Here is a 57671-nt window from a genome sequence, read left to right as displayed (position 1 = left end):
CAAGGCAAACGCATTCACGTCTGGGTAGACGAAACACGTCCGTTCCTGCAAGGAGCAAGGCTAACGGCGTGGGAGTTGCAACAGGCAGGCATCCCCTGTACCCTGATCACCGATAACATGGCTGGCCACTTCATGTCCCGCGGCAAGGTGGATATCGTGTTGGTCGGTGCAGACCGCATTGCAGCCAATGGCGACGTCGCCAACAAGATCGGCACCTATTCCTTGGCAGTGCTGGCCAAAGAGAATGGCATCCCCTTCTACTCCGTCGCGCCCACCTCGACCATAGACCTGAGCATTGCTTATGGTGCAGATATTCCCATCGAAGAACGTGATCCGCGTGAAGTAACGCATATCCGCGGAATGCCTATCTGTGCAGAAGGGATCAAGGCTGCTCATCCTGCTTTCGATGTCACTCCGCACCGCTACGTCACGGGCATTGTGACCGAGAATGGCATCGTTTACCCTCCTTTTACCCTAGGTCTGAAGAAAGTGAAAGGCATCTCTGAACAGCCTCCACCTTCCACCGAGCAAAGCGACGAGAAATATTAAGGAAGGAGAAAGCGAACATGCCCAATACATTCCAATCCGCATGGTTACCTGCCGCCCTGGGCAGTCTGCCATTGCACGATGTGGCACAGGCCTGGGATTGGACACTGAAGTATTTGCCCCAGATACCAGTCTGGCCCCAATTGCCCAAGCGTTCCTACCAGGAGAACATGTATGCACAGTTCTCCGAAAACTTCCCGGGCATCGTAGTGGACTTGGAAGCAGAACGCATCTATGTAGATCGTACCCACGATCTGGATCGCGACCTAGAACGCCTGTACCTTGCCTATCTGCAGAATGACCTAGAGTACGGTGAGCTAAGTCCGCAGTATGCCGCAGGGCTATATCATCTGCTCAACACCGAGGGTCTGCTGCCCACGCCGCTGGTTGCGCTCAAAGGGCAGGTTACCGGGCCTATCAGTTGGGGGCTGGTAGTCACCGATCAAAACCGCCGCCCATTGCTCTACGATGAAGTCATGGCTGATGCCATAGCCAAGCATCTGCGCCTGAAAGCTGCCTGGCAGGAACAAAAACTCCGCGCCTTCGCACCGCAAACGATCATCTTCGTGGATGAACCTTACATGAGTTCCTTCGGATCAGCCTTTGTCTCGCTGAGCCGTGATCAGGTAGTGTTGCTGCTCGAAGAAGTCTTTGCAGGCATCAGTGGCTTAAAAGGTGTCCATTGCTGCGGTAATACGGATTGGTCAGTTCTACTGGATACTTCGGTAGATATTCTTAGCCTCGATGCATACACCTATGCGGAATCCCTTTCGCTGTATCCCGACGCAGTGGCCGCATTCCTGGAGCGCGGGGGGATAATTGCTTGGGGCATTGTCCCTGCGAGCTCGGCTGTGGAGGGGGAAACAACCGAAAGCTTGCTGGAGCGCTTGCACCAAGCAATGGATCTATTAGTGAGAAAAGGTCTTGCGCAGGACAAACTCCTAGCTGCTGGACTGGTCACGCCCTCCTGCGGCACTGGTTCTTTGGATCGTCATACGGCTGAACGTGTTTTGGAATTGACCGCTGAGGTATCGGCGCAGATGCGTGCCAGATACGTCACGGCCTGAATGTCAATCTACCATTTTTTAACGGAGGAGCAAGCACAGTGAGCATATTGGTCGTTGGTTCGGTTGCATTGGATTCCATCCAAACACCCTTTGGTAAGGTAAAAGATACCCTGGGTGGCTCAGCCACCTATTTTTCAGCGGCCGCCCAACTCTACGCTCAGGTCAACCTGGTCGCTGTAGTGGGCACAGACTTTCCCAAGGAACACATTGACTTCCTCAGGCAACGAGGCGTTAACCTGGATGGCCTGCAAGTGGTAGAAGGCAAGACATTCCGTTGGTCTGGACGCTACAGTTATGACATGAACACTGTCGAGACCTTGGATACACAACTGAACGTTTTTGCCACATTTCATCCAGACTTACCCGAGGCATATCGGAATTCGGAGTACGTCTTCCTGGCCAACATTGACCCGGTGTTGCAATTGGAGGTACTCTCACAAATCCGAAGTCCTAAGTTGACTGTGCTTGACACCATGAATTATTGGATCAACTATCGCAAAGATGTCCTCAGCCAAGCAATTTCAGTAGCGGACATTGTACTAATGAACGAAGCAGAAGCCCGTCAATATGCCAATACCTTCAGCCTCGTCCGTGCCGCGCGCAAGATCCTCAGCCTAGGGCCGAAAGCACTCGTGATCAAGAAAGGTGAATACGGTGCAACTCTATTCGCCAATGGCGATGAACCAAGAAAATCGTTTTTCTTTGCCCCGGCCTATCCCTTAGAAAAAATCCAAGACCCTACCGGGGCCGGAGATTCCTTCGCTGGTGGATTCATTGGCTATCTAGCCCAGCAGGGCTGCATCCGCCAAGAAGACATCAAACGTGCCATTATCCATGGCAGCGTAGTAGCTTCTTTTACCGTAGAGGATTTTGGTGTGGGCAGGCTACGGACTCTTACCATGGATGAGATCCAGGCACGCTACCGCGAGTTCAAAGATTTTACCAACTTTGAGCCTACCTGCCCCTGGTCTGACCATTGTGAACACCTGCATGCTAAGCAGAACTGAGCACGCACATAGCAGGCATGATATAAGCTAACAAATTAAGGGAGGAAAAAATGAGAAACATTACTGTGGAAAGCCTGGACAAGACCCCAGTCGAGGCACAGGCAGTGGAGTTAGTGGAACGAAAGGGCGTTGGCCACCCCGATTCGATTTGCGACGCCATTATGGAGGAAGTGTCGGTTAGTCTTTGTCGGGAGTACGTCAAGAGCTTTGGCCGGGTAGTGCACCACAACATTGATAAAGGGCTACTTGTTGCCGGCAAGACCTCCCCTCGTATCGGTGGAGGCAAGGTAGAGGAACCTATGCGCCTAGTCTTTGGAGACCGCGCCATCTATGAATACAAAGGCAAAAAAGTGCCCGTTGGGGAAATCGCGGTTGCCACGGCACAAGAATGGCTGCGCAAGAACCTGCGCTTTGTTGACCCTACGCAGCACATCGTCTTCCAAAACGAAATCAAACCTGGTTCGCCAGAGTTGACGGACATCTTTGATCGCGAGGTCATCGGTGCCAATGACACATCGGCTGCCGTGGGCTATGCCCCGCTCACAGAGACTGAGCGCATCGTACTGGCCACTGAACGGTATCTGAACTCACCTGAGTTCAAGAAAGCCTTCCCTGAATCGGGCGAAGACATCAAAGTGATGGGCTACCGCCGTTACCGCGAGTTAATCCTCACGGTGGCGATGGCCTTTGTAGACCGCTTCGTGCCCAGCGAAAAAGCTTACTTCGCACGCAAAGCCGAGATCAAGACCATGATCGAACAGTTTGTAGCCAGGGAAAAGCGCAACTTTGACAAGGTTATTGTTGACCTCAACACACTGGATGTAGAAGGCCGTGGCGAAGATGGCATGTATCTGACTGTCCTGGGAACCTCTGCCGAGGGAGGCGACTGCGGACAGGTTGGGCGCGGGAACAAAGTCAATGGAGTGATTGCTCTGAACCGTCCAATGAGCACTGAGGCTGCGGCAGGCAAGAACCCAATCGCGCACGTGGGCAAAATCTACACATTTCTCACCCATTTCATCGCTGACGATATCTACCAGCACGTGCCGGGTATTGCTGAAGTCTACGTCTGGCTGTGCAGCCAAATCGGCCAGCCCATCGACAAGCCACTTATTGCCTCGGCTCAATTGGTGCTCAAGCCAGGCGTGAATTTGGAAGACATACGAAAGCCGGTCGAGGAAGTAATCGAAAACGAACTAGCGAATATCTACCGCTTTACCGAACGCCTGACGCTTGGCGAATTCAGCGTATGGTAGACCAGGCCAGCAAAATCCAAGAAGGAGCAGAATGAGCAATAAAGAGTACGACGTCAAAGACATTTCATTGGCCGAGAAGGGGCAATCCCGTATTGAATGGGCCGAGCGAGAGATGCCCGTGTTACGCTTGATCCGCGAGCGCTTTGCCAAGGAGCGTCCTCTCCAGGGCATCCGCATTGCTGCTTGCTTGCACGTAACCACCGAAACAGCCAACCTGATGCGTACTTTGCAAATGGGAGGTGCTGAGCCAGCGCTGTGTGCCTCCAATCCCTTGTCTACTCAGGATGATGTCGCTGCGTCATTGGTCACCCATTTGGAGATTCCCACTTTTGCCATCAAAGGCGAGGACAACAAAACGTACTACGAACATATCAAATCCGCACTAGCCCACAAGCCCCACATTACGATGGACGATGGTGCTGACCTGGTCACCACGTTGCACAAGGAATATACGGATATGCTCGGCGACATCATCGGTGGCACAGAGGAAACGACAACCGGTGTAATCCGTTTGCGGGCCATGGCTAGCAAAGGCCTCTTGCGTTACCCCATTATTGCTGTCAACGATGCCATGACCAAACATTTGTTTGACAATCGCTATGGAACTGGGCAATCCACCATTGATGGCATTATCCGTGCCACTAACATCTTGTTGGCAGGCAAGATCGTCGTAATAGCTGGCTATGGTTGGTGCAGTCGGGGAATCGCATCGCGTGCCCGGGGTATGGGCGCCCAAGTAGTGGTTACCGAGGTGAATCCTCTGCGTGCGCTCGAAGCAGTCATGGAGGGTTTCCGCGTCATGCCTATGATGGAAGCAGCCCGCATCGGCGATATCTTTGTGACTTCCACCGGGGACATCAATGTGATTGACCGGCAGCACATGGAAGTGATGAAAGATGGAGCAATCTTGGCCAATTCTGGACACTTTAACGTGGAGATCAATATACCAGCGCTGGAATCGCTGGCAATCAAAAAACGGCGCATACGGGAATTTGTAGACCAGTACACATTGGCCGATGGCCGCACCATTTGTTTGCTGGGAGAGGGACGCCTCATCAATCTGGCAGCAGCAGAGGGACACCCCGCTAGTGTGATGGACATGAGCTTTGCCAATCAGGCTCTTAGCATAGAATTTCTAGTAAGAAATGCCGCCACTCTGGAAAAGCGCGTGTACAGCGTCCCGGAGGACATAGACCGGGAGGTAGCCCGCCTCAAACTGCAAGCCATGGGCATGACTGTTGATGCACTCACACCGGAACAAAAGCGCTATCTGGAATCCTGGGAGGAAGGAACATAAACCAACAATAGCCGCTGGGATGGCCTCTGTTAAGAACTCGTAGCGCAAGGCATGTACGCGCTTTACAAGGGCCTTTGAAAACCGCTCGGAGGCAGTTTCGCCGGGCGGTTTTACTTTGGAGCAAAGCTGCGCTATAATTCCCAGACATGTAGCCCAGGAATAGACACAGGAGGTCGCTGGTTCACGGCCTCTGATCCATGGCCTAAGGGAGGCGAATGGCTCTAAGAGCACTCATTACAGGAATCGGCGGATTTGCCGGCAGCCATCTGGCAGCCTATTTGCTGCAACACACCAACCTGGAAATATGGGGACTTGATTTGGTGGAAGGCCGAGCAAGCCAGTTGCGTACGCAAATCGGTGGCGATGCTCAAAGGCGCTTGACACTGCATATCGGCGATATCCTTCTGGATTTGCCCAAACTGACCGCCCTATTTGGCGAGGCAAAGCCCGATTATGTCTTTCACCTCGCCGCACAGGCCTTTGTGCCAGCTTCATGGGCTGATCCATGGAGCACGCTGGAGAACAACATTCGAGGGCAATTGAACGTACTGCTGGCCGCTATTGCGTTGGGCACTTTTCCACGCGTTTTGGTGGTGGGCTCAGCCGACGAATATGGTCTGGTAAAACCAGAGGAATTGCCCATACGTGAGAGCAATCCCCTGCGCCCCAATAGCCCTTATGCGGTCAGCAAAGTAACTCAAGACATGCTGGGTTACCAATATTTTGTGAGTCACAGGCTTCCGGTTGTGCGCGTGCGTCCCTTCAACCACATCGGTCCTGGGCAAAGTCCTGCCTTCGTCACTTCCGACTTTGCCAAGCAAATCGCCGAGGCTGAAGCGGGACGGCGTGAGCCCGTGGTACGCGTTGGCAATCTCGAAGCCCGCCGTGACTTTAGCGACGTGCGCGACATCGTGCGTGGCTACTACCTGGCTCTCTCCAAAGGTGAGCCAGGTGAGGTTTACAACCTTGGGGCAGAACACTCCTATGCCATCGGAGAGGTGCTGAATAACCTGGTCGCACTCAGCAAGATTCCTCTCACCATAGAAGTAGACCCTGCGCGCCTGCGCCCTTCCGATACGCCCGAAATTGTCGCCGATTGCACCAAATTCCGAACCAGAACAGGCTGGCGCGCAGAGATCCCATTGGAGCGCAGCTTGAAAGACATACTGGACTATTGGCGCAACAATGTGAGCGCCAAATAGCGAGTAACAGCGAGAATAAAGCCGTATATACTGCTGATCGCTTTTCACTCATTACTTGACACTTATTACATACTAAAGAAGGTGGTTGCATGGGAAAGAAGAGAGCATTGATCACTGGTGTCACCGGCCAAGATGGCTCATATCTGGCTGAGTTCCTCTTGGAACAAGGCTATGAAGTCATTGGCATGGTCCGCCGTACCAGCACAGTCAATTTCCAGCGCATCCAACACATCCAAGATAAGCTGATTCTAGCGCAGGGTGATCTGCTGGACCAAAGCTCACTGGTAGACATCATTCGGGAGTATCGTCCACATGAAGTCTACAACCTCGCTGCTCAGTCATTTGTCCCCATCTCATGGAAACAGCCAGTGCTGACCGGGGAGTTCACCGCGTTAGGCGTAACGCGTGTGCTAGAGGCAATTCGCATGGTGGATCCCACAATCCGTTTCTACCAAGCCAGCTCCAGCGAGATCTTTGGTAAAGTGCGCGAAGTGCCCCAAAATGAGAAAACTCCTTTCTATCCGCGCAGTCCATACGGCGTAGCCAAGGTGTACGGCCATTGGATCACCGTGAACTACCGCGAGAGCTATAACATATTTGCCTGCTCAGGTATATTGTTCAACCACGAATCGCCCCGCCGTGGGCTGGAATTTGTGACACGCAAAGTCACTCACGGTGCTGCCAAGATCAAATTGGGTCTGGCGAACGAGTTGCGCCTGGGAAATCTCGACGCGCAACGTGATTGGGGGTTTGCTGGGGATTATGTCAAAGCAATGTGGCTCATGCTTCAGCAAGACAAGCCAGATGACTATGTCGTGGCTACCGGCAAAACGCACTCCGTCCGTGAGCTGTGCGAGCAGGCTTTTTCCTACCTTGGCTTAAACTGGCAGGATCACGTAGTCGTGGACCCGGAACTGATCCGACCTGCTGACGTGGATCAATTGGTCGGAGACGCCAGCAAAGCACGCCGAGTGCTCGGCTGGCAACCTACTGTCTCATTTGAAGAATTGATCCAGATGATGGTTGATGCTGATCTTGCTTTGTTGCGCAAGGAAAACAATCTATAGACAGGAACAGCCAAGCGATTACGCAGCATGAGGTCTTGTGCTCATTCTCCGCTTACGCAAGCAGAAACACCTCAGAAACAGGAGTATGCAAGATGACAACGATCAAGTTCGGTACTGATGGCTGGCGAGCGATCATCGCTGAGGATTATACATTTGCGAATGTGCGCATATGTGCCCAGGCGATGGCCAAGTACCTGATAGATAGCGAGGCAGCAGAAAAAGGCATCGTTATCGGGTATGATACGCGTTTTGCATCGGAGGATTTCGCTGCAGCGACCGCAGAAGTGATGGCTGGCAATGGCATCCGTGCTTACCTCTGTGACCGCGCCGCTCCAACGCCCACGATCTCCTATGCCATCCTCGAGAAAAAAGCAGGCGGGGCAGTGGTCATTACCTCCAGCCACAACCCAGCGCAGTGGAATGGATTCAAAGTCAAACCAGAATACGCCGGGAGTGCTTCTCCAGAGGTCATTGCCATTCTGGAGGAAAACATCGCCAACATCCAGGCCGGCAAGGTGCAAGTGCAACGTATGCCATTAGAAGAAGCGCTGCAACAAAAGTTGGTTCTCAAGTTCAATCCCGCACCCGGCTATTTGAAACACATTGCCTCATTGGTGGATGTAGAGGGGATCAAAGCTGCTGGCATCACCGTGGTAGTAGATGCTATGTACGGAGCAGGCATAGGCTACTTCCCTGCCATTCTGGCCGGGGGCAACACGCGAGTCATCGAGATCAACAACGTGCGCAATCCCCTCTTCCCTGGCATGCACAATCCCGAACCCATCGCTTACAACCTAGCGGCTTTGGTGGCAGGCGTTGCCCAATACCAGGCGGATGTCGGTTTAGCCACGGATGGTGACGCAGACCGCGTAGGCCTCGTGGATGAGAATGGCCAGTTCATCAACCAGTTGCAAGTCTATGCATTGCTTCTGCTCTACCTCTTGGAAGTGCGTGGCAAACGAGGGCCCATCGTCAAAACTGTCACGACCACGGCAATGGCGCGCAAACTCGCAAAGCTGTACAACATCCCCGTGTATGAGACACCAGTAGGTTTTAAATACGTGGGACCCAAGATGATGGAAACAGGAGCCATCATGGGTGGTGAAGAGAGCGGCGGCTTTGGATTCGCCGGCCATATCCCAGAGCGGGACGGCATATTGGCAGGCTTGTTCCTGCTTGATCTGATGATTAAACTACAGAAATCGCCTTCACAGCTTATCGAGTACCTCTATTCCTTAGTAGGTGCCCACTACTACGACCGAATTGACATCCCGATGCTCGAAGAGCAACGCGCTGCCACAATAGCACGGGTAAAGGATAGCAAACCAACCACAATTGGCGGCCTAAAAGTAACCGGGATAGATACGATGGATGGCTTCCGCTATATGCTGGAAGATGGCGGCTGGTTGCTCATCCGCTTCTCTGGAACAGAGCCGCTCATTCGCATCTACACTGAAACGACGGACAAAGCAAGAGTGCAAGCCATACTGGCCGATGGCAGGAAGCTCGTGGGGCTGTGATGCTGGTAGATACGCACGCGCACCTCGATTCTAGCGAGTTCACAGATGACCGCGAGCAGGTAATCTCGCGATCGTTAGCAGCAAGAGTGAACGCTATAGTAACGGTGGGCACTGATTTGGACTCAAGCCGCCAGGCCGTGATGTTGGCACAGCAGTATCCCTCCGTCTTTGCCGCGATCGGCATACATCCGCATGAAGCAGCTCAAGTCCAAGCGGATGACCTGGTGGGACTGTTACAATTAAGTACGTACGAAAAAGTGGTCGCTATTGGCGAAATAGGTCTAGATTTTTACCGCAACCTATCGCCCGCCGACAAACAAAGGGAGATTTTCATCGCCCAGTTAGAACTAGCACAGCAGGTTGGGAAACCTGTCATCATCCATGACCGGCAAGCCCATGTAGAAACAATGTCCATCTTGCGCGACAAGGCAAAGCATTTGCATGGCGTGCTGCATTGCTTTTCCGGCGATCTAACCATGGCTTTGCAGGCAATGAAAATGGGTTTTTACATATCACTTGCGGGGCCAGTAACGTTTCAAAATGCGCATCGGTTGCAGGCCCTGGTACGTGAATTGCCTCTCGAATGCACGCTGATAGAGACAGATTGCCCTTACCTGGCACCGCATCCCTATCGTGGCCAGCGCAATGAGCCTGCTTACGTGCGCTTCATCGCAGCCAAAATCGCTGCACTGAAAGCAATCCCTGTTGAACACGTAGCGCAAATCACAACGGAAAATGCCAGACGCCTTTTTGCCTTAGAATGAATCAGGGCCAGGCTATTGTATGATAGGAGAGAGCCAAGTCCAACCATGACCGACCTGTCCATTGTCATTGTCAGTTGGAACGTTAGGACGCTGCTAGAGCGTTGTCTGTACTCAATCTATACTTCCCTAATAGAACAGCCAGATACCCTGGGTACAGAGAGGCAGAACGCACTGCAGTGCGAAGTCATCATCGTGGACAACGCTTCGACCGATGGCAGCCCGGTCATGGTGCGACAACGCTTTCCAACGGCGAAGTTGATCGTCAATGAATCGAACCTGGGCTTTACCAAGGCAAACAATATCGGTATTGCCCATAGCAGCGGACGATACATCTTACTGCTTAATCCCGATACCGAAATCCTCGGCGATGCTCTGGCTATCATGGTCAACTACATGGACCATCATCCAGAAGTGGGCGCCTTGGGTCCAAAACTGCTCTTCCCAGATGGATCTGTCCAATCCTCACGCCGGCGTTTCCCCACACTCGCCACAGCGTTTCTGGAAAGCACTGTAGTGCAACAATGGTTTCCACGTAACCGAGTCCTTGCTCGCTACTACATCCAGGATCGCAGCGATGATGAGGAACAAGAGGTGGATTGGGTAATTGGTGCGTGCCTGCTTATCCGACGTCAGGCATGGGAGCAGGTAGGGCCACTGGACGAAGGCTTTTTCATGTACTCCGAGGAACTCGATTGGTGCCGCCGCCTGAAAGCGGCAGGATGGCGTGTGGTCTATACCCCGTGGGCGAAGGTAGTTCACCATGAGGGGCAAAGCAGCAGCCAGGTAGTACCCGCGCGCCACATTTATTTCCAAAGCAGCAAAGTGCGCTACTTCCGCAAGCACCACGGTGTGCTCGCTGGCGAAGGACTGCGCTTCTTCCTCCTAGCAACTTATGTCTACCAGCTATGTCTGGAAGGGTTCAAGTGGCTAGTAGGACACAAGCGTCCTCTTCGCCGTGAGCGCATCGCTGCTTATTTGCGGGTTCTGCGCTCCGGCTTGCGCGCACAAGGCGAGGTGCAAGGATGAGGGTCTGCTTTGTCAGCGGTGAGTACCCGCCCATGCAGGGAGGAGTAGGCGATTTCACACGCCAGTTGGGCTGCGCATTGATGGAACAAGGTCATCGGGTAGCCGTCGTTACGTCGCGCAAAGCACAGCTCCAGACCCCAGCGGCTTCGGAAACTACGGAACCGGTGGTGTACCCTATTATTCACAGATGGAACTGGACCAGTTGGAGACACATCTTGCATATTGCGCGCGTTTTTGACAGCGATATTTTGAACATTCAATACCAGACGGCAGCCTATGCCATGCACCCGGCGATCAATTTCTTGCCCTTGCGCCTGCATCTGAGCAAGAAACGTCCTCGCGTGGTAGTTACCTTCCATGACCTGCGTGAGCCATACCTCTTCCCCAAGGCCGGGGTGGTGAGGAAATGGGTGAATCTATGGCTTGCGCGCTGGAGCGATGCGGTTATTGCGACGAATATCGAGGACTACGAACAACTCACGCACACTCACTCTGTCATCCCGAGAGAAGCGAAGAAACTCTATCTGATACCAATCGGCAGCAACATCCATCCGCAACCACCGCCAGGATATGACCGCACTGCTTGGCGTCATCGCCTGGGTGTAGCGGACGATGAAACCCTGCTTTGCTACTTTGGCTTCCTCAACGAAAGCAAGGGAGGCGAAGTGCTGTTTCGTTCATTGGCTGAGTTGCTGCGCCGGGGTCACAAAGCAAAACTCTTGATGATTGGCGGACAGGTTGGCGACAGCGATCCAACGAACGTGGCTTACTTCGAGCACGTGAAAGCGCTCAGCCAGGAACTAGGATTGCAGCACCATATCTTGTGGACGGGCTACACACCGCCCGAGCAAGTCTCTGCTAACTTCCTGGCGGCGGACATCTGTGTGTTGCCATATCGAGATGGCGCTTCCTACCGCCGGGGCAGTTTCATGGCTGCGCTGGCACATGGACTGCCCATTATCAGCACATGGCCCAGAGTGCCCGTTACCACCTTGGTTGATGGGGAGAATATCCTCCTCGTTCCTTCGGACGACGTGGCGGCAACAGCCGAGGCCATCGAAAGACTGATCGCAAATCCAGATTGGCGTGCCCAGTTGGCTCATGGTGCACGGGAACTGGCCAGAGAATTCACCTGGGAACGCATTGCTACCCAAACAGCGCAAGTATATGAGAAACTGGTTGGGACATAGGTTGACACCTAATTGGCTACCAAAGGCAAAAAACTGTAGGGTTATTCTCTGTTTGCTGGCACTGGCTCTGGTTCTTGGGCTTTGCCTAGGTCAGGTTGCCTTCGATGACCCCTTTGTCACCTATCGCTATGCACGCAACCTGCGTTCCGGCCTGGGTCTGGTGTACAACCCACACGAGCGTGTGCTGAGCACCACTGCTCCGCTTTACGCCTTGCTACTGGCAGGTGGGGCATTGTTCACAGACAATATCCCTGCGCTGAGCAATTGGATTAGCGTCACTGCTCTTTTTGTCGGTGCGTGCTTCATTTACTTGCTATGCAAATCGCGCGGAGTAGGTTGGGCCGGAATCGTAGCAGCCGTCCTGTACATTACCGCGCCTCTGCAATGGCTTAGTCTCGGTTTTGAGACAGCCTTCTATCTGGCTCTGATTTTGGGTGCTTTTTACTTCTACTTTGAAAACCGCTTGGCCGTTTGCGCTGCGCTATTGGCACTGGCTCTGCTTACTCGCGGAGATGGGATTTTACCCGCTATTGCCTTGGGATTGCATCATATCGTCACCAAACGCTACGTTCCTTGGCGTCCTCTGGTCATCTATCTGCTCCTCAGCGCTCCATTGCTCATCTATCTAACATCATCCTTTGGTTCTCCCTTTCCCGTAACATTGGCTGCCAAGTCTGCGCAAACCAAGCTGGGCGTCACCGGATTCTACGCCCATACCACTTTCCCAGAAGGAGCACGGATTCTAGGTGAGGCCCATCTGTTACAAAGCAAGTTGTACCTTGTCTTCGCTTTTTGCATATGTGTAGGACTCCTCACGGCTATACGACGCGAAAAATGGCTTTGGCCGATGCTATTCTGGGCTGTGCTCTACTTTGCTGGCTATGTCTTGCTGGGAGTTGCGCCATATCACTGGTACTACACCCCTCTAGTGCCTACTCTCACCCTTTTGGCAGCGCTTGGCTTGGTAGCGATAGCTATGCGGATTGGACTGGTAGTTAATGATACACGGCCCCTCCAAGTGGCTGTAACAATTGTTCTGGCATTGCTATTGCTTCTGCCACAATTCACATCCAACACGCAGATATATCATGCACTGCAGAACCCCGGCCTTGTGCCACCTGAATCCAAAGTCTATAAAATATTGCCAGAGGCCAAAATCGAGGTGTATCGGCAAGTCGGGGAATGGCTAAAGAAGCACACGCCAGAGGATGCGGTCATTGGCGTAACTGAAGTAGGAGTAATCGGGTATTACGCAGAGCGCACCATGGTGGATTTTCTAGGTTTGCTTCGCCCTGATGTAGCACAAGCGCTCCAAAGTGGCAACATCCAGTGGGCCCTGCTGTACTACCAGCCAGATTATGTCGTGTTAACGCGTGTGAACCCGCTCTATTCTTATGACCTGCGCGCCGACGAATGGTTCAAGGCTGCCTACACGCCAGTGCAGATTTTCGAAGACAAGCGCTTCTGGGGTAGCCCAGTGACCGTTTATCAGCGCCGGGTCGCGCGGTATGCCCAGCCGCAAAGCAGTGAGCCTCCACCAGAAGCAGTGCCACTCCATATCCGCTTTGGTAGCCAAGTTGAACTATTGGCATACATGGTTGATAAAGACGTATTGCGTCCCAGTGATGTGCTCCATGTCACCCTCTACTGGCAGTGCCTGAAGCCCTTGTCTCAAGACTATACCGTTTTTGTCCATTTGCTCGGGCAGCACGACCTGATCGTAGCCCAGCGAGATGCGTATCCGTGCCTGGGAATGTGTCCTACGACTCACTGGAAACCCGGTGAGCAATTCGCTGATCCGTACATACTGGGCGTGCCTGTCACTGCTTTTACACCAGATGAAGCACAGTTAGAAATCGGGCTGTACGAGCACGCTTCGCAGCAACGCTTGACCGCCCAAACAGCCCAGGGGCAAGTTCTGGGTGACAGTGCGCGCTTTCACACTCTGACCATACTGCCCGCCTGGGAAGGGGCAATACCCAATCCAATGCAGATCAATTTTGGCGACCAAATCGCTCTGGTTGGCTATCACCTCGACCCAAGAGCGGTCAAACCCGGCGAAACCCTTCACCTCACTTTATACTGGCAAGCATTGCAGAGCATACGAGAGAATTACAGCGTCTTCATTCACCTTCTCTCGGAGAGCGGAGAGCGCGTGGCGCAGGTGGACGGTTGGCCACAACATGGGAATGCTCCGACATCATCTTGGCAACCCAAAGCCGTCATTAAAGATGACTATGAATTGAATATACCCGTGGATGGCTCACATGGAGTATACTCTATCCACGTTGGCCTCTATTTGGCTGAAACCCTGCAGAGATTATGGGTATTGGACAACGTCGGGCAGCTATTGACTGACCATGTTGTCCTCACGCAGGTACGTGTGGTGCCATAGCCTTGACATGGAATTAAACAAAGAGCAAAAAGACTGCAAACGAAACAAAACAAGTACAGCAAACAAACTGTTCAGAGCTTTCATTGTTATTGCTCTGATTCTGTGCGTTTTCGCCCTGTATGCGCGCACGCTGAGCAAACAAAGCCTCTGGTTCGACGAGGGACTCAGTGTTTTTTTCGCGGCCAAGCCCGTGCCTCAGTTGATACACACCTTAATTTACGAAGACCTGCACCCTCCGTTGTATTATCTATTGCTCCATGCTTGGATGAAGTTGGCCGGAAAGAGCGAGTTTGCCGTGCGCATGCCCTCGATGTTGGCTGCGGTGCTCCTGATACCCCTCGCCTTCGCTGTAGTCCAGGAAATACAAGGCCGGGAGAACAAAACTATCGCATGGACTATTGCAGGTGCGTTCGCTGCTGCCATCGTTGGTTTTTCACCATTCATCGCCTTTTACGCACAAGAAACGCGCATGTACAGCCTCGCTGCTACCCTAGCCCTGGCCACAACCTGGGCATTCCTGAGGGCCACGCGCGCCGCTTCCACCAGATGGTGGCTGACATTTGCTTGTTTATTGGGGGCAAGTTTCTACACGCAGTACTTCTCCGTGTTCACCGTATCCTCGTTCATTCTCTACGCTTTATTCCTCGAACGCAAAGCGTTACAGCAAACAGGATTATGCACTCTCCTAGCTGGCCTCTTATACTTACCTTGGCTTCGCCCGGCGTATCTGCAAATGGGGCGCCTATTGCTTTCGCCCGACTACTGGGTTACCACGCGCATCCGCCCAATGCAGTTCTTACAAGGCGCCTGGAGCATGTTCTTGCCCTGCGTTTCGCTGCGTTGGGGGTTATTGATCGCGATCCTGGGTATTATTTTTCTAGCACGGTTGGTGCGACGAAGTGGGTTCCATCTTTCAGAAACTGTACGCCGCAGTACCTTGGTATTTCTAACCTTCCTTATCCCTTTGCTGCTCACCTATGCGGCTGTTGCCATTGTACCCAAGTTCGCCACACGCTATGCCATTGTCGCCGCGGCACCGCTCTATATCTGCTCTGCTCTCGTTCTCCATGTTTTGCTGGTTCAAAAATCGCCTCTCGCACGTGCGCTCTTTGCCGTGCTGGCTCTCGCTACAATCATCCTGTCCTTACGCTCTGCAATCGCTGTCACCGAGGCGCGCGAAAACCCGCGCGACGATGTACGCGGATTGGCTGCTTACCTCACCGAGCATGCGCAACCCAACGATGCTTTGCTGCTGGTTGAATACGCTCCTTATGCACTGCAATATTATTATCGTGGAACCGCTCCCTGGTATGGCTTGCACGTTGGTCAAGACTTTGCCGGAGCCGCAGAAGTCCTCAATAGAATCCTGCAGACTCGTCCGAGGCGAATCTGGCTTATCCTTTGGCACCACGAGTTTGCCGACCCTACGGATATGGTTGTTACAGAATTGCTTCGAGTTGGCCGCGAGGTCAGTGTCGGGAAACAATTCTTCGGTTATTGGCTGCGTGCTTTCGACATCCTGGATTATGACCAACCCATTGTCGCCTATCCTCAACCACAAATCCACACGGATGCTGGCTTTGCACCTGGTCTTGCCTGTCTTGGCTTTGATCGTTTCAAACGAGATGGCGGAAGGCTTCATTATGTCATCTATTGGCAAGCAACACAACCTTTGGAGCGTAACTACAGCGTGACCTTGAGCTTTCAGGATCAGGATGGCACTGAATATTTGCGGCGAGATCAAGCACTGAGTACCCCCTATTTCCTGCCGCCTGTGTGGCCCTTGCATACGCCTATCCGTGGCCGCATTGATGTCACTCTCCTCAACGATCTACCGCCACTCACCTACCGAGTATATTTGAAAGTCCTGGACCCAGAATCCAAACGCAACCTGGATTTGGTAGATGCCAATGGCACACCGTTGGGGCAGTCCCTGTTTTTGGAAGAATTCGCTTTATCCAAGGCAGATGTGACCCCATCCCCTGCTGAAGTCAGAAATCCTCTCCAGGCCGATTTAGGCGATAATCTGCAACTATTGGGCTTCGACCCACCAAGGATAACGTATAGCCATGGAGATACTCTTTCCTTGACCTTATGGTGGCAATGCACGGATACGCCACGCGCGGATCACACGGCTGTGTTTCGTCTGTTGGATAGCCGGGGAAGGGTGGCCTGGGAAATGGAAAAACCCATCGTGCCTGGGCACCTCACCACACACTGGCGACCAGGAGAAGTCAATCGTGCAATCTATCATCTGGGAATCCCTTCCGATTTGTCAGGAGGAGAATATAGCTTGCAAGTTGGTACCGAAGAGAGGCTCATCGCCTTGACAGCACTGCATATTGCGCCTCGCGAACATCGCTACAACATGCCTACCATGCAGCAAACGCTCAATGCACAATTCGAACAGGGCATTACCTTGCTGGGCTATGACTTGCAAGCTCCTGCTGTTCAACCGGGAAGGACCATTACCGTCACGCTTTATTGGCAGGCCACGCAACCCATTACAACTAGCTACAAAGTGAGCGTGCAAATGTTATCCGCCGATCTACGCCTCACCGCACAGGACGACAGCATCCCAGCTCGCTGGAGCTACCCAACCACAGCTTGGCTGCCAGGAGAAATCATCGCGGATGAGCACGCTTTGACCATTGCTCCAGCAGCGAGTCCTGGCCACTACACATTGATCACTGTGCTCTACGATGAACGGGGTGCACAACGCCTTAGTGTTCAACAGAGTGGACAGACCAGAGACCATGCGATCCTCACTACGCTACAAAGCTCGCCATAGCATCTTCGCACATCTCAGTTGCTTGCACGCCATTCTTGTGCTAATATCAGTGCAGGCAGCACACATGGGGCAAGATACATGACACTTCAAGAAACTCTGCGCAGACGGTTGCAGTCCTGGCTGATTACGGGCAGCAAAACACAACAAGCTATTGCAACTTTCATCCTTTGTTTAATCGTTGGCGTGTCTGGTGGAGCACTGTTTGCTTTCCTTGGCCCTATACTCGCTATCGCCTTGTTGGTAGCAGTAGCAGGCGGCTTGCTCATGCTGCGCAGCACACAGCTCACATTTTTCGCCATCGTTGGGGTGATTTGTCTGCTGCCTTTCGCCGCTCTACCCGTCCCTAACATTGGCTTCTCACCCACGCTACTGGACTTGGTTCTTCTAGTCTTGTTGGTCAACTGGCTGTTCCAGGTAGCCCGCAAGAAACAAAAACAAGTCATTGGTTCTGCATTAGCCTTACCCATCGTCCTTTTTATGGCTCTGGCCTGCGCGTCATTCATTATCGGCCTATCCTATGCTCCCCTCACTACCAATCTATTACGCCACTTTGTTGAATTGCTGCTGAGTATTTTCCTCTTTTTCGTGGTCATCAACACTGTGCAAAGTCCAAAGCACCTAGAGCACATCATCACCATCCTCATTCTGGCTGGCTTTGCAGCCTCATTGATCGGTGTAGTACTATACTTCCTACCTCAGAACTTGACCATCCGCCTGCTTTCGACTTTGCGCGTCTTCCGTTACCCCGCTGGGAGCGATGTACTGCGCTTTGTAGAAGACAACCCCGATCTGCCCCTGCGCGCTACGTCTACCTCGATAGACCCGAACGTTTTGGGAGGACTGCTAGTGATTGTAGCGGGGGTTACGGTACCCCAGTTTCTAGCACACGATCCCCTACCCTTATTTGGACGATGGCTACGCTGGAAAGGCATCAATTGGCTGGTGATGCCTGTGCTAGCAGTCATGCTGTTATGCCTCCTTTTGACGTTCTCACGCGGAGCAATGGCAGGACTAGGCGCTGCCCTCTGCATCTTGGCGCTGCTCCGCTATCGGAAATTGCTGGGATTTGTCCTGGTGGTGGGGTTGCTCATCCTGCTGTTGCCACAGACACAGTGGTATGTACAACGCTTTTTGGCAGGATTGCGTGGTGAAGATCTGGCGACGCAAATGCGCTTTGGCGAATACAAAGACGCTTTGATCCTCATCTCACGTTACCCGTGGTTTGGGGTGGGATTTGCCGGGGCTCCTGACATTGATACGTATATCGGCGTTTCCTGTGTTTATCTGCTGATAGCAGAGGAAATGGGCCTGATAGGATTGGCCATGTTTCTGTTTATCATGGCACTCGTGATGATCCAAATTCTGCGCAGCTTGCAGAAGATCACCGCTTTCCCTAGACTGGAGTCTGTGTTATTGGGACTGTTCACTGCGCTTCTGGGTGCACTGTTCACGGGGATATTCGACCATTACTTTTTTAACCTCAATTTCCAGCACGCGGTGACCCTGTTCTGGCTTTGTGTTGGGCTAAGCATTGCTACCACACTACTGCCCGATAGGCAATGAGTTCCTCTCATAAACCAAAAAGCCGCCGTATCCCGGCGGCTTTTTGGTTTACTGTCTGGTAACTTTCAGTGCATTAATCATGGGATAGTCAGCCGACCCATGCACAAGATCTACATTGAGATGTCCATCGCTCACTATTACCTCGAATGTTCTGACATGCGCGGTAAAGGCTCCCCCCGCAGCAGCAAAGATATCGAATTCTCTGAGCTTGGTCTGTCCTTCGATGATAATCTCAAAGAGTCGCCTGCCAGCACTACGAAAGTAAAGCTCGGCAAAGTGCAGCTCTACCTGATAAATGCCATTCGGCACATCGAACTGATAGCCGAAATCCAATCCCCAACGCGCTGTCTGATACAAAGTTGGATCGCTTGTGTTGTTTATGTTCTTAAAGACAGGGACAGAGAAATCAGAAGATTCACCTACATAGCCCCACTTGCCAACAGCGTATGGCTGATCAGCAGACCAGAATTGCCCCACAGAGTCAATGTAGTTGCTCTCCGAACCACAGTTTACCAGGATTTCTATGCGGGGCTTGTGTATGAGGGGCAAATAGATAACAGAAGGCCCACCCAGTGTAGGAGTACATGTGGGTGTTGGAGAAGGCCCTGACGTTGGCGTGAAAGTGGGTGTCAAGGTAGGTGTGGGGGTGTGAACCGGCGGAGGATGGCAATGCACTTCCAAAGTATAACTGCCAACCTCGAAACCGTCTACCACGATGTAATACACAGTTCCAGGGACAACATCCACTACCGTAACGGATCCCCCTGTACTCATACAATCTCGAGGGTTGGCACTGGCTAATAGAAACAGGGTCAGGTCCGCTTCAGTATCCAAGTTGATACTAAGGTAATTCATCGCGTAACTAGCCTGAAAAACATAAACGACTTCTGGCCCTATAACCCCAGCTCCACAAGTTCCATAATCCTGGATAAATGCAAGGTGACCAGCCGTATTGCCATGGTACATTGCTTCACAAACGATGGGAATGGGATCGTGAATCGTTCCACTAGGTGTGTCAAAAGGAGTTGGTGTAAGCGTAATAGTGGGCGATGCCGTTGGTGTCTGCGTTGGCATGCCTGAGGGCGTATCCGTTGGCGTAGCAGTAGGCGTCTTCGTTTGTGTCGGCGTGAAGGTAGGTGTATAGGTTGGCGTAAAAGTGGGTGTAGGCATAGGGGACTGCGTGGGCGTCGGAGTGACCGTTGGCAATGGGGAAAAGCCAAAATCTAGGCCGGTAAGCCGTTGTCCAAAGGCCAGATAAAACGCATACGAGCCTGCTATTGGCCAGGTGCAAATGTGCCCTGCGGGATCTTCCCTAGTCACGATATAGCTGCCACTTTCCAGATCAACGAACCGGTAGCTCCCATCCCACAATGTTGTTTGCCTTTCAATTTCTATATGATCTGCATTCTTAAGCAAAATGGTAACATCAGATAGGGGTAACTCATCCGGATCGCACACGCGATTGCCATTCTCATCCCTCCATGCCATCCCGGCCACTTCGCCTCCCGTGATAATCTCGGTTGGCGTAGGCGTCCTAGAAGGAGTGGGAGTGCTTGATGGAGTAGGAGTTGGGGAGCGCGTAGGCGTGGCAGTCGGTATTGGTACATAATAGACCACCTCCAATTTGGGGCGGGATAAAGGAGCAGCATTCTGCGACGATGTTAGATACCAAAATTGTCGGTCATTAAGGGGCTCACCAACCCCAATCAGAATCACCCCATGGTTGGTAGATGGATTGGAAACCCAGCGTTGCACGAGGTTCTTCAATGGATCATTTTCCCATACCTGCCACCCTGGCCAAGAACGAAATTGGGCCTGTGCAACACGATCTAAAGACCGATCACTCGCTCCATCGCATCCAGGTTTTTCCCAAGCCTGGCTGGATGTCGCATTGTTCCAGGTAGCCTGCATTTCCTCCCACGGCCGGAGGATCTCATAGGCATCTATATAGTTCGTGACTCCTGTATTGATCGCATTGTAGACATAGAGTTCCAACCGGGCCCGGGTCACCACCGCAGTGGTAGGAATGTATTCAGACAGGTCAAAGCGCAGCAATACCCTATAACTATAATCATAACTAAGCGTTAAGTTAATGTACCCGCCATAATTATCGCTAGGCCTATAGGCATAGATATATGTATCGGTTACCCCTGCATATGAGAGTGTAGGGGAGACGCCCTGCTGAAAAGTGATGGCCTCAGGAGCGGAGAGAGCTAGAACTGCCTTTCTACCACTGACCTCTGAGGGAAGCAAGTGGTTCTGCGCTACCCCCGGCAGTGCTAAGCAGATAAAACATGCCAAACCAGAAAAGAAACCTATTGCAATAGCCATCACTAGTTTTTTCATTGCTCACCTTCCTTAAGGCCAACTCGGACTAGTGAACATCTCTTTTGCAACTCCCCTAGTAAGTAAAAATAATGGGGAGAAAGATCCGCTGCCGCCTGGTAGTGTGCGTGGGGGTCAATGAAGGGATAGGCGATGGCGTAACAGTTGGTGTGGGGGTGCTGGTAGCTGTTGGTGAAGGGCTTGCCGTGGGCGTTGCTGTCGTAGGTATCCAAGCACCGAAACTAACCCGTACAGTGACCCCACTGGAGATCAGGATATTCATCCTTTCTGGGGTGGTGGGAATGTAATTCGCAGGAGCAGTCACGACCAATAGATAAGAGCGTGGTGGCAATTCCTCAAAGGAAAACGACCCATACCCTCCGGTCAAGATAGGGTCTCGGATAGGTGGTTCTGGGTCAGGATGTGCAGAATCATACAAGCAGACAATAGCCCCAGCCAATCCTGGCTCTCCAGCGTCCTTCACTCCATTACCGTTCAGATCGTTCCAGACCACTCCCTCGATTCTGCCTGGCACTGGCGTGGGTGTAAGCGTCATTGTTGGCGTAGGAGTGCTCGTAGGAGTAGTCGTAGGGGTTGGAGTCGGCGTTGGCAGAGGTTCATAGTATTGCACTTCCACCCTCGGACGTCGTGCTTTGTCTACGACATTGGAAGAACGGAAATACAGATGCCGATGATACTGGTACGGAGCAATCAGGATGACACCCTCGTTTGCTACTGATCCAGATACCCACTCCTGCACCAAGGGCGTAATATCCCACTCTACCCAAACCCCTGCAGATTCCACCCTTCCCACTCTTGCTATCGCAGCGGGCATCAACTCGTGGTCCTCAGGAATCTTCGCACAACCTGGAAGGAGCCAAGGGCTGTTCCAGGTAGCTGTGTCTTCTTCCCAATGGCGATTGACGCGATACAACTCGACATCTGTGGACGCTTCATTGTGCGAGGCATAATACGCATATACATACAGTTTGGCTCCGACTACACGCGCTCCATAAGGGAGATAAGGCGAAAATTCGAACTTGACCAAAGGCCGTCTTGCGCCATCAGTGATCAGACGCAAGTCAATCTCACTTCCTCTTGGCACATTAGGGTACCAGGAGTCCAAATACGTATCTTGTATTCCAGAGTACAATGAATTAGGCCATACCCCGTTCTGGAATACAATGGTGCGTGGCGTACCTACCGGAGTCGGTGTAATCGTTGGTGTATTGGTACGAGTTGGCGTGACCGTTGGCGTGCTAGTAGCAGTGCGCGTTGGCGTGAGCGTTGGCGTGCTGGTATGCGTGCGTGTCGGAGTGGGAGAAGGAGTTGGTGTAGCAGGCGGTGTATCCCCGCTAATGGTGATATGGCCATTTTGTACACCCGCTAGTACCTCATTGCCTTCAAGATTATATACTGCCGTTGGGTCACCACCCCGTGAAACAAAGACCAACGGCGTGCTTGCCCCACCCGTACCCCATAGCGCCTTGAACCGTATCGTTGCCACACGAAAGGTGCCACTCGGCTCAGGAGTCCCAGGAGCAACACCCGCCCATAAATCTATCTGGCCAGTGGCATTGTCCACCGTATTCTTCGTAACAAAATCAAAGAGAGCTCCGTTCACTTCAATCGTGCTGGTAGGATTCCCGCTAGCGTCCACCACTCGCAGATACAGGGGATTGAAGTCGAGGTACATGAATACCGCGATGATATCTTCATCCCCGGCATCCACCATGATATCTACGGTGAAAATGTCATCCTTCGCCACTGAGACAGAAGGCGGCGAAATCCTCATCACCACAGTCCCTGCCGCCATACCTTGTAGCCTGGCATCAATCTGTTCCACGACAGATACTACGCCAGCACCAGAATCGGGATGGATTCCTGGGGCATCCTCAGCCACCGCTGTATTGGATGAGCCAACACCAAACAACAAAAAAAGGCCAACGCATGCAAGCGCAATCAGCAACCCTATACAAAGGCGGCACGATTGGATCCTTCTATGATTTTTGTTAGGCAATTCCATACCAGCTCCTTAATAAAGGACCTTACTTTATAATAGAGGTTGTCTACTTGTTTTTCCTAAAGCTACTCTCCTCAAAAGCGGGAACAACATTGGCCTGTACAGTACTTGTACCATCTGGTACCGCTAGCCATCTCTCGCATCCCACTAACCATTGTGGCGTTCACACCTCGATATCCCCGCAGCGCCCGAAATTCGCTCTGAGCCGGACGAAATCCAACATATCCACGACGCCGTCCTGATTGAAATCAGCCCGCAGATCGGTCGTGCTGCCGAATTTGGATCTCAGGATAACGAAATCGAGCATATCAACACAGTTATTATTGTTGGCATCGCCCTCCAGAAGCGTACCAAAGTCAATGTTGTTCTGCCCAGCGACCAAGGTCACTCCTCTTTTCACATTGCGCAAAGTATGCGCATGTTTCACGCGGATATCGTAGGTACCAGGGGTCAACCCTGTCACAGTGAAGTAGCCTGAGGTATCTGTGGTAACGGCATATTCGGTGCTGCCTACTGTCACCGTCAACGGAGTCACCCAGCGCACATTTGGAGGAGTCGGACGGCCCTGCAAGGTAACCTTGCCCTGGAGTGTGCAAGGTATTGTGGTCGGTGTAGGAGTAATTGTAGGGCCACTGCCGCCATCTTTAGTCACCTCGACAAAAGAGATGTACTCATCACCGTCGCCCAAACAATCTATGGAGAAATCAGTACCGCCAGGCTGACCATTCGCAAAGCGTGCATCCGTGAGGAAGAATACCGCCTGCGTCCAGACACCGGAATTGTCTTTCTGCACCCATGGATTGGTAGAACCGACTGGGATAGCAGCCTTGTTTGAGTCACCAAGTGCATCGTACCTAAGTTCCCAACGGTCAGTACCAGTAAGGAGGTAAGTTACTGTGATAGTAGCAGTACTAAAGTTCCCAGGGTACATGTAGCCATTGTCAATATCAAAACGCATGTATCTGTTGCCTGTGCTCTGATCCGTTCGCCTAGTGAAGCGTCCAAAGGTGGGTGCTCCCGTGTATACTATGCGCAGAGTCTGGTATAGGTAGTCATCATCAGTGTTGAGAATATCATCTTCCCAGGACCAAGGGCCACCACCAATATAACCAAAACTTCCTGGTTCGTACTCCTGATCCCCAACCCAGACATTGCCAACGCTATCGGTGTATCTCAACCCGCCACAGTTGATTCTTCTTGTGTAGCCTGGCCCAATCACCTCAATCGCATTAATCACAGGCTCCATATCCGTTTTCTGCACAAAATCAATCTCTAGCCGCCCATCTGAAACGGTGGTAGAGAAAGTCAAAACGAGAGCCCGGTTCTTGCCACCGGCGGCAGTCCAGATATCGAGATTGGATCTCACAACGACGTTTTCGATCTTGATGTCAAAGACCCGCGCATTAGGGATATTGGCATAGATCTCGGCAAAATGTAATTTCACTTGATAACTGCCGTTTGGCACATCGAAAAGATAGCCTCTACTTTGGCCTATGTCCCAAACGGCCACGGTCTTGCCACCATACAGTGCATCATCCTTCTGTGTCAGGAACAAGCTAAAGTTTCCTTTGTCTCCCCCGGCGTACTTGGTCTCACGCAAGGCGACCCATGCACCTGGCGTATCTGAAACTGTTACGCCAAGGTAGCGGGCAGCGAAGCGAAGCAATGGCTGGTTTTCCTCCTTGAGCCATAGTTTTTTGTCGATAGCAATGTTGTCTGCACGCTTGGAAAGCCCGCACATAAGTGCCCAGAACACGTCAGACTTGGTAGACAAATAGGTAGTGGCATAGGTTTCCCAAGCTACAGGCACCGTGTTCCAGTAGTTATTTATAGGAGCGTAAGCATTCACTGCATTGTCGTGATCTGCGACCAACCCATTGTGGCGCATGCCTATGCCGAGGCTCGCCGCATATGCAGAGACAGTATTGCGCTCTGTATCGCCTCCACGGTAAGTAGGGCCAATATCAATGAAGATCGGGATGCTCAAGCCATAGTTCTGAAATGCTTGCTTATACATGCTAGAGCACCAGTTCACGTACTCGACCCATTGGTCTACGGTTATGCCTCGATCGTAAAGATAATAGTAATGGTCTAATCTATCCAACTCGGCCCCATACTTGGGAGCAGGATAAGTCTCACCGTCTACGCCCACTCCCATTGACACCCATGCCACGCGGTTGCGTAGGGCAGGGTTTTCTGCCAAGTGCTGCGCGAAAGCGTTGATAAAACGCTGATAGTAATTACGGAAAGTCTGATTCCAATAGTTGGGAACATACCAGACTTCTGGCAGCCGTCGCGGGTTCTGCCATCGTACATTGGGATCGATGCTCGGCAACCAGGAAGGGATTTGCAAACCATCCCCTGCCGCAACATTTCCATAATGTCCAAAGAAGGTAAAACCTATCGCCACTAACTTACCCCGTTCCTGCTCCTTCAATATCCAGTTATCTATTTTCCCCCAGTTGTAGGTAGCATTTCCCGGCTCCAGTTCAGACCATTTATAGCGCCAATGTCCGCCTACGAGGGGTACCTGTGGCGGGTTCAGTTCGTACTCAGGGACATCAAAAAGCAGGTACAGGCCACGAGTATGGCCATATCCTGAAGGTACCTTCGCACGTACGACGATGGCTACCCCCAATACCAAAGACAAACTGAGCAACAGACTCACTATGAAATACTTCTTCATCACTACCTTTACCCTCTTCTCGATCCCAGATTCCTGCTATGCACCAACCCATTATAATTTGCCACGATGAAGGTGCATTTTCAACTAACAACAATATTCATTATGATGACGCACAAAGACACAACAAGATACGCTCAATCAGTTCCTTTTGGACGCACACACAATGACCGAAGGAATCAATCTGCTCCTAATCCCTGGAGGCCACTTGTAGATACGTATGGCATCCAGCAAACGTTCCCACAGGAAAACCGGCCATAGAAGTGGCTTCTTCAGCGCAATGACAAACCCCAAACGACGCAAAAAGCGAGGCTCCAGCCAAGTGACTGCGAACCCAGCTTGTTCTACCACCTGGCAGAGCTCCTCCAATGTATAGACGCGCAAGTGGAACCCAACCGAGCGTCGTCCATTCCACAAGCGAGAAGGGGTCGAGATCAAATAGCAACCCCCTTTTCTGAGCACGCGCTGCACCTCAGTCAGGTGCACCAACAAATCCGACGGCGATAAATGTTCAACGAAATGCTCGCTCACGACATAGTCGAACGTGTCGCTGGCGAAATTCAATGCACGTGCATCCCCATATTCATACCTCAAGTCCAGACCCTCACCTGCTACCCGTTTCCTTGCTGTTTCCAAAGCCACGCGAGAAATGTCAATGGACACCACGGCATTCCCTTGTCTCGCCAGCAAGCGTGAGGTCTCGCCATCACCTGAACCCACTTCCAGCACACGCTGTCCTTGGCCAACCTTACGCAAGATCAAGCGTCGAGCCCGATCCATGCCCCGTGGGTTCACCTGAGCGTAGATTTGGCCGGGGCATTCCTGCTCCTTCAGGAACAGTGCGTGCAACTCATCATAGGCTTGCTGAAATTCCTCCGCAGTGGCTACACGTAGCAGCTTCTCACGCCATCTGCGTTCTATCTCCAGTTCTAGTTCCGATTTAGTGCGGTGATCCTGCATCAATAACCTAAACCCATACTACTTCGTGTTTCTGACCTGATTCCAATAGCCGTTGCGCCAAGTGCACAGCGCGCAAGGCTTCTTCCCCACCAATCTGCGGGTCAGTGTTATGCTCGATAGCCTCGACAAAGGATTCCAGTTCTGCTACAAGCGGTTCCTTCCGTTTAATATTGTGACGTATTCTCCGTCCTTCACTTACGCCCATAATGGCCAGACCCTCCCAATGGCCGTTGAGGTAATCGTTCTCGTAGAAATAGAGGTCCTGCGTCAAATAGTTAACAGAAAACATACCCCGTTCGCCTATCAAAGAGAGCTCTCTAATTTTAGTAGGTGTCAACCAGTTGATGTCCAAGATACCAACTGTGCCATCTTTGAACTTCAAAATCCCGGTTAGCAAATCTTCGTGCTTGGCATGGATCTCGCGCTCAATCTCTGCGTAAACGCTTTCCACCTGTGAGCCAGTGAGGTATTCCAGCAGATTCAACTCATGGGTCGCCAGGTCAATGACCACACCAACGTCTTCAACGCGAGGGGGAAATGGCCCTACCCGACGCGCATGAATTTGAAAAATACGCCCCAACTGCCCAGCATCCAATTGTTTCTTCAATTCGATTATCGCAGGGTTAAAGCGCTCAATGTGTCCGACTGCAAACTTGACTCCCTTTTGTTTAACACAGTCCACGATTTCCTGTCCTTCCTCAACGCTCGCAGAAATGGGTTTTTCCAGGAAGACGTGGATGCCCCGCCTCATCACGGCGATAGCAACCTCACGATGCAGACGTGTGGGAACAGCAATGGAGACTAAGTCGGGCTTCTCCGCATCCAACATCTCTATGTAGTCAGTATAAACCCTTGATTTATAAGTGCGCGCAATGAGCTCCAATGCCGTAGCATCAGGGTCAGCTGCTGCTACAAGAGTTACATTCTCCATCTGGGCATAGACTCGGGCATGGTTGCGTCCCATCATGCCTACGCCAATTACTGCTGCTCTCAAGACCATCGGCTATTCACTCCTTCCACAATTCTATCCAAGTCTTCATAGGTCAAAGCAGGATGGACAGGTAAGGCCAGGACCTCGTGGCTGACCACTTCCGCTCTTGGCAGATGATCCACATAGCCTAAGCGCTGATACGCAATCTGCTTATGCACAGGCAATGGATAGTAGACAGCAGTGGCAATACCGAGTTCTTGCAAGTGTTTTGCCAGCTGATCACGGCCATGCGGTACACGAATCGTGTACTGGTGATAAACATGCCGACATCCAGGCGATTCGATAGGAGTAATAACACCTCTCAGCCTTTGGGTTAAGTATCCTGCATTTGCCCGGCGTTTTGCGATGAATTGCTCCAACTTCCCTAACTGCACTAGGCCAATCGCTGCTTGTATTTCCGTCATGCGGAAGTTATAACCAATTATCTCATGATAATAACGCTTCCGTTGGCCGTGATTGCGAATCAGTCGAGCCTGGTCGGCTATCTCATCACTGTTTGTAGTGATTATACCTCCTTCAGCAGTGGTAATGTTCTTAGTTGGATAGAAAGAAAAACACCCCGTGCCAAAGCTTCCTACTTTTCGCCCTCCCACCATAGCCCCGTGAGCCTGGCAAGCATCCTCAATGACCACAAGCCTGTATCGCATGGCGATGTCCATGATTGCTTCCATATCACAGGGATGACCAAAGAGATGAACAGGAAGGATAGCTTTCGTGCGCGGTGTAATGGCTGCTTCGATGCAGCTTGTATCTATATTATAAGTGCGTTCATCAATATCCACAAATACCGGTCTGGCACCAGCGAAGAGGATCGCATTAGCCGAGGCAACAAAGGTGAATGGAGTCGTAATGACCTCATCGCCTGGGCCGATGCCATGTGCGAGAATGGCCGTTTGCAATGCGGTCGTACCAGAGGACGTCGCAATAGCATACTTTGTGCCACAGAAAGCCGCAAAGGCTTCTTCAAATGCTCTTACCCTTTCCGCTTGGGCAAGTTGGCCGGATTCGAGCACTTCTAGAACTGCCTTTTTTTCTTCCTCGCCCAATAACGGCACTGATAATGAAATCATAGCCTTATCTGACCTTATTCTTACTCATTGACCAAGTTTAGAACATCATAATGAACTGTAGATGAAAATGACCTTCCACAATATCTTACAATTTTGCAACTTTCAAAAGCATGCGAACCACTTTTATGTGCCTACAAACGCCGCACTATGTATCGTACGTCAGATTTTGTCCAGATACGCCACAATGACTTTATGAATATGGCACTCGGGTGGTTGATATGGAGTGAACTGGGTTGCTCTGGCTTGTTGGATTGCTTCTGCCAAATTCTCCACATTTTTGCACCATAACAGGTAATTGTGAGCCGCAAAAACGCGCAGCAGATGCTCTTGATGCTGATCGTAAGTAGTTGGATTGACCACGCAGATCAGTTTCTTGCCTCGTTCCAGTGCTTCGACAATCGTTCCTAGCCCCCCATGCGCGACAATGAGGTCAGCGTGCTCATAATAGCTCTCCAGAGACGGAGCAAAGGCAAAGAAACGGCCATGTTGGGGCTTATACTTCCCCAAGCCAATTTGCATGACCACTTCTTCGCCCAGGTGGGGAATCAGTTCATCCATCTTTTTTATCAGCAAATCAAAATCGGTCGAACCAACCGTGACAAAGATCACCGCATCGCTCTCCAGCAGACGGGAAATTCATCATCAGCCATGCTGAGCCACTATCCTGGTCAGCACAATCGCCCAGCATAAATCGCTTTTGGATACTTGCGCTGCAACTCGGGCCACTGTACAAAGAAGAGGTCCGCCCATTGGTACAGAATGCGCCCACTGGTGGATAACTCGAACACGCGCGAGCCAGTCTCGATATAAATCACTTTCACGCCCAGCAATTTCGCCAGTAGAGAGGCTGGCACAGCAGGGCCAGGACCAGTGCTCATGATAGCCCGCGGGCGCGCGCGTATGAGCGCCAACAAAGCCTGCATGGCAGATAGCAATGTGCGGCCAAATACCTCGAGCAAGGTGTTCTTCTTCCAACGCGGACGCATCACCCGATAAACCGCACCCGGCACTTTGATCTTCTGCACCGATAATTCATCGTCTGCAGCGACCAGATAACAGTACTCATACCTGGCCCCCAACAAATCCACAAGCCGAATCATTTCTGCTGTATGACCACCCGAACCTAGCACAATCATCAACTTCATAGAGTCTTCCTACTCACAGGAAGCAGATTTCATATAGACACCAGCAATACCTGTACCAAGCACGCGGAAAGGTCCGGCCTGAATGGCACGGCTGTATAACAACCCCAAGATATAGGACAATCTAGAGAAAGCTAAGTACTCATATGTCTGATCAACCACCAATAATCGTTTACAACAAAATCCCATCTTACGAAGACACTGCTCCAACGCGGCTGGCGTATTACAACGATAATGAGTAGGGAACACCTCCGTCTCCGTAGCTCCAACGAGGGCTTTTTTCACCCTTTGATGGAGACGATGCGGCGTGAATCTGGATAGCGCAATCACTGGGGCAAAAAGCGATGAGGTCTTGAAAACCAGCGCGCCGCCGACCCTCAGAATCCGTCTGAATTCGGCAAAGACCTGCTGTGGCTGAGACAAGTGTTCGATGACATTATAACAGACAATTAGGTCAAAAGTATCATCCGCAAAAGGAGCATGGTTCAAATCAGAAAGCACAAAAGGCATATCAGGCAGTTTGGTCGGTACACAAATATCTGTACCCACCAGCAATCGTAATTGCGTTCGATAGGGCTGCAGGAGCCACGTACCGCCACTGCATCCAGCATCCAGCACCACGCTATCCTTTACAAGGTTTTGCAGCAATACCTGTATCGGTTCAAAAGTCCGTTCATACAGGCGAGGGAAATATCTTCGCTGCAGGCTCAACTTTGCTTCAGCATCAAGCATGCTTTACCTCCAAAGCTCTGCGTAAACCTGCAGCAGGCTATCCACAGTGGCGTTCAGCCCCAAATGTTGAATCGCATGCCGGCCATTGGTGCGCTGATCCCTCTCTAATGCCAATCTGAGCTTCTGCGCCATATCGGCGGGGTTGCGCTCGCAGATGTAACAACCCTCCGTTTCGTTGATCACTTGAGCCACATCGCCCACATCTACAGAGACAATGGGCAAATTACAGGCCATCGCTTCTTTGATCACTACTGGTGAGCCTTCGTAATCGGATGCCAATGCCAACACATCACAGGCATTCATGTACAACGGCATGTGCTCATGTGGCTGACCCGTAGCGATGACCAATTCAACGCTCTCATCATGGCTACGCAGCATCTCTACCGCTTCTTGGATGATATCCAAGCGCTTTTCTGGACGCACAATGCCGGCAAAGAGCACGAGCTTCTTTCCCAATGGCAGACCCAAGCGTTGCCTGGCCTCTTCTTTTGGCATAGGGACAAAAAGTTGCAAATCTACTCCACAGGGGATCACGTACGCATCCTTGCGTCCTAACTCAGCCTTATGTTGTAGCGACGTAACGGTAACCGCATCAGCTAGCGGTGCCAGTATTTTACACAACAAGCCCACCCAGCCAACCATCTCGGCGGCTCCATGGAAACTTACTAGCAAAGGACACGTACACTGCAGACGAGCGATGATTCCTGAGAATACATAATGTGCATGAATCAGATCATAGCGATGCTCACGCAGGCAACGACGAAAACGTCGCAACCCTTCTAGGTAGCTCCATTTACGTCTTTTGCCGCCTACGACCAGAACATCCACGCTCAAACCCCGTGCGCGCAATCCCTCGACCTGTTCTTGCACGAATGTGCCAAAGTCGGGATTTTGCTCATCGGGATACATATTCGTGACGACAAGCACGCGCCGCCCAACTATTGTCTGATTTCCCTGAGTTTCCATGATTCTCACGCGTTAGACCAAGTTACGTTTTTCAGGCTATACCGCTTTCCGATATAGTAACAGCCTCGCTCGGCTTCTGCATCAGGTTCTTTTGCTTTAAGGGTGCTGGTCAACAGCCATTGAATTCATATATGGCTTGCACGATACATTCCTGATCCGCTTCGGTCAGATCATTGTAGAACGGCAAACGCAGCAAGCGGTCGCTGACATCCTCGGTTACCGGGCAATCCCCTTTCTGGCCACCAAAGCGCTGCCCCATCTCCGAGAGGTGCAATGGCAAGTAGTGGAAAACGCTGAGGATGCCTCGGGCCTTTAAATGTTCTATTAACGCCTGGCGTTGTTCCAACGAGGGCATGAGCAAGTAAAACAGGTGATAAGGCTGCTCGCAATGCGCTGGCACAACAGGCAACCGCACTCCATGATCCTCTGCCCAACTCTGCAGATGGGTATTGTAATATTGCCACACCCTCTTGCGCCTAGCCTGAATTTCCCCTCGTGCTTCGAGCTGGGCATATAAAAATGCAGCAAGGATATCCGAGGGCAAATAACTGGAACCCACATCCACCCAGGTGTACTTATCCACCTGACCACGGAAGAAACGGCTGCGATTGGTCCCTTTTTCTCGGATAATCTCAGCTCGTTCGATATAGCGCGGTTCATTAATCAGCAAGGCACCGCCTTCGCCGCAGGTGAAATTCTTGGTTTCATGGAAACTCAATGTAGCCAAGCAGCCAAAAGTGCCCAGATATTTGCCCTTATACCTTCCAAACAGACCGTGGGCGTTATCCTCAACCACAGCAAGGCCATGACGTGCGGCGACCTGCATAATGGCATCCATTTCGCAGCCTACTCCAGCGTAATGAACTGGCGCGATGGCCCTAGTTCGAGGCGTGATGAGGCGCTCTAACTGCGTTTCATCCAAGTTGAGGGTATCAGGACGAATATCCACAAACACTGGGCGCGCTCCACGCAGAACAAAGGCGTTAACGGTGGAAACGAAGGTGAATGACGGAACAATCACCTCGTCCCCAGGCTGAATATCCAGCAACAGCGCAGCCATATCCAGAGCGTGGGTACAGGAAGTAGTCAATAGTACCTTGGGCACTGATAACACTTGCTCGAGCAAAGCCTGGCATCTCTTGGTGTATGCCCCGTCACCAGAGATATGGCCTTGTTGAATAGCTGTAGCAATGTAGCGGAGCTCATTGCCCATTAGACTTGCCCGATTAAAAGGTATGCGGTAATCAGTCATTTTGACTTTCCTCAGGTAGTTCTATGAACCAACGATGATACCAAAGCTCTACAGAGCGCGTCAGGAATCCACATCTTTGGTATAGCCGCTGTGCCTTGCAATTCCTCCCCTGTGTGACAACGCTCACCTTCTTTACACCTTGCGCAGCGAACCACTGCAGAGCAGCCAAAATCAACAGACGAGCTATGCCCTGACCCTGCCAAGCAATGTGGACACCCACTAGACCAATCCGCCCTTCAGCACCATTTAGGTGGCATGAAACATAACCTACTACGTCCTCTTGGCTGTCGGCGACCCAAACCGCATCAGCATATCCACGACAACTCCGCTCAATCCAGGTCTCGTAAAGAGCATCACAAAGCGCTACTGGAAAATGTGTGTCATAGTAGAAACGAGTGTACCGATAACTTGTGCGGGCAATAGCACGCAGAGCAGGAATGTCCTCTAGATTGCTCAGGCGAACGATCACCGCTGTTTCCTCTAGCTCCTTGACTGGCTCTGTCAAATCTCTCTCCAGGGTAACACGGATGTCGACTAGGCGAAAACCATGATCTTCGGCCAACCTCACCGTAGTAACATCATTGGAATCTGCTAGAAAATACAGACAATCTATGGCATGGTTCTTGCACCATGCCATGATCCAAGCTATGCTCTCGGTGGTCAATCGCCTCACTATGACCTGGGCGATACGATGGTGGAAAAAATTGGAATCCCAATCCAGATACTGACAGATATTGTTGGCGTCCATATAGCCTCTATGGATTCGTTTGGCTGCGGATAGTATAAGCTGGTCTATTCATAGTCCGAAAATACATTCGCGCCAGATACTCACCTATAACTCCTAAAGCGAAAAGCTGCACACCAGAGAAGATGGCAATGACCGAAGCCAGGAAGGAGAAGCCAGGCACCACGCCTCCCTGGATCAGGTATCGGCCAACTACATAAATCAACACTGCCACACCAAAGAGAGTAAAGGCGAAACCACTCATACTGGCAACTTGCAGCGGCATGGTACTGAACCCCGTCATCATATTGACAGCATGGGTAACCAGCTTGCCAAAGGTATAATTAGATACTCCCAGTGGACTTGGATCATGACGCACGGTAATGGCTGTAAAACTCCTGGTACCCCAAGTCAACAATACATCGATAGATACAAAGGGACCCTGATAATCGGCAAAAGCTCTTCTCAATTCAGCGCGAAAAGCGCGGAATGCACTGACCTTGCGCGCTATTTCAGCACCCATCATGTTTTGCATAGCTAGCTTGGTCACTTGTGAGGCGATATTGCGCCAAAAGCCGTGTTGCTCCTGATGTGGCGTGCCATAGACTACATCGTACCCTTCAGCCAACCTGGTCAGCAACTGGGGGATTTCTTCTGGAGGGTGTTGCAGGTCATCATCCATGGTCACTATAATGTCATAGCGGGCAGCTCGAATGCCACACAACAGCGCATTGTGCTGTCCATAGTTGCGCGTCAGAGCAATGCCTTGCACCCAATCATATTCCGATGCAAGCTGGCAGATAACCTGCCAACTGTTGTCATAGCTACCGTCATCTACTAGAATCACCTCAAACTGCGTACATACTGTGGGCAGTACATTAGCTAGCCTCTCTAACAGGGCGGGCAAAGTCGACGCTCCGTTATAAACAGGGATGATTACGGAACATTGCCACATATTTGCCCTCCTTCATATTCTCTATTCCAGGCCTGAGGTGCTAAAGCCTATGCACCCGTGGCCATTACCTCCATTGTCCCGGGTTCCTCAAAAACAAGCCGTTGATGAAGGTACGATATTCAGCAAAATAGGTCTCCAGAACTTCACGGTCAATACTATTGCTAATTTCTTGCCATGTTCTATGCGTGCTTTCCTGCTTGTGCAGTTTGTAGAGCTGAGCCAGCCGTTGATAAGAAGCACGCTGAGCCAATAGGAAATCCAATGGCTTCTCATCCTTCGAACGAGTCCGCGCTATCTCCGGCGATACATCAAGCCAATAAGCTAACCGTGGACGCGGGCTTAATAGACATAGTACCCTAGCAGTCCAGCGTTTCGCGATCGCAGGGTCATCGAAATATGCTGCCCAATCGGCCAGCGTGTCGTAGAAATAACGATCACAGATCACCACCCATCCAAATACCAAAGGCAAGGTAACATGCCGTATATAACGGAGCAGCAGCTCAACCGTAGTAAGCCAAGCCCATCCCCACCTCAGCCAGGGAGACTGAAACTGCCTCTGCCTAATGCGTACCTTAGATTCTGGTACTGGGAATTCCCCTTCGAGCATCGCTTGCGACCGGCGTTTTGCCCATCTCGTGAAAAAGCGCAGCCACGAAGCAGAGCCTCCACGATTCCAGACATAGTAAACTCGAATATGGCAGGTGTCAAAAGCTGATTGCAGCGCCCTAGCCTGAGTGGTCTTGCCACAGCCATCTATGCCACTGAACGTGACCAGCATAGCCTTTTGGCTGCGGATGCGCAAGCGTAACTTGATACCATAGCCAGTATGCAACGCTACATCCTTGAACTTGCGCGCCGCGCTGCGCGTGGGATCGCGCAGCAGTTTGGCATAGAAAAAGCTTTTGCTGAACAAGAAGGGAATACGCAATGGCACATGCACGCGTCCCACTTGTTTGTCTTGCTGCCCGCTGCATAGAGCCCTTATGGCTTGCTCACTCAGATAATGCTGTAAAAACCATTGCGCCCAGGCTGGGATCCCGTGCCATGCTTTTTGCAATATCGGCAAAGGTACAAGGGATTCGCCATACAATACCCACTCTTGGTAAGCAAAAAACAATAAGGCAACATTTAATCCATCGCGCCAGCCACGCCAAGTAGCCACACGATACACTTCAGTCCAGTCCACGCCCTGCCGCAGACAATGCGCAAACTTGAGCATATCCAACAAGGTCACGCGCTTATCCTCATAAAAGCAATGAGCAAGAGTGATCAATAGAGCATCCTCGGCAGCCGGAACTGTAACCAAAGGGTCATCCGGAGCAGTACTACAACGTTGCCAAAGCGTCTCCTCATCCAGAAAAGATACCATCCAGCCCACATGTTCATGCAGATGAATGGCAGAGACGGAGCGCCCCGCATGGAACTTGCGGAAAAGGTATTTGTGAGGTTCCTCTACATTCTTCAACTCTACATAGCCCATCTTGATCAGCGTTGCTCTCACCTTCTCGGTATCCTGCGGCTTGTAGAGCAAGTCAAGGTTATCACTCTTGTAGGGAAAAGACGGCGCTAGACCCACGGATTTAATCGCCACATCATTAATGCCCAGAGAGTCTAGCTCCTTCTTCACCAAGCGGTACTCTGCCCTCAGCCCGGCTAGCTCTGCAGCCTCTGCATGACGGGCCGCTTGGAAAAGTGGTTCCTTGACCAAAATTGCCCTGTCACCTTGCTCCGACACGGCTAATAAGGGTACCTTGTTCTTGCGCAAGACCTTCAGAACGGTTTCCACGTCACACGCTGCCCAGGGTATCTCTTGTTGGGGAATCCGCAGCGGGTCAGCTAGATATGCTGCACAAATTTCCTCACTGACCCGCGAGTCGGATGTTCCTTTCGGTGCCAATGAATGAGTCATCAATCAACCACCTTGTGTCCTTGAAGCAGCCTCACTAAAGTCTGGGCAGCAGCCGCCCATGTATAGGACTCAACTAACGTCCTTGTCGCAGTTGGCATGGCTAATACCGCTTCAATCGTATCAACGATTGCTGTCTCCCCACTCCAGTAAAGCAATCCACGTCCCTCTGCGAAGAAATCTGGCAAACCCCCAAAGGGTGTAGTAATGACTGGCAAATTGCAGGACATGGCTTCCAGCACGGAGAGCGGCAACTCAATCGCCGCTGTATCTTCCTTCGCCAGGAAAAGATACACATCGGCTAGGCGATAGATATCTTCTATGCTGGCGACATACGTATCAATAACTGTACCTCCCGCGCTGCGCAAAGCTTCCTTTAGAGACTCATCCTGTTTGGTGCTGGTGCTGGTTACTACTACCGTGTGATAACAACCTGTCATCTGTAACGCCAGAAAACATGCTAGATTGCGTTTGTTCTTCAAATGCCCCACATGGGCCACCACCGTAGCGGCATCAGGAACGCCATACTTGCGGCGGAGCATTGCCTTCTCCGCAGTCGAAGCCGGGCGAAAACGCTGTGTATCCACTGCTGGTGGCAGAAGAGCAGTGCGACATCCCAGTGCATTCATCGCCCTGACTGTCCGCGTAGATTGTGCTAGCACCCAATCGGGAGCTAAATGAGCAATAAGCCATTTTCCCCATGCTGTATGAGGACGCGGCTGCAAGGTAATGAGACTGGTAGGCACTCCGTGCCCATAAAAACGAAGCACCTTGGCTCGGACAAAACTGAACACGGTTCCACAGGCTGTTGGCACATAGATAATCGCCTGTGGTTGAAAACGGCGGACGATAGCACCTAACCTGACATCAAGCAGAAGCCGGTTCACATTGACGTTGTACACTTTACAGTCAGCATCATTGCGCCCGCCGCTAGTGAGAAGCAATACAGTATGTTCAGTGGACAGCGCCCGACTCAAGCTCACGGCCACATTCTTGATACCCTCGTCATAGGGCCGTCGCAGCCGCTCAGAAAACAAGCATATTCTCATGTGCTGCCATCAAAAGGAGGCAGGGTTTGCCCGGCCACAAAATAGTAGAGTTCACGATATTTACATGCTACTTCCTGAAGACGGAAACGTGCTGTCGCCTTTCGCCGTGCCAGATCGCCCATGTAGTGGCGCAAAGCAGCGTCGGTGAGCAGCATGGCCAAACGCTGAGCCATTTTCATAAAATCCCCAGCCTCAACTAAGAATCCAGTCTCCCCATCGTCTACTAAGTCGGGAATGCCACCTACTTTAGTAGCCACAACTGGTTTGCCCGCCGCCATAGCCTCAATAATAGCCATCGGGGCGTTTTCCTGCAGCGAGGGCAGCGCCAAAACCGCACATTCCGCGTACTCTTGAAGTAAAGACCTCATGTCAAGCATGCCCGAAAAAGTCACCACTGCTGCAAGGTTGTGCTCCAGGATATAATCTTTCAGCCTCTGCTCATATCTTGGACTAGTCGTACGGCCAGCCAGGTGTACACTTAATGGAAGAGCAGGTTGCTCGTGACGCATCACGGCCACCGCCTGCAGCAGCGTGAGCAAATCTTTCACCTCGGTAATGCTGCCCACGAACAAGATGCGTCCGGATACCTCCCGCCCTTCCACGGCAAAGAAGTCATCAGACAAAGGATTATCTATACGATGCCACTGTGCCCGTGTTCTGTCTTTGTACTCATCCATTACATAAGGGCTGATCGCAACGAGATGCTGCACCCCTTGCACAGCTCGTCGGGCATAATATAACTCCACAGCAAACCGCATCCGATCAAAAAGATGTTCCCTATAAATGGCGGCTTCACGATGAGTCACACCATGAATGGTATAGATCGTCGGATAACCTGACCGCAGCGCAGCGACGGCATAGTGTGGCGCATGAGCATTGACCACGTCTGGCTGTAAGCGACACAAGGCTTTGGCTACACGTCTAACGGCCATGATGGTATTAGGCACTATCCGTCGCTTGGACATCGCCATATAATGCACCGTCAGATTCCCATCGATCTCTACCCGGTTTTCCGGCACCTCTGAGTGGCAATGAAGGACATGAATATCCAAATCAGGAAAGCGGCGCAGCCCTTGTGCCAGGTGATAAGCCACGCTACGTACCCCACCTGGGATGCGCATGAGATCCACAGGATAGGGCGTAACCAGGGCCACCCTCATGGCTCACTCCATATGTCATATAACTTAATCACTGGCCCGGCAATACCTACGTCGGGCTCAAATACTTTGACCAAACGGCATTCCTCTTCCAATGAAGAATAGAGTCTATAAGAGGATGGCCACTTCCTCTTGCCTTCCTCAGTGAGATATTGATGGTATTTCAAACTGCTCACTACAGCGTACTGAAAACCCTGCGCCCGCAACTCATCGAGAGAGAACACTCGCCCTTCGAAAAAACCCCATACAGGATAGAACTCGATATCGGCCGCGTACTCATCGCTTTTCCACCACTCATGCTGAATATATACAATGTCGTAGGTAGGACCGGTATACCTGTCCAGTGCAGCCAGTTGATAGCGAGCGTATTGCCCATAGGCTACTTGAGTGCTGTCAGAGCGGTGCTCTATATCCTTTGCATTAGCTCGTTCGCCCAGATAACGGACGAGGCTTTCGCGGTTCTGGCGCAATTGCGGCACAGTCCAGAGTACATCCGAGAGGATCTTGGCGCCTGAGGGAATATTGGCCTCAATCCAATCCCGTGCTATGCTGCGGGTATCAGGCCAGGAAAGCCGCTGACTGGTCTGATAAGCACGGGATGCTATTGGCCAGACAAGAATTGCTAACAGAATCAAAGAGACTGGCCACCATTGTTGCCGTGTGGCCATCACCTTGTGCCACAATCTGTCAAGAGCCAATGCAGCTAGAATACTTAGTACAGGCAGAGGTGTGATAATCCAATTGAGCTGATACCGGCCTTGGAAGATAAGCACAATGAGATAAGGTAGGACAAAAGAGGTCAATAGTATGTCTGCAGAACGCCGACGATACAGCGCATACACTAAACCAACCAAGGCAGCGATCATCAGTGGCAGACCTAACCCCTCAATCGTGAGAGCTGTGGCATAATAGGATAGCATCTCAGTGAATTTCAGACCATAGCCCACTTGTATACCTAGTGCAAAAAGAACCACATCTGTCCAAAAAGCCCGAAAATCCAGCACAGTGAAAGGTGAGATTACCAGAAAGGCAATAACGCTCATCAGGCTTCCCCATACTGCATGACCTAAAAGGCGTTTCATTGACCAATGGTTCTGCCTGGCTACCCAAACTACTGCCGCGATCAACGAACAGGCCAGCGACCAAGCAACATAGTACTTCATCACAATTGCCAAGCCAGTTGCTATCCCAGCGAGAGTCAACCGCCGCAAAGTAGGCTCCTCAGTAAAAAGCCATAATGCATATAGCGCTACAAGAACCAAGAAGGAGGTAGGCACATCGCACAGGCCATAATGCGCTTGAAGAACAAGCGCTGGTGAGAGAGCAACGAACAGTGCAGCAATTGGTACCTTTCCTCCATAAGCCCGTACTGAGAGAACATAAGCCATTAGTATAGAAGCTACACCAAAGAAAGCACTGGTCAGGCGAGCTAACAAGTAGAAAGGCGTAGGGTTATTAAAAAATAGAATGGCGAAATCTGATGGGTTGTGAAAACGCCCAGTCAGCAACCCTAACAGGAAATATACTCCATAGAGCGCAGTCAGTATATAGCTTAAGAAGGGCGAGTATGAATAAGAGTACGGGCGCAAAATGCCTGCTCCGAAAGCTAGCGCTTGACGAATGACAAGCCCTTCATCAGGATGATAAAGGCCTGGCAAGCCAAAATCCGCTCCCCATACCCGCAAAGCCAACCCAATCAACAAAACAAGGCTTAGCCAAAGCCAATCTCGTCGCAAATCCCTGCGCCTCATTACGAGCCTATCCCTAGCCAAAATTAGCCTCCTGCTTTTTCGCAAGAATCAACACAACCTCCCTCAGAGGAGGCTAGGTTCCAAAAAGGAGAAAGCGCATGTACCTCAGGAGGTCCTTGCGCAAAGCAACGTTGACCAAACAGCCACTATTACACGAGCGACATACACTTTCCATCATAGCCTTCCGCAGGGCTGCCGCCCTAGCGCTGTAATATAGTTCAGTACAAGAACCATCTACTAGACAGTTTCCTAGGTTGTCTGCAGTCTCACAAAAACGAATATTGCCATAGGCATCCAGGACGAGCGAATCTACGAGGAAGACACAGGGGCTCTGTCTCGCCCGCCCATCCCTGTAGAGGTGGAGCATATCAGACCAGTAGTAGGCCATTGTGTTGGTAAGTGATTTTTCCGCTGCCAATTTCTCCATCAACGCATACAATACTGGACGATCTCTATCATCGAAATCTAGAATCGTACGCTGAGCCAGATTGTCCACATAAGAGTCATGAAAACCAACGAGTTGGAAACCAATAGGAAGGTTGCGTTCCTTGCACCAATCAGCGAAAGCATCCAGTTGATGCAGATTCAAGTGGCAGATAACACAGCCAACGCCCAAATAAAAGTCGTATTGCTCTTGTAGTTTGCGCAGACCGTCAATTGTCTCTACAGTTTTTGCAAAAGCTCCAGGAATATGACGCATGGTATCGTGTGTTTCCGCCAGGCCATCCAAGGATACGGATATGCTCATGCGAACTCCCCGTGCTGTACAACGCTTAGCGATATCCTCACAGGTGGATACTATGCGTTCTGGCCATAGCCCATTAGTAACCAGAGATAGCAAGCGCACAGAAGGCATGCGTCTAAAGCAGACCTCGATGAGATCAGGCAAATCGGTTCTTAAGGTCGGTTCTCCGCCGGAAATCAACAAGCGCTCAACGCTTTTGAACAGTGGATCGGCTAAAATCTGGTCGAATTGCTCTACGCTCAATTCGGGCCTTTTCTCCGCATTCCAAATGTTGCACATCACGCAACGCGAATTGCAGCGGTAAGTAACATCTATTCCCAACTGGCGTAGAGGCAGTGTACGAAAATGACGCAGGATATTGTATTCATAAAAACCGCGTAGCACAGCCGGCCAATTAGCAGTCAGCAACTTCTTGAAAGTGCCCATCAGCGTCCACTACCTAATTATCTCATAATAGACAGCCCTTGTGGCATTAGCCACTACGGTCGGATGGAAGCGTGCCTGAGCCAACTCACGCCCCTTACGCCCCATGCGCGTTCTCAGAGCAGAGTCAGAAAGTAGCCTGGTTAAAGCTTGCGTCCATCTCCCGATATCCCCGTGCTCTACCAATAACCCGCTTTGCTCATCTTCCACCATGCTCTGCATGCCATAGCCTCGTGTAGCGACAACTGGCCGACCTGCAGCCATCGCCTCAGCTACTACTACTGGAGCAGTGTCCTGCTGTGAAGGCAACGCAAAAACCGTGCATCGCGCAAACTCCTGTACCATCTGTTCGACTGTCAAGGAACCTAAAAAACTTACTGCTTTCTCCAGATCCTGCTGGGCAATGAACTCGCGGCAGATCTTCAAATACGCCGGAGCGCTTTCGGTTTCACCAGCCACGCGCAAACAGACCTGCGGGTGAGTTTTCCGTACTTCCGCTAGCACTTGCAGCAAATTCAAGAGCCCTTTTTGGGGAATCACCCGGCCTGCATATAGTATGGTCGCTTCCTCTCCTTGGCAATTCACCGTGAAGAATCTCTCATCTACTGGATTTTCGATCCGGTACAAGCGTCCGTGAAACACTCCCATGCGCATTAGCTTTTGTTCTACATAAGGATTGATGCAAATCAGATTTTTCGCCCTAGCTATAGAGTACCACTCGCAAAAGCGGTCGATGAAGCCCCTTAGATGAGTAGACAAAACAATGCCATGCATAGTAATCACATGAGCATAAGGGGAGTGAACAGCAGCCATAGCGTAAATGCCTGTGCCTTGTGCATGCACGACATCGGGCGCTATCTGCGCAACGGTACGCTGAATATGCAATGCATCTCGCATGTGAAAGGTGAGCCGTCCCAGACGCCTCCGCCTCAAGATGTGCAATGGCAAATGAGAGCCCGTAGCGCACTGCTGTTCTTCAACGCCAGGTTGACAAGTCACCACATGCAACTCCAAATCATCAAAGTCTGCTAGACTACGCGAGAGCGGTACCATGACAGATTCAATCCCACCTACAATGCGTTGTTCATCGAGGGGATACTGACCTAGTATAGCAACGCGCATACTCGCTAAGGCCTTTCTCGCTGTTTTTCTGGCGATGAGCTAAGATGATTCACATAACCTAAGATCATCCCGGTGATACAAAAGAAGACAAGACTAGTAAAAGTACTTATGTAGATGTCAATAAACATTGCCGATACGGTGTAGGCAGCAATAACTGCCCAACCAGATAGTAATAATGCTCGGTCTATCGTACCCTTGCAGGCACGACGCAGCGCGCTTACTATTTCGAGAAACATGGAAACAAAGAGCATCACGTAGGGAATAAAAGAGACGAGTCCCATGGTCGTTAGAACGAGCAAATAAGTATTATGCGGAGTGGGGGGAACAACGGCAATGCTAGACCAGTAACCACCATACTTGATATAGTACTGGGAAAAATTGTCAAATCCCACTCCGAAAAGCAAGTGATCACGAACCATTTTCTGGCCCATTTCTAACATGCGCATTCGCGACCGAATCGAGGTTTCGCCAAACAGCCGCTCGGAAACTACTGCGCTCTTGCTAATTGGTTGCCAGAGCACTAGTACCAAAACAGCAACCATTAGAATGATGGGTAACAGAATCTGCCGATACCTACGTTCAAAGAACATGAGAATAAGTACTGCAACAACCAATGCTAGCCACCCACCGCGATTGTAACAGAAGAAATTGCCAAGCGCCGCCAGAATGGACAAGATACCGTAAAATGCTCTGGAAGATGGAAGAGATGCCCGTATAAACTTGTAGAAAGTCATTGGGAAAATCATCGCCAGCACGGTGGCTATGTAAGCAGGATTGCCAAGAAGGCTAACGATCTTGCGTAGGTGCTGTGTATAGACTGTCTGCCTGCCTATTACATAGAAGAGCGGCTGACCAGTGATGTGTTCATAGAAGACCATAAAGCATAGATAGATGTCAATCACAGCCAAGGCCGCGATAAGCTTGTCCAACGCAATCCCGTCTTCATAAAGATTCTTGGCCAAGATAAAAACCAGAAAAGGAATAACCAACCTGTCGAAAAAGAACTGCATAGTTGCAGAGATGCCCTGCCACGACGCAGGCAAGGAAGGCACTGCCATGATGCAGAACATCAACATGAAGATTTCTACACCTTTGGGAGGACACAACTTCTTTTTCCCAACGGCCATCTTCGCAACCCAAATAAGGAACAAAAAGGCGATCGCTAGCCGACTCAAGCTAAGATCAGGAACTCCCTTGGGCATTTTGATGTTGAGATACCAGAAATTCTGGTATGGTTCCAGAACAATCCACAACAGCAGCCCGTTGAGCAGGTCAATCAGGATAACCAGGATAACCGCGATCACTCCGACTATGCCTACCAGACGCACAGCATTAGTCCAGCTTGGCGAGCAGACTAAACTGCCCAAAAAGAACCCACCAGCTCCGGTCAAGGCTACCAACAGCGTCCCTATGAGCACATGCTTTGCAGCCCGAATTCCTTTCAACGCGTGTTCTTTGTTCATCAACGCTATCCTACTAACACCTCACGATAGACGGCCTGCACACCATCAACGTATTGCTGCAAACTGAACCTTTCACGCACTTTGGCTTGACCCCTCTGGCCCATGGCCTTGGCCAGATCGCGCTGGGTCAAGAGGTAGGTAATAGCGCGGGCTAGAGCAGCAGGATCCCTTGGTGGAACGACAAGACCTTGAACTCCATCTTCGATGATCTCCCGCACTGCACCACCATCTGTGGCCACAACAGGTTTTCCAGCAGCCATGGCTTCGATGAGCACTCGTCCAAAAGGTTCAGGAGAGGTGGATGCCAAAACAACTACATCTAGCGCAGACATAACCAGTGGCACATCCACACGAAACCCACTGAAAATGGTATGGTCCTTCAGGCCCAGTTCATCACACAGTGCTAAGAGCGTATCGCGATACTGTGGCTTATGAGGAGGAGGATCACCAACAATAACACCTTTAGCATTCGGCACAACTTCCCTAACTTGTGCCATGGCTTCTAGAAAAATCTGATGCCCCTTCCAGCTATCTAAGCGCCCTACGATCCCTACCGCCAGATCATCCTGAGCGATGCCGAGGCTCTGGCGACCTTTTGCCGCATCCAGTGCACTGGCGAAAACCGCCACATCAAGACCATTATACACAACACGACCTTTTGAGAAAGGCACTCCTGATTCTACGTAATGTTTCTGCACCGCCTCTGAGATATAGATAAATCTAGTGACCATTTTAGCAAGCCGCTTTTCGAACCAATCCCACTGTTCAAAATCCCGAACATGACACACACAGGGCCGACCTACCAATCTGGCCGCCATTATACCCTCGCGGTCATGACTCATCAGGCTATTCGTGTGCACTAAGTCAACTTCTTTCTCGCTCATAATGCGTTGCAGTGCTCGAGCGCGAGGCCAAAGCCGGCGTACGAACAGAATTCCAAAACCCAAACCATGATATAGGCTTGAGCCCCAGGTGCTCTTTCGTAACCACTGCGCAAACTTCGATTGGCGCACCCCGCTAACCCACTCAGGGCGATGATCTGGCATGTTGTACACATCCCAGACTACTACTTCAGCTCCTAGCGCACGAAACCTGTCCACATATTTATGCGGCGCATAAGTAACAACAACAGGTTCGTAACGCGTCCGGTCCAGACCTTTGAGCAGTTCGTGCAGGCTGACAACAGAGCCTCCAACGTCTGGTGCTGCATCCAGATAAAGCACTCGGTGTTTACGCATTATTGATACCTATACTCATTTGGACTGCCTGCAACAACTGCATCCACCCTTTACAACGGTGATTGGCAAGCAAGTAGTGACAAAAACAACACCAGTAGACTGAGAAAGGCGGCCATACTGCATCAATGAGGTCTACCCGACCGATCTCAAACCAGCGTGCAGGCTGCATCGCATTTTCAATGTCACCTGTCTAGACGCTTTCTTGTTTCACTGACGCACGCAAGGTAGAAATGAACTCCAGGATGAAGGCCAGTATCACCCCAGCGAGGATACTCACTATGCTTCCCACAGCCAACATCTTGGGAGTACGCGATGGCGCCGGGCGATCGGGCATTCGCGCAGGCTCGATAATCTGGATAAAGCTGACATTGTTGGCCTGGCTTTGTTTGAGCCTTGCTTCGTTCTCCTTGTCAGCTAGAAAGTTGTAGTTTGATTGGATACGGGTTACATTTCGCAATAGACTATCATATTCCGTTGTGAACTTTAGCAACTGCTCCAGCTCGGTCTCCAACTGGGCGATAAGACGGTCATACTCTGCCTCACGCGCGAGAATGCTGGCCACAGCAACATCTTGGTTAAATGCCAAAGTCGCGTAATCTATCGTGGTTTTCTTTGGATCGGCTTGAGCTGCCTCCGCTTTGTATTTATCCGCTATAGCCTGAGCCGCCTCGCGCTCTGCGACGAGTTTAGCACGTTCCAGGCGCAAGCTACGCAACTGATCCTGGATAGCAAGAATCTCCCTTGGTAACGAATCCATATTGTGAGCCAGCTTGAACTCAAGAAGAGCATTTTGGGCTGTTGCAAGCGCTTTCTCCTCGTCCGATAACTGTTGCTGGATAAACTGCAGGGCAACAGTAGCAGACTTGGCACGTATTTGCGCATAATACTTGAACGCATTTTCCACATGCGTTGTAGCAATCGCTTCAACCAACATCGGGTTGTCAGCTTCAAAGGTTACGTGCAGAAATTCCTCTTCTCCAGTCACAGTCAATCCTTTCAAAAGTTCCGCAGCAGAAATACCCAGATTGAGATCGGCAATAGTCTGCCAAGCAACATAGGGACTGTGCAAAGCCGCGTCAAATTGAACCTGAACTGCGATAATTTCATCGCGGCTACTTACAGACTGGGTAGCCGAAAACAGCGAAACTTGCTGTGGTTCTGGCGCGATCACTTGCAGCTTCACATAGGCCTGATACACCGGCTTCGCTTTCACTGCATTGAACAGAATAACGGAGTTCGTTACAACAAAAATCAAGGTGATCAACCACCATCGCTTCCCAATAATCCTCAAATAGGTCAAAATCTCAGCAGCCATCATGCCTCCCTTCAAAACATCTCTGCGTCATCGAAGCTGTCGCTCCTGCAGCCGAGCCTCAATAGCGTCCGAAAGTTCGTTCACGCGCTTCTCCCAGGTATGTTGAGCTGCAATGCGCCGTCGCTCCATCCGCAACGCCGGACTATCCTCTTTAAGCGCTGAGTTCATGCTCGTGATGAACTCAGTATCACTTCTTGCAATCTTCACGAATTGAGAAAATCTCTGCGCAGCGGGCACATCCGTTGCAACAACTGGCTTAGCGCACGCCAGGTACTCATACAGCTTCAAAGAGTCAATATTTTTAGTCCATTCATTAATACGATAAGGTAACAAGCACACATCACAGGCAGCAATATAATAAGGAACCTCTTCCACCTTCTTCCGATCCAAGAAGTGTACATTGGGCAATGCCTGCAACACGTTCAAGGCCCAAAGGCTTTCCTCATCTTTGATCGCAATCGGTCCCACCAAAACCAATGACCAATCAAGGCAATTTTGTGCTATTCGAGCTAGCAAACTTAGATCGATCTTTTCATTGATTGCTCCGATGTAGCCAGCAATGGGTCTGGATATACTAGCCATATCGAATGGTATGCGTGTGGGACCCTCCAATACGGAAGCGAAAGCCTCATAATCTGCAGCATTAGAAACCAGAAAAATCCTTTCATTCAACTGTCGCTTACGTTCGAGAAGCGTTGGTGAAGTGACAAACACCAAATCCACTCTGCACGCCAACTGTTGCTCCATCCGCTCCATGACCGGGCGCCAGCTCGCACTGATTCCACTATATCCTGCGTATTCATCTACAATGTGATAGATTACCAGCTTCTCGTTAAAACGTCCGATGAAAACCTCCATATCCGGCATAAACAACCACAGAATGGGTTGCTGAACATGCAAGCGCCTTAGCGTTCGCTGCAGAAGAGCCATGTAGAGAGTCTCCGTAATCGCGTTCAGTGGAAACCGCCCAGCACGCGGCGCCCACAGTGGGGGCTGATACACATAGAGATTCTGCTGCACTTGTTTCAGACATGGCCCTCTCATATCCCTGAGAGCGAGTTCACCGCTCCGCAGGCGACGTAGCACCGGCCTTAACTCGGGCCATGGCTCGATATACAAAACCCTATTGGCGCGAGCTAACCTGGTCATGATTTGATGACGATTGCGCCAAATATCATCCCAAGGCCCTGGCGCAAAACACAAAATATCATGCCCCTCAATCATTACGCACTACTCTCGGGCAACCCAGACCCCATTGTACATACGAACGAAATAGGGAACCAAGGCACGCCATTCATGCTCCCTTGCCCAGGCCAAAGCGCGCTCTCCTGTCTTTTTCATGTCCGCTAGGCGAGCCTGCTGCAATGCATGCAGGAGCCCATCCGCTTTCATCGGATCGTAGAGAATCCCTCGCTCACGAGAAACCAACTCCAGGAACCCTCCAAGAGCTGGGGCTATAACAGGCTTGCCAAAGGAAAAGGCTAGGATGGCTGCTCCTGATGTCGTCACGTCACGGTATGGTAATACACAGACATCACTAGCATTCATGAAATACTGTACATCAGAATCTGGTACATATTCAAACCAGGCGTGAACCTTAGCCTGTCCTTGTATGAGCCGTGTCAACGTCTCCGCATATGCTGCATCATGCACATGGCCAGCCACCACTAATTGGCAAACGCCATCGCGCAATTGGCTAAATGCAGTAATCAAGTCCTCCACGCCCTTATAAGGTCGAATCAACCCCAGAAAAAGGTATACAAATGCTTCTTGATCCAATCCCAGCCGCGCTCTAGCTTCCTCTCTTGTGCACTGATTAGGATAGGCACCAATGTAGCTCCCATGTGGCACCACGTAGGTCTTCTTGCCACTTTTTTCTCGCCATCTCATCACATGTGGATAAGCACGTGCTACATCCAATCTAGCCTGCTCGTCGTGCACATGCAAAGCATCAGCCATGGCGAAGAGGATCGGATTAGCGATACGGCCAAGAAAGGGCATGCGTTGTTCATGGGGATTCAAATTGTGCACAGTATAGACAATTTTGCACCCATTATTTTTGGCTTCAAAAAGCCCCCACAAAACAGCAGCCAACAAGCGGATGCTACGGACGGAACTGGTTGAAGTATACAATAATTCCAGCCAATGCAAATGTAGCACAGCCGGCTTTTCTCGCCAAGAGCGTACCAGACGCGGGGAAAGTCCATCCGCCACTGAGCAAGAAATCCCCACCTCACGCAAAGCCCCTTGCAGAAGCCTTACGTACGGATTCATGCGCACTTTAGAGATCTGAACCACGTGGTAGTTTGGGACCACCCCTCTTGCACGCTCCTGCAGGCTGTCCTGACAATTATGCAGCATTGCCTGTCAATCTTTTCCGAGCTTCCTCTGCATCAACCAACAGGTTCGCTATAAACTGGCGCACTTCTCTATCCAGGATAAGAACAAATAACCCATAAACAATAACCATCAATGCGCCAGCCATCACCAGAGCGATAAAAGCATGTCTTTCAGCCATACGCCCGTACGACCACGTGGCCAATAATGCCGAGAGCACCGAAAGCGCACTTGGCAACCATAATGCCTGTATGTAATCCAAAAGTTTACCGTAGATGAGCTTGTTCGTCAAGACTGCGGAAATAATAAAATCAATGATAGAGACAATAGCAGAAAGCACGCTTACTCCAACAATGCCATAGTACTTGGTGGCTGGATACAAGAAAATACCCATTGTGGCAAGACGCCATAGGGCAATATAGGTTAACCAGTTGGGCTTGCCCCCTGCCTTGAAAATGCTGCCCATATTGACCGCTACAGCACGCAGTAGACCGTAAATGCCCAGTATCTGCAATGGCAAAATCGCGGGGGCCCACCGTCCTCCGTAAAGAGTTTGAATAAAAGGCGCTGCAAAAGCGATCATGCCAACCGATACAGGTATGGATACCAATGAGACATAGTGCAATGTCTTGAAGAAAGCCGCGCGCAAAGCCGCTATATCGCCCTGAATTTTGGAATAAGCAGGGAAAAGCACCTGCCCAATGATACGAGATATTTGCGTAGCAGGTAGGTTCGCTTGATTATAGGCAAAGCCATAATAGCCGAGTTGTTCTTCTCCTAACACCCGTCCGATAAAGGTATTGTCCAAGTTCGTGATAAAGTAAATCAATACGCTGCTGCCTACAATGTGCTTCCCGTAATCAAAAAGCGCTCTTGCTTCCTCCTGGTCAAAACGCAAGCTTGGCCGCCACCAGGGAACAACCATCCATGCCAGCGCAGAGGTCAAAATGGAATCCACAATCCTAGCAATAACCAGGCTCCATACACCAAAGCCCATTAGAGCCAAAGAAATGGATACCACTCCATAGGCCACAGTTGGCACCAAATCAGGAAGCAGTTTTTCACGAAAAGATAGGCTTTTGGCCAGCAATGAGAATTGCACCTGGCCAAGCGCCGAAATAAGGATGTTCACAGAAAGAGCGCGCAACACGAGTTGTAATTCAGGCGAGCGAAAGAAAACGGCTACATAAGGAGCAGAGATAAATGCCAGGATAAAAAGAACTATGGCGATAATAAGCACCGAGATAAACATTGTATCCGCTGCTTTACGGATATCCCCCTTGCGGTAAATCAGTGCTGAAGAGAACCCCATTTCACGAAACATCTGTAAGAAATCGATCGCTATGTAGGCCATCGAAACTAACCCGAACTCCGCAGGGAGCAACATCCTAGCCAGGATGTATCGTGTCAACATCACGAACAAATTGTTGACCACGGTGGATATGCTAACCCAGAAAACGCCAGCCGTAGCCTGTCGTCTAAGCGTCACGAGAGTTATCCTCCCTTCGGCACAAAACGACAAAGTCCCTGGCAAACAGCGAGGGCCAGCGATGCGCCAGCCAGGAATACGTACGGCGCATATACCGTGACCTGACCAGCGCTGGATAGAACTCTTTCGCCCAGAGGCTGGGGCTTCCGTCTATTTCCAAAATGCGCAAACCGCGCTGATGGCATAGTTTCTTTACTTCAGAGACGGTGAAGAAACGCAGGTGCAGCATATCAGTGGGTGAGTTCTCCACGTAGGGGAAACGGCCTGTAATGATCCACCAGCGGCATATCCAATGAGCGATGTTAGGCAAACAAACGATGAACTTACCCCCTGGTTTCAAGACACGCACGCATTCGTCAAAGGATCTCTCAGGGAAAAAGCGGTGCTCAATCATCGAATTCGACACCACCGTGTCAAAGGAAGCATCGGCAAATGGCAAAGGCTCTGTATCCACATCCACTTGGTAAGCCTCTATACCCTTAGCGCGCGCTCGCTCGACTGCGACAATAGACAAATCTGTACCTGTCACCCGGGCCCCGCGCTGCTGCATTAACTTGGCCAACACGCCAGGGCCGCAATCCACTTCCAATACGTTCTCGCCAGAAGACACACGACTGGCAATCAAATTCAGGCGTTCCATGTCGAACGTATCATCAGCCTGTCGCCAATATGCATCGTAAAACTCGACCAGATTCATCCCTTCTCCTGCACCGTCTGTCGTTCGCTCCGCTCAGGCTGACGTCGTCGCCAGAAACGGCTAACGCCCCTCTTGATACGCCCAAGCAGCTGCAATGCCGCATGAGCTTTTCCCACATCTCCAAAGAATATCCGCCGTAACACTTGATAAACGCGGTACTTGCGCGGATTTTCCCTTTTCAGGCGTAATTCATCCTTGAGTTGCTGAAACCGATCATAGCCCCGCTCCAACTCCTCAGGGGTCAAAGTGGGCAAGCGGAGAATGCTTCTACGCTCGTAGTAACTAGGCAATGATTCACCCTCTATCAGATACCCTTCGCGCACCGCCAAATCATAGAGTTCAGTCATAGGGTAAGGATAAAAAACTGAGAATTGTAAATCTGCGGGCTGCAATTCGCGGTTCAGGTCAACAGTCTCCTGAATCATCTCCGCTGTTTCTCCTGGTATACCAAGCATGTTGCATGTGTACACATCCAAACCATGCCGGCGTGCCAGGGCGAAGGCATGCCGAATCTCATCGTTGGACATGCGTCGCTTGAGTATTTCAGCGCGCAGCTTTTCATTGCCCGATTCGATGCCGATACGCACTCCACGACATCCGGCACGAGCTAATGCTGCTACTATTTCTTCATCGTTAATGCGTTCGACTCGCGTGTTAATCCAGAATGGAAGGTCAAATTCCCTTTCATACTTCCGGCAGAATTGCAATGTCCAGTTCCGATCGAGGGTAAAGACATCATCCTGGAAATTCAGCGTTTTGACCCTGTAGCGACCAGTTAAGAAGCGTATTTCAGAGAGCACATTGTCCACGCTCCGGAACCGGACATACCTGCCCAGTCCTTTGAATTTCTCGCGAAGGATGGGGTTGCAGCAATAAGAACATCCATATGGACAACCTCGTCCGGCCATCATATCCACCCATCCATCGTTAGCTGCCAGAATCTGCTCAAAATCGAACAGTTCTCGATCGGCGAAGGGCAGCTCATCCAGATTGGCCAGCAACGGTCGCAAGGGATTCTTAACCAAAGCCCCATCTCGGCGCAGCCAAAGGTTAGGAATATTCGTTATCTCTCGCCCTTCTTGTAGAGCTGTCACTAGATCGAGCAAAGGGTACTCGCCTTCGCCGATGCAAACCAGGTCAAAATTCGAGTTAGCAAGCACATCCTCTGGCACAAGTGTGGGATGGGGTCCGCCAGCTATGCATAGCATCTCTGGCAAGGATTCCTTGATCCAGCGGGCGCATTTTTCCACGTAAGGAAATTGATGGGTAGTGGCAGAAAAAGCAATAATATCTGGCGCTATAGCAGCGACTTGCTGCAGAAACTCACCTTTCACAGGCTCAGCCAAGAGGTAGATCAAAGCAGTTTGATGACCTGCCTGCTTCAATACACTGGAAAGATAGCCCAGGCCATGGTAATATTTGCGGGCACCATACCGTGCCACACCGCCAACATCTGAATAGACCAAACAAACTTTCATTTTATCTTCTTCCAGCACGAATCATCGCCATGGTCAAGCCCGTGCTCGATGAGCAAGGTCAATGAGGCATTACTGGCCACATAATCCAAAGTTTCCTCTCAACAGCACAAAATCAAGCATATTGACCATGCCATCTTGGTTGAAATCAGCACGAAGATCGGAGCTGCTGTTAAATGTAACCCTTAGGATAATAAAATCGTGCATATTGACACAATCGTCGTCATTAGCATCGCCTTCCCTGAGAGTGCCGAAATCAACTACATTCAGGCCAGTATTTAAGATCACCCCCCTTACAACGTTAGATAGGGTATGACTGCCTTTCACTCGGATATCGTAAATTCCTGGCACCAAATTAGAGAGGGTGAAATTCCCCCACTGATCTGTGAGAACCTGATAACGATTGCTACCGACCATCACACTCAGTTGAGTAATCCAGCTTGGATCAGGTGCAGGTTTAGTCGGACGTTGCAAAGAGACTTTTCCCTGAAGGATACAGGTCAATGTAGCAGTAGGAGTTGGAGTTGGTGTCGGCGTAGCCGTACTAGTCGGCATAGGTGTAGGCAATGCGTAAATAATCCGCAACTCAGGCCTGCGGCTTGCATCTGACGCCTCGGATGAAGCAAATCGATAGTGTTCCGATCCAGAGCCACCGCCACGCGGGCCAGAAATCAATAGGCCCTCGTTGGGTAGGGTCCCTGTTAGCCAGTTTTGGACTGTTGTTTTCACATTAAACACATAAGGACCACTCGCTCGCACACCCGCGGCTACAGCCGCTGGCGTGGGATTGTAGTCTATATCTGCAGCGCCTGCTCCAGGAACAGCCCAAGGTACACCCTGCGCAGCCTGATTCCAGGTAGCTTCTGTATCTACCCAAGGCACAAGCAAGGGGTAAAGGCTAACCTCAAGACTGTTGGAAAGGGTATTGCCAAGATACAGAGTCAAAAGCGCCTGCTTGATAATGGCACCCTGCGGAATGCCACTCAGATTAAACTTCAATAATCCCAATAAGCTTCCACCGTTGTTGACCTTTAGCTCTGGACTGGCCGCATAGTTAGCAGTGGGTTGATACTGATAGATGTAAGTATCTGTTGTGCCCATATAAGCAGTTCCCTGCTGCAAAATCGTGTGGTAAAACTCAAGCGAGGTGAAGGGGTAGATCAAGTATTGGTGATGCACCTTACCCAAGCGATCCCTCGGCAATGAGACAAGCAGATAACCATCCACCGGCGACACGTTTCGCGCCTCGAAATCCCCCGTGGCTACATTATAATCCTCAACTGTATAGGTAGCATAGGGATCGAAGCCAATGGCCATCAGGTTAAAGGCAACATCCAAAGGCAAATTACCATCTTGGAAAGCACGCCCATCCCAGATAGTAGCCGAAATCACGCGTGTAGCTGCATCGTAGCTAGCTACAACATTGCTAAAGCCTTCTGCCCAGTTGCCATTCCAATCCTTTTGCTGCATACGCACCCAATAATAGTCCTTGCTCTCGTCCGCCCTAATCATAATATCCGTAGGATTGGCATTCAAAGTAAAGTTAGCCATAAAACCCAGGTCATCGAAATCCGGCAACCAATCTACGTGGTCATCATCATGCCAAATGAACTGTTTATGATACTCCTCTGGCACGAAAAAGCTTCGCATATGCTGATAAAAATCCCACGATTGTGCAAAGGGGACCCTCGTATCATTTCGACCATGAACAACAGCCAAAGCCACGTGTTTCAAATTCTGAGCCATCGCTCTGGCAGAGCGCCGCATCCACTCCATTGGACACATACCAGGGCCTGAAAATGGGCATCCAATATCTGCGATAAGCGAAGGCTGCACTGACGGCCTTTGCTCTGCCCATTCTTTAAGATCAGTTGGGCCAGCCCAATCAACCACTGCGGCAATTCTGTGCGGGTATTTGGCTGCTACTGTGGCTACTATGCCTCCACCCACGGAGAAACCGCTTAAATAGATCCGAGTAGGGTCTATATTCAAACTAGAATCTGTTAGCAGATAGTCAATGGCATCTATGATATCATGTTGTACCGGTAGCGAAGCGGTGCGTCCTCCCTCATTGCCCGTAGCAGAACGAATGTCGGGAGCAAGTAGCAGCCACTCCCGAGCATTGGCACGCTCGGCATAGCGGTAGAGAGCTTCCCATCTGCCTTCACCAATACCGCCCACAGACACCAATAGCGGCATGGGACGACCAGGGTTGTGCATGATAGGCACCTGATAAAGGGCGCGGCGCGTACTCCCATCATATGTACTAGTGAACACGAGATCGCGAATGACTACTCCTGTCAAATTGCCCTCGATGATCAGCCTTGCGCTATAGGCCATCCAAGCATCGGTCACATCTGCATCATTGGTGATGCTAATATAGTTCCACCCGCTCAGCACTATATTCGGATTGCTTAAAGTGTAGGTCACGGCCTGTCCACTACTATAACAAATGCACGTACTGTACACATCATCAGCAACTTTGACTGCTGGTTGACCGTTGAGATAGACTGTGTGATGCACTCCTGGCCTGACCCCGCACGACGGGAGAACCAGACGAGCAGTTGAGATAGCCCCCTCCCAGAGGAGCAACATCCGCGATTCGGCCTTCTGCACGGTGCGCCCAACCAGGTCAGGCACGATCTCCATACAACCGGACGCAGTCGAGGTCAATACTGTGGGAACAAAAAGCTGAGTCGGTGTCTGTGTTGGAGTAACAGTGGACGTTGGTGTTGCCGTTCTAGTGGGTGTGGACGTTGACGCTCCGGGTGTGGGCGTTGTCGTAGGAGTAGAGGTCGCTGTAGGAATCGGTGTACTAGTTGGCGTAGGCAGTGGCTCCATGTACCAGATTTCCAGCAGAGGTCGTTTGCTGACGTCAGCATATTCTGCCGATGCCAAAGGATAACTGTCTGTTGTATAAGACCCGCTCCCAATCAAAAACAAACCATGATTGCTGTTAGGTTCAGCCAGCCAGTGTTCCACTAGGGACTTGAGATGAAAAGTATACGCTCCCGTCAGCCGCACGTTTTGCACAGTATACGTAGCTGAGGAAGCGCGATCGCCAGCACCATCCCCGCCTGCAACAGTCCATTGCTGAGTTGGATTTGACCACTGCCAACTTGCCCTGTCATCCGCCCACGGTCGTAGGGCTTCATATGCACCAACATTGATGCCTGTTCCTCTGTTCTCTACCAGATGCACCGTCAACTTGGCAGCTTTGATCTCCATACCAGCAGGCACAGAGCTCAAATCAAATTTGAGCAGCGCTTTGCGGCGTGCATCATAAGCGAGAAGCAATGTGGGTGAAGAGCCGTGAGGCTCCTCTGGTCCCTCGCTTGGCCACGAGGTAATGTAAGTGTCCTGTGTCCCTGTATAACCATCTACCCCCTGCTGCAAGCGCAGAAGCCGCAATTGCCTGCTCCCAGCTGGGTAGATTACGTACTGACGAATCACATATCCCAGTGCGTTCCGCGGCACTGTCAAAATCAACTTGCCCGCAACAGGCATAACCGCTGTACGAAAAGAAAATTCCCCTGTTTGCTCATCATATTCCTCGATATCGTATACAGAGGTTGTGTTCAGACCCATCTTCGACAAATCGAGTGTGACGGTAAGCGGCTTGCCTTCAGAAAAATCGCCCTCCTTTACACTCACCCAAATAGTGCTGGTATTGGGGTCATATCTGGCATCCATTTCCACCCAACCGCGCCAAGCAGTGGATGAGACGCCTAGTTTATCCACTCGAAGCCAGTAGTAATTCTTGCCTTCATCTGTAATGAGCTTTAGCTCACGCGGATTCTCCACTAGCGTATGCTGGGCCAGGAAGTGCAAGTCCGTTTCACTCACACCAGCAAGATCAGGCGTATGCCCTCCCGAATGCTGATGAAACTCCTTAAATGTAAGCGCCGGATCATAGAACAGTGGCATAACTTCGTTGTAGAGTTTAGATGAATGGGTAGAGCGTACCCGGTCATCTGCTGTACCGTGCACGATGCGCATCGCCACATATTGCAGATTGCGCGCCAACAAACGACTGGAACGACGTGCGTACTCAAAATTCCCATAGGGAGTCCCATTGAGTTCGCGTTCTAATACCACAGCGAGATCCCCACGCTCCTGATACCACTCTGCATAGCTCGTCACACCCGCGTAATCAATTACTCCTGCAAAGACATCCGGGTACTTCGCTGCTACAGTGGCTGCAATACCTCCACCAGTTGAAAAGCCCGCGATATAGACCCGCGTTCGGTCCACGTTGTAATGAGTCTGTACATACTGCAATAGTCTGATAATGTCTTGCTGAACGGCCAGAGAAGGCGTTCTGGCTGGTGTAGCCGAAGTGCTGTTCCAACCCTTGCGCATGTCCAGCGAAGCTAACAACCAACCCATCTCATTGGCCCGCGCAGCGTACCGGATTAGACCATGATCTTTATCCTCCCCTGTACCAGGCACTGAGATAAGCAATGGCGTAGCCACACTGGGATTGTAACCAATAGGGATTTGTATTGCTCCCCTTATCAGTGACCCATCATAGTCATAAGCAAAATCGAAATAAGACCGCGTCGCGCCAGTGATGTCACCGCTGAGGATGATATGCGCCCCATAAGCCTTGAAACTGTCCCAGGGATTCGCCTCATTGGTAACCGTGATAAAGTTCATATAGCTTGGCCCAGAATTGATCCAACTTGGGTCTATCTCAAACCGAGCCTGATACCCACGACGTTGCTCTTCATTGCATTCACAGTTTTCAGTCGAAGTGATCGGGGCTGTGCCAACAAGCTTGCCATTGAGATAGATAGGGTGTGGACTGTCGCTGTTGCAGATGGTCAATCGCAATTCCGCTGTCCAGGGGGTACCCTGCCAGATTAGCAGCATCATCTCCGCGTTCGACACGGGTTGCTCCGAATTAGCCTTTAGACACTGATCAAACTGCCAATCGGCTAGCGTTGAGGTAAGGACTGTTGGTGGAAAAGGCGTAGGTGTTTTGGTG

42 protein-coding genes (2 of these 42 cut by a window edge) are annotated in these 57671 nt (G+C 51.0%); 14 read left to right on the top strand and 28 right to left on the bottom strand.

Annotated features, from left to right (window positions below; all coding sequences use genetic code 11):
* The 14 genes from mtnA to H5T67_02300 form a co-directional block, all read left to right on the top strand.
* Positions 1 to 549, top strand: partial view of an S-methyl-5-thioribose-1-phosphate isomerase gene (gene mtnA, locus H5T67_02365; GenBank protein ID MBC7244165.1) — the 3' portion only. Its footprint begins 531 nt before the window's first position; only the last 549 of its 1080 coding nucleotides appear in the window; the start codon falls outside the window, past its left edge; its stop codon occupies positions 547 to 549.
* A 17-nt stretch (positions 550 to 566) separates the two neighbouring features.
* Positions 567 to 1613 (top strand): methionine synthase, encoded by a 1047-nt coding sequence (locus H5T67_02360; GenBank protein ID MBC7244164.1) that lies wholly within the window; start codon positions 567 to 569, stop codon positions 1611 to 1613.
* 38 nt (positions 1614 to 1651) lie between these two features.
* A complete protein-coding gene (locus H5T67_02355) occupies positions 1652 to 2620 on the top strand; it encodes a sugar kinase (protein MBC7244163.1) in 969 nt (322 codons plus the stop codon).
* Positions 2621 to 2670: 50 nt separating this feature from the next.
* Entirely contained in the window at positions 2671 to 3876 is a 1206-nt protein-coding gene (locus H5T67_02350) for a methionine adenosyltransferase (protein ID MBC7244162.1), read from the top strand.
* 31 nt (positions 3877 to 3907) lie between these two features.
* A complete protein-coding gene (locus H5T67_02345) occupies positions 3908 to 5173 on the top strand; it encodes an adenosylhomocysteinase (protein ID MBC7244161.1) in 1266 nt (421 codons plus the stop codon).
* A gap of 215 nt (positions 5174 to 5388) precedes the next feature.
* Positions 5389 to 6375 (top strand): GDP-mannose 4,6-dehydratase, encoded by a 987-nt coding sequence (locus tag H5T67_02340; GenBank protein MBC7244160.1) that lies wholly within the window; start codon positions 5389 to 5391, stop codon positions 6373 to 6375.
* An 89-nt stretch (positions 6376 to 6464) separates the two neighbouring features.
* Entirely contained in the window at positions 6465 to 7442 is a 978-nt protein-coding gene (gene gmd / locus H5T67_02335; GenBank protein ID MBC7244159.1) for a GDP-mannose 4,6-dehydratase, read from the top strand.
* Between the two features lie 92 nt (positions 7443 to 7534).
* Positions 7535 to 8962 carry a phosphoglucomutase/phosphomannomutase family protein gene (locus H5T67_02330; GenBank protein MBC7244158.1) on the top strand — a complete coding sequence of 476 codons (1428 nt, stop codon included), beginning with the start codon at positions 7535 to 7537 and terminating at the stop codon, positions 8960 to 8962.
* Complete coding sequence (locus tag H5T67_02325; protein MBC7244157.1) at positions 8962 to 9726, top strand: TatD family hydrolase; 765 nt, start codon at positions 8962 to 8964, stop codon at positions 9724 to 9726. The genes H5T67_02330 and H5T67_02325 overlap by 1 nt, the downstream gene beginning before the upstream one ends.
* Before the next feature lie 15 nt (positions 9727 to 9741).
* On the top strand, positions 9742 to 10752 hold the full coding sequence (locus tag H5T67_02320) for a glycosyltransferase family 2 protein (protein ID MBC7244156.1): 1011 nt from the start codon (positions 9742 to 9744) through the stop codon (positions 10750 to 10752).
* Positions 10749 to 11942 carry a glycosyltransferase family 4 protein gene (locus H5T67_02315; protein MBC7244155.1) on the top strand — a complete coding sequence of 398 codons (1194 nt, stop codon included), beginning with the start codon at positions 10749 to 10751 and terminating at the stop codon, positions 11940 to 11942. The genes H5T67_02320 and H5T67_02315 overlap by 4 nt, the downstream gene beginning before the upstream one ends.
* Positions 11932 to 14337 carry a hypothetical protein gene (locus tag H5T67_02310; GenBank protein MBC7244154.1) on the top strand — a complete coding sequence of 802 codons (2406 nt, stop codon included), beginning with the start codon at positions 11932 to 11934 and terminating at the stop codon, positions 14335 to 14337. The genes H5T67_02315 and H5T67_02310 overlap by 11 nt, the downstream gene beginning before the upstream one ends.
* 7 nt (positions 14338 to 14344) lie before the next feature.
* Positions 14345 to 17128, top strand: coding sequence for a glycosyltransferase family 39 protein (locus tag H5T67_02305; GenBank protein ID MBC7244153.1), 2784 nt, complete (start codon positions 14345 to 14347; stop codon positions 17126 to 17128).
* A gap of 78 nt (positions 17129 to 17206) precedes the next feature.
* Positions 17207 to 18691: an O-antigen ligase family protein gene (locus tag H5T67_02300; GenBank protein ID MBC7244152.1), complete on the top strand. Its 1485-nt coding sequence runs from the start codon at positions 17207 to 17209 to the stop codon at positions 18689 to 18691.
* Positions 18692 to 18739: 48 nt separating this feature from the next.
* Here H5T67_02300 and H5T67_02295 read toward each other — a convergent pair whose 3' ends face one another.
* The 28 genes from H5T67_02295 to H5T67_02160 all read right to left on the bottom strand — a co-directional run.
* Positions 18740 to 21037, bottom strand: a complete 2298-nt coding sequence (locus tag H5T67_02295; protein MBC7244151.1) for a DNRLRE domain-containing protein — start codon at positions 21035 to 21037, stop codon at positions 18740 to 18742.
* A gap of 55 nt (positions 21038 to 21092) precedes the next feature.
* Positions 21093 to 22952: a DNRLRE domain-containing protein gene (locus tag H5T67_02290; GenBank protein ID MBC7244150.1), complete on the bottom strand. Its 1860-nt coding sequence runs from the start codon at positions 22950 to 22952 to the stop codon at positions 21093 to 21095.
* A 250-nt stretch (positions 22953 to 23202) separates the two neighbouring features.
* A complete protein-coding gene (locus H5T67_02285) occupies positions 23203 to 25725 on the bottom strand; it encodes a carboxypeptidase regulatory-like domain-containing protein (GenBank protein MBC7244149.1) in 2523 nt (840 codons plus the stop codon).
* A gap of 138 nt (positions 25726 to 25863) precedes the next feature.
* A complete protein-coding gene (locus H5T67_02280) occupies positions 25864 to 26685 on the bottom strand; it encodes a methyltransferase domain-containing protein (protein MBC7244148.1) in 822 nt (273 codons plus the stop codon).
* Between the two features lie 4 nt (positions 26686 to 26689).
* Complete coding sequence (locus H5T67_02275; GenBank protein ID MBC7244147.1) at positions 26690 to 27682, bottom strand: Gfo/Idh/MocA family oxidoreductase; 993 nt, start codon at positions 27680 to 27682, stop codon at positions 26690 to 26692.
* A complete protein-coding gene (locus H5T67_02270) occupies positions 27673 to 28743 on the bottom strand; it encodes a DegT/DnrJ/EryC1/StrS family aminotransferase (protein MBC7244146.1) in 1071 nt (356 codons plus the stop codon). Before H5T67_02270 ends, H5T67_02275 begins: the two co-directional genes overlap by 10 nt.
* Positions 28744 to 28902: 159 nt before the next feature.
* Positions 28903 to 29352: a hypothetical protein gene (locus H5T67_02265; GenBank protein MBC7244145.1), complete on the bottom strand. Its 450-nt coding sequence runs from the start codon at positions 29350 to 29352 to the stop codon at positions 28903 to 28905.
* Positions 29353 to 29411: 59 nt separating this feature from the next.
* Positions 29412 to 29888 carry a hypothetical protein gene (locus tag H5T67_02260; protein ID MBC7244144.1) on the bottom strand — a complete coding sequence of 159 codons (477 nt, stop codon included), beginning with the start codon at positions 29886 to 29888 and terminating at the stop codon, positions 29412 to 29414.
* 9 nt (positions 29889 to 29897) lie between these two features.
* The gene (locus tag H5T67_02255; protein ID MBC7244143.1) at positions 29898 to 30617 is read right to left on the bottom strand and encodes a class I SAM-dependent methyltransferase; all 720 of its coding nucleotides are present in this window, start codon (positions 30615 to 30617) and stop codon (positions 29898 to 29900) included.
* Between the two features lie 3 nt (positions 30618 to 30620).
* Complete coding sequence (locus H5T67_02250) at positions 30621 to 31583, bottom strand: glycosyltransferase (protein MBC7244142.1); 963 nt, start codon at positions 31581 to 31583, stop codon at positions 30621 to 30623.
* Between the two features lie 109 nt (positions 31584 to 31692).
* Entirely contained in the window at positions 31693 to 32835 is a 1143-nt protein-coding gene (gene rffA / locus H5T67_02245) for a dTDP-4-amino-4,6-dideoxygalactose transaminase (GenBank protein MBC7244141.1), read from the bottom strand.
* Entirely contained in the window at positions 32828 to 33583 is a 756-nt protein-coding gene (locus tag H5T67_02240; protein ID MBC7244140.1) for a GNAT family N-acetyltransferase, read from the bottom strand. Before H5T67_02240 ends, rffA begins: the two co-directional genes overlap by 8 nt.
* 7 nt (positions 33584 to 33590) lie before the next feature.
* The gene (locus tag H5T67_02235; GenBank protein MBC7244139.1) at positions 33591 to 34514 is read right to left on the bottom strand and encodes a glycosyltransferase family 2 protein; all 924 of its coding nucleotides are present in this window, start codon (positions 34512 to 34514) and stop codon (positions 33591 to 33593) included.
* A gap of 64 nt (positions 34515 to 34578) precedes the next feature.
* Positions 34579 to 36423: a nucleotidyltransferase family protein gene (locus H5T67_02230; GenBank protein MBC7244138.1), complete on the bottom strand. Its 1845-nt coding sequence runs from the start codon at positions 36421 to 36423 to the stop codon at positions 34579 to 34581.
* Complete coding sequence (locus tag H5T67_02225; GenBank protein ID MBC7244137.1) at positions 36423 to 37457, bottom strand: glycosyltransferase family 4 protein; 1035 nt, start codon at positions 37455 to 37457, stop codon at positions 36423 to 36425. The genes H5T67_02230 and H5T67_02225 overlap by 1 nt, the downstream gene beginning before the upstream one ends.
* Positions 37458 to 37465: 8 nt before the next feature.
* Positions 37466 to 38629 (bottom strand): glycosyltransferase family 4 protein, encoded by a 1164-nt coding sequence (locus H5T67_02220; GenBank protein MBC7244136.1) that lies wholly within the window; start codon positions 38627 to 38629, stop codon positions 37466 to 37468.
* Positions 38626 to 40398, bottom strand: coding sequence for a glycosyltransferase family 39 protein (locus H5T67_02215; GenBank protein MBC7244135.1), 1773 nt, complete (start codon positions 40396 to 40398; stop codon positions 38626 to 38628). Before H5T67_02215 ends, H5T67_02220 begins: the two co-directional genes overlap by 4 nt.
* Before the next feature lie 52 nt (positions 40399 to 40450).
* Positions 40451 to 41548: a radical SAM protein gene (locus H5T67_02210; GenBank protein MBC7244134.1), complete on the bottom strand. Its 1098-nt coding sequence runs from the start codon at positions 41546 to 41548 to the stop codon at positions 40451 to 40453.
* A gap of 9 nt (positions 41549 to 41557) precedes the next feature.
* Positions 41558 to 42667, bottom strand: a complete 1110-nt coding sequence (locus H5T67_02205) for a glycosyltransferase family 4 protein (GenBank protein ID MBC7244133.1) — start codon at positions 42665 to 42667, stop codon at positions 41558 to 41560.
* A gap of 5 nt (positions 42668 to 42672) precedes the next feature.
* Positions 42673 to 44130 (bottom strand): O-antigen ligase family protein, encoded by a 1458-nt coding sequence (locus tag H5T67_02200; GenBank protein ID MBC7244132.1) that lies wholly within the window; start codon positions 44128 to 44130, stop codon positions 42673 to 42675.
* Positions 44131 to 44135: 5 nt separating this feature from the next.
* Positions 44136 to 45368 (bottom strand): glycosyltransferase family 4 protein, encoded by a 1233-nt coding sequence (locus H5T67_02195; GenBank protein MBC7244131.1) that lies wholly within the window; start codon positions 45366 to 45368, stop codon positions 44136 to 44138.
* Positions 45369 to 45558: 190 nt separating this feature from the next.
* Positions 45559 to 46683 (bottom strand): hypothetical protein, encoded by a 1125-nt coding sequence (locus H5T67_02190; GenBank protein MBC7244130.1) that lies wholly within the window; start codon positions 46681 to 46683, stop codon positions 45559 to 45561.
* 27 nt (positions 46684 to 46710) lie between these two features.
* Entirely contained in the window at positions 46711 to 47907 is a 1197-nt protein-coding gene (locus H5T67_02185) for a glycosyltransferase (GenBank protein ID MBC7244129.1), read from the bottom strand.
* A gap of 6 nt (positions 47908 to 47913) precedes the next feature.
* Entirely contained in the window at positions 47914 to 48999 is a 1086-nt protein-coding gene (locus tag H5T67_02180; protein ID MBC7244128.1) for a glycosyltransferase, read from the bottom strand.
* A gap of 34 nt (positions 49000 to 49033) precedes the next feature.
* Complete coding sequence (locus tag H5T67_02175; protein MBC7244127.1) at positions 49034 to 50509, bottom strand: MOP flippase family protein; 1476 nt, start codon at positions 50507 to 50509, stop codon at positions 49034 to 49036.
* Entirely contained in the window at positions 50499 to 51206 is a 708-nt protein-coding gene (locus H5T67_02170; GenBank protein MBC7244126.1) for a class I SAM-dependent methyltransferase, read from the bottom strand. The genes H5T67_02175 and H5T67_02170 overlap by 11 nt, the downstream gene beginning before the upstream one ends.
* Entirely contained in the window at positions 51203 to 52684 is a 1482-nt protein-coding gene (locus tag H5T67_02165; protein MBC7244125.1) for a radical SAM protein, read from the bottom strand. The genes H5T67_02170 and H5T67_02165 overlap by 4 nt, the downstream gene beginning before the upstream one ends.
* Before the next feature lie 69 nt (positions 52685 to 52753).
* Positions 52754 to 57671, bottom strand: partial view of a DNRLRE domain-containing protein gene (locus tag H5T67_02160; GenBank protein MBC7244124.1) — the 3' portion only. Its footprint extends 749 nt past the window's final position; 4918 of the gene's 5667 nt are visible here — the last part of the coding sequence; its start codon lies off the right edge, out of view — the gene reads right to left on this strand; it ends in the stop codon at positions 52754 to 52756.

The organism is Chloroflexota bacterium, from assembly GCA_014360905.1.
Taxonomy (GTDB): Bacteria; Chloroflexota; Anaerolineae; order UBA2200; family UBA2200; genus JACIWX01.
This window is presented reverse-complemented; position numbering and strand designations above follow the sequence as displayed.

What these genes read in the sequence shown, in the direction of transcription:
- H5T67_02330 (MBC7244158.1), top strand. Translation starts at nt 7,535, where the DNA reads ATGACAACGATCAAGTTCGGTACTGATGGCTGGCGAGCGATCATCGCT.
- H5T67_02230 (MBC7244138.1), bottom strand. Translation starts at nt 36,423, where the DNA reads ATGACTCATTCATTGGCACCGAAAGGAACATCCGACTCGCGGGTCAGT.
- H5T67_02195 (MBC7244131.1), bottom strand. Translation starts at nt 45,368, where the DNA reads ATGCGTAAACACCGAGTGCTTTATCTGGATGCAGCACCAGACGTTGGA.
- H5T67_02270 (MBC7244146.1), bottom strand. Translation starts at nt 28,743, where the DNA reads ATGATTTCATTATCAGTGCCGTTATTGGGCGAGGAAGAAAAAAAGGCA.
- H5T67_02205 (MBC7244133.1), bottom strand. Translation starts at nt 42,667, where the DNA reads ATGCGCGTTGCTATACTAGGTCAGTATCCCCTCGATGAACAACGCATT.
- H5T67_02305 (MBC7244153.1), top strand. Translation starts at nt 14,345, where the DNA reads ATGGAATTAAACAAAGAGCAAAAAGACTGCAAACGAAACAAAACAAGT.
- H5T67_02255 (MBC7244143.1), bottom strand. Translation starts at nt 30,617, where the DNA reads ATGCTTGATGCTGAAGCAAAGTTGAGCCTGCAGCGAAGATATTTCCCT.
- H5T67_02220 (MBC7244136.1), bottom strand. Translation starts at nt 38,629, where the DNA reads ATGAGGGTGGCCCTGGTTACGCCCTATCCTGTGGATCTCATGCGCATC.
- H5T67_02345 (MBC7244161.1), top strand. Translation starts at nt 3,908, where the DNA reads ATGAGCAATAAAGAGTACGACGTCAAAGACATTTCATTGGCCGAGAAG.
- H5T67_02325 (MBC7244157.1), top strand. Translation starts at nt 8,962, where the DNA reads ATGCTGGTAGATACGCACGCGCACCTCGATTCTAGCGAGTTCACAGAT.
- H5T67_02350 (MBC7244162.1), top strand. Translation starts at nt 2,671, where the DNA reads ATGAGAAACATTACTGTGGAAAGCCTGGACAAGACCCCAGTCGAGGCA.
- H5T67_02250 (MBC7244142.1), bottom strand. Translation starts at nt 31,583, where the DNA reads ATGGAAACTCAGGGAAATCAGACAATAGTTGGGCGGCGCGTGCTTGTC.
- H5T67_02200 (MBC7244132.1), bottom strand. Translation starts at nt 44,130, where the DNA reads ATGAACAAAGAACACGCGTTGAAAGGAATTCGGGCTGCAAAGCATGTG.
- H5T67_02210 (MBC7244134.1), bottom strand. Translation starts at nt 41,548, where the DNA reads ATGGGCACTTTCAAGAAGTTGCTGACTGCTAATTGGCCGGCTGTGCTA.
- H5T67_02285 (MBC7244149.1), bottom strand. Translation starts at nt 25,725, where the DNA reads ATGAAGAAGTATTTCATAGTGAGTCTGTTGCTCAGTTTGTCTTTGGTA.
- H5T67_02360 (MBC7244164.1), top strand. Translation starts at nt 567, where the DNA reads ATGCCCAATACATTCCAATCCGCATGGTTACCTGCCGCCCTGGGCAGT.
- gmd (MBC7244159.1), top strand. Translation starts at nt 6,465, where the DNA reads ATGGGAAAGAAGAGAGCATTGATCACTGGTGTCACCGGCCAAGATGGC.
- H5T67_02340 (MBC7244160.1), top strand. Translation starts at nt 5,389, where the DNA reads ATGGCTCTAAGAGCACTCATTACAGGAATCGGCGGATTTGCCGGCAGC.
- H5T67_02185 (MBC7244129.1), bottom strand. Translation starts at nt 47,907, where the DNA reads ATGATTGAGGGGCATGATATTTTGTGTTTTGCGCCAGGGCCTTGGGAT.
- H5T67_02170 (MBC7244126.1), bottom strand. Translation starts at nt 51,206, where the DNA reads ATGAATCTGGTCGAGTTTTACGATGCATATTGGCGACAGGCTGATGAT.
- H5T67_02165 (MBC7244125.1), bottom strand. Translation starts at nt 52,684, where the DNA reads ATGAAAGTTTGTTTGGTCTATTCAGATGTTGGCGGTGTGGCACGGTAT.
- H5T67_02260 (MBC7244144.1), bottom strand. Translation starts at nt 29,888, where the DNA reads ATGAAGTTGATGATTGTGCTAGGTTCGGGTGGTCATACAGCAGAAATG.
- H5T67_02235 (MBC7244139.1), bottom strand. Translation starts at nt 34,514, where the DNA reads ATGTGGCAATGTTCCGTAATCATCCCTGTTTATAACGGAGCGTCGACT.
- rffA (MBC7244141.1), bottom strand. Translation starts at nt 32,835, where the DNA reads ATGACTGATTACCGCATACCTTTTAATCGGGCAAGTCTAATGGGCAAT.
- H5T67_02295 (MBC7244151.1), bottom strand. Translation starts at nt 21,037, where the DNA reads ATGAAAAAACTAGTGATGGCTATTGCAATAGGTTTCTTTTCTGGTTTG.
- H5T67_02190 (MBC7244130.1), bottom strand. Translation starts at nt 46,683, where the DNA reads ATGGCTGCTGAGATTTTGACCTATTTGAGGATTATTGGGAAGCGATGG.
- H5T67_02240 (MBC7244140.1), bottom strand. Translation starts at nt 33,583, where the DNA reads ATGGACGCCAACAATATCTGTCAGTATCTGGATTGGGATTCCAATTTT.
- H5T67_02300 (MBC7244152.1), top strand. Translation starts at nt 17,207, where the DNA reads ATGACACTTCAAGAAACTCTGCGCAGACGGTTGCAGTCCTGGCTGATT.
- H5T67_02315 (MBC7244155.1), top strand. Translation starts at nt 10,749, where the DNA reads ATGAGGGTCTGCTTTGTCAGCGGTGAGTACCCGCCCATGCAGGGAGGA.
- H5T67_02275 (MBC7244147.1), bottom strand. Translation starts at nt 27,682, where the DNA reads ATGGTCTTGAGAGCAGCAGTAATTGGCGTAGGCATGATGGGACGCAAC.